Origin of the sequence: Burkholderia sp. BCC1996, assembly GCF_905339955.1 — a bacterium.
In the GTDB taxonomy this organism is placed as follows: Bacteria; Pseudomonadota; Gammaproteobacteria; order Burkholderiales; family Burkholderiaceae; genus Burkholderia.
Genome location: NZ_CAJPHM010000011.1, coordinates 1 through 55,606 on the forward strand (window position 1 = coordinate 1; position 55,606 = coordinate 55,606).

The 55,606-nt window shown below is 67.0% G+C and carries 51 protein-coding genes (1 of these 51 cut by a window edge); 24 read left to right on the forward strand and 27 right to left on the reverse strand.

Going from position 1 to position 55,606, the window contains the following annotated elements; genetic code table 11:
• The first annotated feature begins 123 nt into the window (after positions 1-123).
• Both U4Z64_RS17490 and U4Z64_RS17495 read left to right on the forward strand, forming a co-directional pair.
• Positions 124-1,341: a DUF3734 domain-containing protein gene (locus U4Z64_RS17490; protein WP_044849279.1), complete on the forward strand. Its 1,218-nt coding sequence runs from the start codon at positions 124-126 to the stop codon at positions 1,339-1,341.
• A gap of 60 nt (positions 1,342-1,401) precedes the next feature.
• Positions 1,402-1,866, forward strand: coding sequence for a signal peptide protein (locus U4Z64_RS17495; protein WP_321820578.1), 465 nt, complete (start codon positions 1,402-1,404; stop codon positions 1,864-1,866).
• A gap of 26 nt (positions 1,867-1,892) precedes the next feature.
• Here U4Z64_RS17495 and U4Z64_RS17500 read toward each other — a convergent pair whose 3' ends face one another.
• On the reverse strand, positions 1,893-2,777 hold the full coding sequence (locus U4Z64_RS17500; RefSeq protein WP_044849281.1) for a LysR family transcriptional regulator: 885 nt from the start codon (positions 2,775-2,777) through the stop codon (positions 1,893-1,895).
• 118 nt (positions 2,778-2,895) lie between these two features.
• On the opposite strand from U4Z64_RS17500, the gene argC reads away from it, so the two are divergent.
• Positions 2,896-3,843: an N-acetyl-gamma-glutamyl-phosphate reductase gene (gene argC, locus U4Z64_RS17505; RefSeq protein WP_321820579.1), complete on the forward strand. Its 948-nt coding sequence runs from the start codon at positions 2,896-2,898 to the stop codon at positions 3,841-3,843.
• 312 nt (positions 3,844-4,155) lie between these two features.
• Here argC and U4Z64_RS17510 read toward each other — a convergent pair whose 3' ends face one another.
• Complete coding sequence (locus tag U4Z64_RS17510) at positions 4,156-5,079, reverse strand: LysR substrate-binding domain-containing protein (protein ID WP_124666271.1); 924 nt, start codon at positions 5,077-5,079, stop codon at positions 4,156-4,158.
• Between the two features lie 117 nt (positions 5,080-5,196).
• On the opposite strand from U4Z64_RS17510, the gene U4Z64_RS17515 reads away from it, so the two are divergent.
• Together U4Z64_RS17515 and U4Z64_RS17520 are read left to right on the forward strand one after the other, a co-directional pair.
• Positions 5,197-6,282, forward strand: a complete 1,086-nt coding sequence (locus U4Z64_RS17515) for a tartrate dehydrogenase (RefSeq protein WP_321820580.1) — start codon at positions 5,197-5,199, stop codon at positions 6,280-6,282.
• A 115-nt stretch (positions 6,283-6,397) separates the two neighbouring features.
• Positions 6,398-6,664: a hypothetical protein gene (locus tag U4Z64_RS17520; RefSeq protein WP_321820581.1), complete on the forward strand. Its 267-nt coding sequence runs from the start codon at positions 6,398-6,400 to the stop codon at positions 6,662-6,664.
• 158 nt (positions 6,665-6,822) lie between these two features.
• Here U4Z64_RS17520 and U4Z64_RS17525 read toward each other — a convergent pair whose 3' ends face one another.
• Together U4Z64_RS17525 and U4Z64_RS17530 are read right to left on the reverse strand one after the other, a co-directional pair.
• Positions 6,823-7,302, reverse strand: a complete 480-nt coding sequence (locus U4Z64_RS17525) for a DUF1348 family protein (RefSeq protein WP_012365039.1) — start codon at positions 7,300-7,302, stop codon at positions 6,823-6,825.
• A 54-nt stretch (positions 7,303-7,356) separates the two neighbouring features.
• Positions 7,357-7,971, reverse strand: coding sequence for a TetR/AcrR family transcriptional regulator (locus U4Z64_RS17530; RefSeq protein WP_321820582.1), 615 nt, complete (start codon positions 7,969-7,971; stop codon positions 7,357-7,359).
• 191 nt (positions 7,972-8,162) lie between these two features.
• Between U4Z64_RS17530 and U4Z64_RS17535 the strand changes: the two genes are divergently transcribed.
• On the forward strand, positions 8,163-8,801 hold the full coding sequence (locus tag U4Z64_RS17535) for a GNAT family N-acetyltransferase (protein WP_321820583.1): 639 nt from the start codon (positions 8,163-8,165) through the stop codon (positions 8,799-8,801).
• Positions 8,798-9,199: a hypothetical protein gene (locus tag U4Z64_RS17540; protein ID WP_321820584.1), complete on the forward strand. Its 402-nt coding sequence runs from the start codon at positions 8,798-8,800 to the stop codon at positions 9,197-9,199. Before U4Z64_RS17535 ends, U4Z64_RS17540 begins: the two co-directional genes overlap by 4 nt.
• 525 nt (positions 9,200-9,724) lie before the next feature.
• Here U4Z64_RS17540 and tdh read toward each other — a convergent pair.
• Both tdh and U4Z64_RS17550 read right to left on the reverse strand, forming a co-directional pair.
• Entirely contained in the window at positions 9,725-10,753 is a 1,029-nt protein-coding gene (gene tdh / locus U4Z64_RS17545; RefSeq protein WP_044848754.1) for an L-threonine 3-dehydrogenase, read from the reverse strand.
• A gap of 13 nt (positions 10,754-10,766) precedes the next feature.
• Positions 10,767-11,966 carry a glycine C-acetyltransferase gene (locus tag U4Z64_RS17550; RefSeq protein ID WP_124485968.1) on the reverse strand — a complete coding sequence of 400 codons (1,200 nt, stop codon included), beginning with the start codon at positions 11,964-11,966 and terminating at the stop codon, positions 10,767-10,769.
• 161 nt (positions 11,967-12,127) lie between these two features.
• Between U4Z64_RS17550 and U4Z64_RS17555 the strand changes: the two genes are divergently transcribed.
• From U4Z64_RS17555 to U4Z64_RS17565, 3 genes are all read left to right on the forward strand, one after another.
• Positions 12,128-12,739, forward strand: coding sequence for an XRE family transcriptional regulator (locus U4Z64_RS17555; protein WP_321809965.1), 612 nt, complete (start codon positions 12,128-12,130; stop codon positions 12,737-12,739).
• Between the two features lie 127 nt (positions 12,740-12,866).
• Positions 12,867-13,244 (forward strand): DUF2471 family protein, encoded by a 378-nt coding sequence (locus U4Z64_RS17560; RefSeq protein WP_124485970.1) that lies wholly within the window; start codon positions 12,867-12,869, stop codon positions 13,242-13,244.
• A 101-nt stretch (positions 13,245-13,345) separates the two neighbouring features.
• Complete coding sequence (locus tag U4Z64_RS17565; protein WP_124485971.1) at positions 13,346-14,359, forward strand: tyrosine-type recombinase/integrase; 1,014 nt, start codon at positions 13,346-13,348, stop codon at positions 14,357-14,359.
• 139 nt (positions 14,360-14,498) lie between these two features.
• Here the strand turns inward: U4Z64_RS17565 and U4Z64_RS17570 are convergent, their stop codons facing one another.
• Complete coding sequence (locus U4Z64_RS17570; RefSeq protein ID WP_044848759.1) at positions 14,499-15,680, reverse strand: DNA-binding protein; 1,182 nt, start codon at positions 15,678-15,680, stop codon at positions 14,499-14,501.
• A 1,820-nt stretch (positions 15,681-17,500) separates the two neighbouring features.
• Here U4Z64_RS17570 and U4Z64_RS17575 point away from each other — a divergent pair.
• The gene (locus U4Z64_RS17575; protein WP_057925458.1) at positions 17,501-18,865 is read left to right on the forward strand and encodes a replication initiation protein; all 1,365 of its coding nucleotides are present in this window, start codon (positions 17,501-17,503) and stop codon (positions 18,863-18,865) included.
• 90 nt (positions 18,866-18,955) lie between these two features.
• On the opposite strand, the gene U4Z64_RS17580 is transcribed toward U4Z64_RS17575, so the two are convergent.
• The gene (locus U4Z64_RS17580; RefSeq protein WP_044848761.1) at positions 18,956-20,017 is read right to left on the reverse strand and encodes a ParB/RepB/Spo0J family partition protein; all 1,062 of its coding nucleotides are present in this window, start codon (positions 20,015-20,017) and stop codon (positions 18,956-18,958) included.
• Positions 20,018-20,040: 23 nt separating this feature from the next.
• Positions 20,041-20,703 carry a ParA family partition ATPase gene (parA, locus tag U4Z64_RS17585; RefSeq protein ID WP_006751663.1) on the reverse strand — a complete coding sequence of 221 codons (663 nt, stop codon included), beginning with the start codon at positions 20,701-20,703 and terminating at the stop codon, positions 20,041-20,043.
• A gap of 1,152 nt (positions 20,704-21,855) precedes the next feature.
• On the opposite strand from parA, the gene arsC reads away from it, so the two are divergent.
• Positions 21,856-22,212, forward strand: coding sequence for an arsenate reductase (glutaredoxin) (gene arsC / locus U4Z64_RS17590; protein ID WP_044848770.1), 357 nt, complete (start codon positions 21,856-21,858; stop codon positions 22,210-22,212).
• Between the two features lie 152 nt (positions 22,213-22,364).
• Here arsC and U4Z64_RS17595 read toward each other — a convergent pair whose 3' ends face one another.
• Both U4Z64_RS17595 and U4Z64_RS17600 read right to left on the reverse strand, forming a co-directional pair.
• A complete protein-coding gene (locus U4Z64_RS17595; protein WP_124666278.1) occupies positions 22,365-22,601 on the reverse strand; it encodes a zf-HC2 domain-containing protein in 237 nt (78 codons plus the stop codon).
• On the reverse strand, positions 22,582-23,178 hold the full coding sequence (locus U4Z64_RS17600) for an RNA polymerase factor sigma-70 (RefSeq protein ID WP_257772826.1): 597 nt from the start codon (positions 23,176-23,178) through the stop codon (positions 22,582-22,584). Before U4Z64_RS17600 ends, U4Z64_RS17595 begins: the two co-directional genes overlap by 20 nt.
• Before the next feature lie 375 nt (positions 23,179-23,553).
• On the opposite strand from U4Z64_RS17600, the gene U4Z64_RS17605 reads away from it, so the two are divergent.
• Complete coding sequence (locus U4Z64_RS17605) at positions 23,554-24,108, forward strand: NADPH-dependent FMN reductase (protein ID WP_044848764.1); 555 nt, start codon at positions 23,554-23,556, stop codon at positions 24,106-24,108.
• 45 nt (positions 24,109-24,153) lie between these two features.
• Here U4Z64_RS17605 and U4Z64_RS17610 read toward each other — a convergent pair whose 3' ends face one another.
• Positions 24,154-26,397, reverse strand: coding sequence for a hybrid sensor histidine kinase/response regulator (locus tag U4Z64_RS17610; protein WP_321809964.1), 2,244 nt, complete (start codon positions 26,395-26,397; stop codon positions 24,154-24,156).
• Between the two features lie 467 nt (positions 26,398-26,864).
• Between U4Z64_RS17610 and U4Z64_RS17615 the strand changes: the two genes are divergently transcribed.
• Genes U4Z64_RS17615 through U4Z64_RS17625 form a run of 3 tightly spaced genes read left to right on the forward strand, consistent with a single transcriptional unit; the run spans position 26,865 to position 28,799 of the window.
• Positions 26,865-27,233 carry a response regulator gene (locus tag U4Z64_RS17615; RefSeq protein WP_040138947.1) on the forward strand — a complete coding sequence of 123 codons (369 nt, stop codon included), beginning with the start codon at positions 26,865-26,867 and terminating at the stop codon, positions 27,231-27,233.
• Positions 27,226-27,852: a chemotaxis protein CheC gene (locus tag U4Z64_RS17620; RefSeq protein ID WP_044848767.1), complete on the forward strand. Its 627-nt coding sequence runs from the start codon at positions 27,226-27,228 to the stop codon at positions 27,850-27,852. The genes U4Z64_RS17615 and U4Z64_RS17620 overlap by 8 nt, the downstream gene beginning before the upstream one ends.
• Positions 27,849-28,799: a diguanylate cyclase gene (locus tag U4Z64_RS17625; protein WP_321809963.1), complete on the forward strand. Its 951-nt coding sequence runs from the start codon at positions 27,849-27,851 to the stop codon at positions 28,797-28,799. The genes U4Z64_RS17620 and U4Z64_RS17625 overlap by 4 nt, the downstream gene beginning before the upstream one ends.
• A gap of 77 nt (positions 28,800-28,876) precedes the next feature.
• Here the strand turns inward: U4Z64_RS17625 and U4Z64_RS17630 are convergent, their stop codons facing one another.
• A complete protein-coding gene (locus U4Z64_RS17630) occupies positions 28,877-29,761 on the reverse strand; it encodes an alpha/beta fold hydrolase (protein ID WP_321809962.1) in 885 nt (294 codons plus the stop codon).
• A gap of 219 nt (positions 29,762-29,980) precedes the next feature.
• Between U4Z64_RS17630 and U4Z64_RS17635 the strand changes: the two genes are divergently transcribed.
• The 5 genes from U4Z64_RS17635 (at position 29,981) to U4Z64_RS17655 (ending at position 35,378) form a co-directional block, all read left to right on the forward strand.
• Positions 29,981-30,313 carry a hypothetical protein gene (locus U4Z64_RS17635; protein ID WP_044848863.1) on the forward strand — a complete coding sequence of 111 codons (333 nt, stop codon included), beginning with the start codon at positions 29,981-29,983 and terminating at the stop codon, positions 30,311-30,313.
• A gap of 258 nt (positions 30,314-30,571) precedes the next feature.
• Positions 30,572-31,420, forward strand: a complete 849-nt coding sequence (gene hpnD / locus U4Z64_RS17640) for a presqualene diphosphate synthase HpnD (RefSeq protein ID WP_044848864.1) — start codon at positions 30,572-30,574, stop codon at positions 31,418-31,420.
• 4 nt (positions 31,421-31,424) lie between these two features.
• On the forward strand, positions 31,425-32,678 hold the full coding sequence (gene hpnE, locus U4Z64_RS17645) for a hydroxysqualene dehydroxylase HpnE (protein ID WP_044848865.1): 1,254 nt from the start codon (positions 31,425-31,427) through the stop codon (positions 32,676-32,678).
• Positions 32,679-32,693: 15 nt separating this feature from the next.
• Complete coding sequence (gene shc / locus U4Z64_RS17650) at positions 32,694-34,667, forward strand: squalene--hopene cyclase (protein WP_321809961.1); 1,974 nt, start codon at positions 32,694-32,696, stop codon at positions 34,665-34,667.
• 3 nt (positions 34,668-34,670) lie between these two features.
• Positions 34,671-35,378: a phosphorylase gene (locus U4Z64_RS17655; RefSeq protein WP_082088758.1), complete on the forward strand. Its 708-nt coding sequence runs from the start codon at positions 34,671-34,673 to the stop codon at positions 35,376-35,378.
• 112 nt (positions 35,379-35,490) lie between these two features.
• Here the strand turns inward: U4Z64_RS17655 and U4Z64_RS17660 are convergent, their stop codons facing one another.
• Both U4Z64_RS17660 and U4Z64_RS17665 read right to left on the reverse strand, forming a co-directional pair.
• Positions 35,491-36,495: a VacJ family lipoprotein gene (locus U4Z64_RS17660; protein ID WP_124485982.1), complete on the reverse strand. Its 1,005-nt coding sequence runs from the start codon at positions 36,493-36,495 to the stop codon at positions 35,491-35,493.
• The gene (locus U4Z64_RS17665; RefSeq protein WP_321809960.1) at positions 36,488-39,121 is read right to left on the reverse strand and encodes an MMPL family transporter; all 2,634 of its coding nucleotides are present in this window, start codon (positions 39,119-39,121) and stop codon (positions 36,488-36,490) included. The genes U4Z64_RS17660 and U4Z64_RS17665 overlap by 8 nt, the downstream gene beginning before the upstream one ends.
• A gap of 329 nt (positions 39,122-39,450) precedes the next feature.
• Here U4Z64_RS17665 and U4Z64_RS17670 point away from each other — a divergent pair, with 329 nt between their 5' ends.
• On the forward strand, positions 39,451-40,047 hold the full coding sequence (locus tag U4Z64_RS17670) for a phospholipid-binding protein MlaC (protein ID WP_124485984.1): 597 nt from the start codon (positions 39,451-39,453) through the stop codon (positions 40,045-40,047).
• Positions 40,048-40,253: 206 nt separating this feature from the next.
• Here the strand turns inward: U4Z64_RS17670 and U4Z64_RS17675 are convergent, their stop codons facing one another.
• From U4Z64_RS17675 to U4Z64_RS17685, 3 genes are all read right to left on the reverse strand, one after another.
• Positions 40,254-40,898 carry a response regulator gene (locus U4Z64_RS17675; RefSeq protein ID WP_044848871.1) on the reverse strand — a complete coding sequence of 215 codons (645 nt, stop codon included), beginning with the start codon at positions 40,896-40,898 and terminating at the stop codon, positions 40,254-40,256.
• 31 nt (positions 40,899-40,929) lie between these two features.
• A complete protein-coding gene (locus U4Z64_RS17680) occupies positions 40,930-42,309 on the reverse strand; it encodes a cache domain-containing protein (protein WP_044848872.1) in 1,380 nt (459 codons plus the stop codon).
• Positions 42,310-42,415: 106 nt separating this feature from the next.
• Entirely contained in the window at positions 42,416-43,978 is a 1,563-nt protein-coding gene (locus U4Z64_RS17685; protein ID WP_044848873.1) for a diguanylate cyclase, read from the reverse strand.
• Positions 43,979-43,991: 13 nt separating this feature from the next.
• Between U4Z64_RS17685 and U4Z64_RS17690 the strand changes: the two genes are divergently transcribed.
• Entirely contained in the window at positions 43,992-44,474 is a 483-nt protein-coding gene (locus U4Z64_RS17690; RefSeq protein ID WP_321820585.1) for a hypothetical protein, read from the forward strand.
• A gap of 51 nt (positions 44,475-44,525) precedes the next feature.
• Here the strand turns inward: U4Z64_RS17690 and U4Z64_RS17695 are convergent, their stop codons facing one another.
• From U4Z64_RS17695 to glcD, 5 genes are read right to left on the reverse strand one after another with little or no spacing between them, the layout of a single operon-like run.
• A complete protein-coding gene (locus U4Z64_RS17695; protein ID WP_257772815.1) occupies positions 44,526-46,700 on the reverse strand; it encodes a malate synthase G in 2,175 nt (724 codons plus the stop codon).
• A 44-nt stretch (positions 46,701-46,744) separates the two neighbouring features.
• Positions 46,745-47,149, reverse strand: a complete 405-nt coding sequence (locus U4Z64_RS17700) for a GlcG/HbpS family heme-binding protein (protein ID WP_044848880.1) — start codon at positions 47,147-47,149, stop codon at positions 46,745-46,747.
• A gap of 31 nt (positions 47,150-47,180) precedes the next feature.
• On the reverse strand, positions 47,181-48,401 hold the full coding sequence (gene glcF / locus U4Z64_RS17705; protein WP_321809959.1) for a glycolate oxidase subunit GlcF: 1,221 nt from the start codon (positions 48,399-48,401) through the stop codon (positions 47,181-47,183).
• 26 nt (positions 48,402-48,427) lie between these two features.
• Positions 48,428-49,510 carry a glycolate oxidase subunit GlcE gene (glcE, locus tag U4Z64_RS17710; RefSeq protein WP_321809958.1) on the reverse strand — a complete coding sequence of 361 codons (1,083 nt, stop codon included), beginning with the start codon at positions 49,508-49,510 and terminating at the stop codon, positions 48,428-48,430.
• Positions 49,510-51,009 carry a glycolate oxidase subunit GlcD gene (gene glcD / locus U4Z64_RS17715; protein ID WP_321809957.1) on the reverse strand — a complete coding sequence of 500 codons (1,500 nt, stop codon included), beginning with the start codon at positions 51,007-51,009 and terminating at the stop codon, positions 49,510-49,512. The genes glcE and glcD overlap by 1 nt, the downstream gene beginning before the upstream one ends.
• A 231-nt stretch (positions 51,010-51,240) precedes the next feature.
• On the opposite strand from glcD, the gene glcC reads away from it, so the two are divergent.
• The gene (gene glcC / locus U4Z64_RS17720) at positions 51,241-52,011 is read left to right on the forward strand and encodes a transcriptional regulator GlcC (protein ID WP_044848878.1); all 771 of its coding nucleotides are present in this window, start codon (positions 51,241-51,243) and stop codon (positions 52,009-52,011) included.
• Between the two features lie 249 nt (positions 52,012-52,260).
• Here glcC and U4Z64_RS17725 read toward each other — a convergent pair whose 3' ends face one another.
• The 4 genes from U4Z64_RS17725 to U4Z64_RS17740 form a co-directional block, all read right to left on the reverse strand.
• Positions 52,261-53,112 carry a carbohydrate ABC transporter permease gene (locus U4Z64_RS17725; RefSeq protein WP_039318652.1) on the reverse strand — a complete coding sequence of 284 codons (852 nt, stop codon included), beginning with the start codon at positions 53,110-53,112 and terminating at the stop codon, positions 52,261-52,263.
• Between the two features lie 26 nt (positions 53,113-53,138).
• Complete coding sequence (locus U4Z64_RS17730; protein WP_321809956.1) at positions 53,139-54,107, reverse strand: sugar ABC transporter permease; 969 nt, start codon at positions 54,105-54,107, stop codon at positions 53,139-53,141.
• Between the two features lie 54 nt (positions 54,108-54,161).
• Positions 54,162-55,421 carry an ABC transporter substrate-binding protein gene (locus U4Z64_RS17735; protein WP_044847392.1) on the reverse strand — a complete coding sequence of 420 codons (1,260 nt, stop codon included), beginning with the start codon at positions 55,419-55,421 and terminating at the stop codon, positions 54,162-54,164.
• A 76-nt stretch (positions 55,422-55,497) separates the two neighbouring features.
• On the reverse strand, positions 55,498-55,606 hold the end of the coding sequence (locus tag U4Z64_RS17740) for a beta-galactosidase (RefSeq protein WP_321809955.1). It continues 1,886 nt past the right edge of the window; only the last 109 of its 1,995 coding nucleotides appear in the window; its start codon lies beyond the right edge, outside the window; its stop codon occupies positions 55,498-55,500.

Sequence of the window (55,606 nt, forward strand, 5' to 3'; positions counted from 1 at the left end):
GGTCCTCGCCTCTGTAACGGGAGGCGACTTCCACACCACCATCCATACCAAGGACGGCGTGCCGTCGGTCGACGCCACGCCATCCATCTCCGCCGTCCACGGCGGGATTTCTCGGAGCAACTGATGAAACCGCACGCGCGTACAGAAAAGCAGGCCGTCGATGCGGCGGACCTGCATCACGAAGCCGGCGCGCCGGCCGCTGCGCGGTCGCTGCCGTACGAAACCATCGCGCTCGTCCTGCAGGGCGGCGGCGCGCTCGGCGCGTATCAGGCCGGCGTATTCGAAGGGCTGCACGAAGCGGGCGTTCCGCTCGACTGGATCGCAGGCATCTCGATCGGCGCGCTCAACACCGCGCTGATCGCCGGCAATGCACCCGAACATCGCGTCGAGCGGCTGCGCCAATTCTGGGAAACGATCTGCCAGCCGGCGTTCTTTCCCGCGATTCCGGCCGCGTTCGAATTCGCGCTGTTCAACAGCATCGACCAGGTCCGCACGTTCTTCACCGCATCGCAGGCCGCAAGCGCGATGATGCAGGGCCAGCAGGGCTTCTTCTCGCCGCGCTTCCCGCCGCCGCTGCCGGGCGTGTCCGATCATCCGGAAAAGATCAGCTGGTACGACACGTCGGCACTGCGCGCGACGCTGCTCAAGCTGTGCGATTTCGACCGGATCAACTCGGGCGAGACGCGCGTGTCGGTCGGCGCGGTCAACGTCGGCACCGGCAACTTCGTGTACTTCGACAACTCGCGCATCCGCCTCGAACCCGAGCACTTCATGGCGTCCGGCGCACTGCCGCCCGCGTTTCCGCCGGTCGAAATCGACGGCGAGTATTACTGGGACGGCGGCGTCGTGTCGAACACGCCGCTGATGGAAGTGCTGCGCGCGCGTCCGCGGCGCGACACGCTCGCGTTCCAGGTCGATCTGTGGAGCGCGCGCGGGCCGCTGCCGCGCACGATGGCCGACGTCGCGGAACGCACGAAGGACGTGCAGTATTCGAGCCGCACGCGTTTCGTCACCGATACGCTGCAGCGCGAACAGCGCTACCGCAACGTGCTGCGCCACGTGCTCGAGCAGGTACCGGAAGAGCAGCGCAAGAACGACCCGTGGTGCATCGAGGCTGAAGCGATGTCGAGCGGGAAGAAATACAACATCCAGCACCTGATCTATCAGCAGAAGGCGTACGAGCACCACTACAAGGACTATCAGTTCGGTCTGTCGACGATGCGCGACCACTGGTGCGCGGGTCTCGACGACATCCGCAAGACGCTCGCGGTCAAGGACGGCCTCGCGCTGCCCACCAACGACGCGGGCTTCGTCACGCACGACATTCACCGCCGCCGGTGATGCCGTATGCGACGGACCGGCGCGCAGGCTGCGCCGGTCCGTCCTTTGTTCCGATTCGACATGCCGATCTTCATTGCGCTATTCGCGCTCATCGCCCTGGGATGGGGCGCCGTCCACCTGTTTCACGTCATCGCCGCGCAGTTCGGCCAGCCGGTCGCGATCGCGGCCGCCGTGCTCGCCGCCGCGATCCTGATCGCGCTGATCGCATGGTGGATCAAGCGCCGCCGCGACATCGCACCGAACACGAAGGAACAAGGCTGGACCCACATCGTGCATCGCGCGTGGGGCGAGCTGCGCGTGTCCGCGACGCAGGGGCTGCTGTGGCTGTCGCACGACGGCGCGGACGGCCGCTATACGTTGTCGCAGCTCGACGGCTGCGAGGCGGCGCCGATCGGCGGCCGCTGGCATCTCGTCGTGCGCGTGCGCGACACGGTGCGCGGCGAATGGAAACTGCCGATGATGGACAAGCGCGATGCGCAGCGCTGGGCGCGCGTGCTGATGCTCGCGAAGGACAACCGGCTGTAGGACGGCGGCGCGGTTCCCTGAGCGCCCTAGCGCGCGCCGAGCGCCCACAACGCGTCGAGCACGTGCTGGGTCGACCGCTCGACCGGGCCGGCCCGATGCGCGATGCCCAGTTCGCGCCACAACGCCGGACGCAGCGGCCGCATGACGATGCGTGGGTCGGGCAACGGGGCGCCCGCCTCGTGCGGCAGTAGCGTCGCGCCGTAACCCGCGGCGACCAGGCTCTTGATCGCATCGTTGTAGTTGAGTTCGATGCGCGGCTCGGGCCGGTGGCCGCCGAGCGCGAACCATTCCGTCGTGAGCCGCGACAGGCGGGTGGTCGCATCGTTGAGAATCAGCGGGCGCGCGGCCAGATAGGCCGGCGTCACGCGTGCCGGCAGCCGCCAGTCCGCGGGCAGAAAGGCCAGCACCGGATCGCGCCGCCACGCGCGGATCGACAGCCCCGCGACCGCTGCCTGCGGCAGGGCGACCAGCCCGACGTCGAGCGAACCCTGCGCAAGCCGCGCCAGTGTGTCGTGCGACGTGAGCACCGCGATCTGGACATCGATGTCCGGATGCTGCTCGCGCAGCCGGGCCACCGCCTGCGGCAACAGATGCGCGATCGCCCCGGTCGATGCGCCGAGGCGCACGCGCCCGGTCAGGCCCTGCACCTGCCGTTCCACGTCGTCGAGGGTCGACTCGACCTCGGCCAGCAGACGGCGCGCCCGCTCCACCAGCACCGCACCGATCGTCGACGGCTGCACGTTGCCGCGCGTGCGCGACAGCAATGGCGCACCGATGCGGCTTTCGAGTTCGGCGACATGAAGACTGACCGTCGGCGGCGCAAGATGCAGCAGCTGCGCGGCGGCCACGAAGGATCCCTGGTCGGCGATTGCGACCAGCGTACGCAGCCGGTCCAGACTGATCTCGCGCATGCCCACCTCTCGTTCAGGAAAACTGAATCCGGTCATCAGGAAATTCAACTTTTCCTATTCTAGGCGTTCGATGGACGATACGGCTTTCCCGATGCCCGAAACGAGGAACGCGACCATCATGAGCCTCCCTACTGTCTATATCGACGGCGACCAAGGTACGACCGGACTGCAGATCCACGAGCGCCTGCGGGATCGCACCGACCTGCGGCTCGTCACGCTGCCGGACGCCGAGCGCAAGGACCCCGCGCGGCGCGGCGAAGCGATCAACGCGTGCGATATCGCGATTCTGTGCCTGCCCGACGCCGCCGCGCGCGAAGCGGTCGGCTTCATCCGGAATCCGGCTGTACGCGTGATCGATGCGAGCTCGGCCCATCGCACCGAACCGGAATGGGTCTACGGTTTCCCCGAGATGGCCGACGGGCACGCGCAGACCATCGCACGTGCACGGCGCGTCACCAATCCGGGCTGCTATCCGACAGGCGCGGTCGGGCTGCTGCGGCCGCTGCAACAGGCCGGCCTGCTGCCGCGCGACTACCCGGTGAGCATCCATGCGGTGTCCGGTTACTCGGGCGGCGGCCGCGCCGCCGTCGACGCATTCGAATCGAACGACGCCGCGCGCGCGAAACCGCTGCAGGTCTACGGCCTCGCGCTCGCGCACAAGCATGCGCCCGAGATCCAGCTGCATGCCGGGCTCGCGCACCGTCCGCTGTTCGTGCCGGCTTACGGCGCCTATCGGCAGGGCATCGTGCTGACGGTGCCGATCGAGCTGCGCCTTCTTCCGGCCGGCGTGACCGGTGAGTTGCTGCACACGTGTCTCGCGCACCATTACGCCGGCGCGCGCCATGTCGAGGTCACGCCGCTCGCGGATACGCGCACGATCACGCATCTCGATCCGCAGGCGCTGAACGGTACGAACGACCTGCGGTTGAGCGTGTTCGTCAATGACGATCACGGTCAGGTGCTGCTGTCCGCCGTGTTCGACAATCTCGGCAAAGGGGCATCCGGCGCGGCCGTGCAGAATCTCGACCTGATGCTCGGCGCGGCGAGCGCTGCGCAAGCGGCTTGAACGCCGGAGCCGCGGGTGTGAGCCGCGGTTTGGTTGCGGGTGCGGGTGCGGGTGCGGGTGCGGGTGCGGGTGCGGGTGCGGGTGCGGGTGCGGGTGCGGGTGCGGGTGCGGGTGCGGGTGCGGGTGCGGGTGCGGGTGCGGGTGCGGGTGCGGGTGCGGGTGCGGGCATCATCGTCGGTCGGGCCCGTGCCTCGCGGCCATCGACGTATCGCTGCCTGTTGCATCGTGTCGGCCCATGACACGATGGCAGCCCCAAACGGGCTGTGCCGACGTCGCAGACATGCCCCCGTAAAAGCTCACCTTTCACCGATTTCAGCCCGCATCGTCGCTCGCCGCGGCATTCAACCCGGCGAGCGCCTCCGCCAGAAAATCGACGCACACGCGCACCTTCGCCGAAGCCGCGACGCGTTCCGGATAGACCGCCCAGATGTTCGCCGGCTGAATCACGTCCGGCAGCACGCGCCGCAGCGCGCCGCGTTCGATCAGCGGCCCCGCCTCCCAGATCGAGCGCAGCACGATCCCGCGCCCGGCCAGCGCCCATTGCACGGCCACCTCGCCGTGGTTCGTCGATAGCGCGCCGCCGACCTTCACCGTTGCCGTTTCTCCGCGCAGGTTCAGCCGCCACACGCCGAACGGATGGTCGCGCTCCTTGATCGCGAGGCAGTCGTGCGACGCGAGATCCGCGAGCGTGCGCGGCGTGCCGCGTCGTGCGAGATAGTCGGGCGACGCACACAGCACGCGGTAGTTCGCGGCAAGGCGGCGCGCGATCAGGTGATCGGCGATCTCGTCGCCGATGCGCACGTCGAGGTCGTAGCCTTCGCCCGCGACGTCGACGAGCCGGTCGAACAGATCGAGCCGCACGTTCAGCTGCGGATAGCGCGCGGAGAAGTCGAGCAACGCCGGCGCGACGACATGGCGGCCGAAGCCGAAGCTGCTCGAAATGCGCAGCGTGCCGCGCGGCACCGTGCGTGTGGTCGAGACATCCTCGACGAGATGATCGACGTCGTCGAGAATCTTCTCGGCACGCGCGAACACGCGTTCGCCGGCCTCCGTGACCGTCACGCGGCGCGTCGAGCGATGCAGCAGCCGCGTGCCGAGCTGCGCCTCGAGCAGCGCGATGCGCTTGCTCACGTACGCGGGCGACACCGCGAGCTGCTCGGCGGCCGCGCTGAAGCTCGTCAGGCGGACGACCAGGCTGAAGACGCGCAGGTCGTCGAGATTCGGCGATTTGTTCACGATTCGTGGAAAGTCGATTAACCTTTCGCACGATTTTAATCTGAATGGAAATAAATAAAATGGCGTCACGTTCCGCTGCGCACGCTGCCGGCGGCCCGAACAGCCAAGGAGGCTTGCATGAGCGACAAGACTTACAGGATTGCCGTCATCCCCGGTGACGGCATCGGCCGTGAAGTGATGCCCGAGGGCCTGCGCGCGCTCGACGCCGTGACGGCGCGCTTCGGCATCCGTTTCCAGTTCGAACAGATCGACTGGGCGAGCTGCGACTACTACGTGCAGCACGGCAAGATGATGCCGGACGACTGGAAGGCACAGCTGTCGGACATGGACGCGATCCTGTTCGGTGCGGTCGGCTGGCCCGCGACGGTGCCCGACCACATTTCGCTGTGGGGTTCGCTGCTGAAATTCCGCCGCGAGTTCGACCAGTACATCAACCTGCGGCCCGCGCGCCTGTTCGACGGCGTGCCGTCGCCGCTCGCCGGCCGCAACGCGGGCGATATCGACTTCATGATCGTGCGCGAGAACACCGAAGGCGAATATTCGTCGGTCGGCGGCACGATGTTCGAAGGCACCGAGCGCGAAGTGGTCATGCAGCAGTCAATCTTCACGCGTCACGGCACCGAGCGCGTGCTGAAGTTCGCGTTCGAGCTCGCGCAGCGCCGCGCGAAGCGCCTGACCGTCGCGACGAAGAGCAACGGCATCGCGATCAGCATGCCGTGGTGGGACGCGCGCGCGGCCGAGATGGGCGAGCGCTATCCCGAGATCGCCGTCGACAAGCAGCACATCGACATCCTGTGCGCGCGCTTCGTGCTGCAGCCCGACCGCTTCGACGTCGTGGTCGCGTCGAACCTGTTCGGCGACATCCTGTCCGACCTCGGGCCGGCCTGCACGGGCACGATCGGCATCGCGCCGTCGGCGAACCTGAACCCGGATCGCACGTTTCCGTCGCTGTTCGAACCGGTGCACGGCTCCGCGCCGGACATCGCGGGCCAGTACGTCGCGAACCCGATCGCGATGATCTGGTCGGCGGCGATGATGCTCGACTTCCTCGGCAACGGCGCGGGCCGCGAACGCGAAGCGCACGATGCGATCGTCGCGGCGATCGAGGACGTGCTGCGCACCGGGCCGCGCACGCGCGATCTCGGCGGCCAGGCAAGGACGCAGGAAGTGGGTGAAGCGATCGCGGCGCGGATCGCCGGCTGACGGAACGATGCGCAGGGTGCGCGCAGGTGGTCGATGGATGCGTGTTCAGGGGTGAGCAACTCGACCGGCTGCCGCGCACCCTGGTTGATTCCGATGCGCGGGCCTGGATGCGCGCGTGTCGGTATCGATGTCGATTTCGAACGGTGAGCAACGCGATGCGGTGACACGCACGGTCACGTGTCGATCCATCGCCGTAACCGGCATCACGTCGAAGTCGAGCGGTGAGTTGCATCGCGCATCGCTACACACCGATCGAATCCCGCCAGTGTCGATGTCGCATTCGATTCGCGCGCGGGCAACGCAACGAAAGCGCGAGCACTGCAATGCGCACGGCGCTTCCGTCAGCGCAATCGCGCCGTTTCCTGCGAAGAATGATCGGTGAGACGCGGGACGTGAAGCATCACACCGTCCCGCACGGAATCGCTCCTTCTCCCGAAAACTCTCACCTCAATACACGGCTCCCGAATTTCCTCACCGTTGAGCACAGGCGGCACGCTCGATGCGTGATCGAACGCGTTCACGCGTCGTCATCGTGCTGCATCACAGCCCGAGATCGGACAGGCCGGGATGATCGTCCGGACGGCGGCCGAGCGGCCAGTGGTACAGGCGATCCGCTTCGCGAATCGGCAGATCGTTGATGCTCGCGTGGCGATGCGCCATCAAGCCGTTTTCGTCGAACTCCCAGTTTTCATTTCCGTATGAGCGGAACCAGTTGCCGGCGTCGTCATGCCATTCGTACGCGAATCGCACCGCGATGCGATTGCCGCCGAACGCCCACAGCTCCTTGATCAGCCGGTAGTCGAGCTCGCGCGTCCATTTCCGCTGCAGCAGGCCGACGATCTCGTCGCGGCCCGTCACGAACTCCGCGCGATTGCGCCACCGGCTCTGCGGCGTATAGGCGAGCGACACGCGCTGCGGGTCGCGCGTGTTCCACGCATCCTCCGCGGCGCGCACTTTCTGGCGCGCCGTGTCGAGCGTGAAGGGCGGAACGGGCGGACGAACTTCCGGGGAAGCGGACATGGGATGCTCCTGTTCAAGGTTGGGCTGCGCACGAACGCAGCCGGTTGGGACGCGTTACTGCGACGCTCGAGACACCGTATCGAGCAAGCATTCGGCGGCTGCGCGCGCATCGCGCGCCGCGACGGCATCGCCGCTGACGAGCGCCACGGCGATCGCGCCGTCGATCAGCACCAGCCATTGACGTGCGACGCGGGCCAGCCCGCGGCGCTCGATCCCGGCTGCGTCGGCATACGCGTCGAACCGCTCGCGCACGAACGCGAGCAAGCGCGCCTTGTGCATGCGCGCGACGATGCGCACCGGATCGTCGGCGTCGGCAATTTCACCGGACGCGTTCAGGAATGCGCAGCCGTGAAAATCGGGTTCCACGAACCAGTCGCGCAGCACATCGAACATGCCGAGCAACTGCGCACGCGGCGACTTGCCGCGCGCCAGCGTCGCGTCGACGAACCAGCGCATCCAGCGTTCGTCACGGCGCTCGAGGGCGGCCACGACCAGCGCCTCCTTCGATTCGAAATGCGAATAAAAGCTCTTTCGCGCGGCACCGGATCGCTTCACGATCGCGTCGACACCCGTGGCATGGATGCCGCCCGAGTAGATCAGCGCTTCGGCCGCGTCGAGCAGCCGGTCGCGAACGGCCGGTTCGCCGGAGAGGTCATCATGTGTGTTCATGGGTTTACGGTAGAACGATCGTTCTCCCTCGTCAACAGCCGCGTGAAAAGGCCCTGCCGTCGGAAGGGCCGATCGCCGCATGGTCCCGATGGCGAGCGGCGCATTGCAGCCGGCGTTTACGACATTTTTTCTTGAAGCTGGCGCGGGGTGCTCACTACACTTCGGTCACCCTGTCTGGCCGAAAGGACATCATGCAGCGACCGGAATCCGCACGCTCCGCGCGTGCCTATGCGGCTTATGCGAAGCGGCTCGACGGCCGCGTCGTGGTACGGCGTTTCGATCCGCGCAGCGATTCGTATGAGTCGCTGACCGCGTTGCTGCACCGTGCGTACGCGCCACTCGGCGCCGCGGGCTTCAACTGTCCGGGTGTCGACCAGCCGGCGTCGGCGACGCGCGAACGCATGCTCACCAGCGAGTGTTTCGTCGCGCTCGGCAACGCGCATCTGGTCGCGACGATCACGATGCAAGCGCACGATCCCGATTCGCGTTGCGATCCGTATCGCAGCCGACGCGTCGCGACGCTCGGCCAGCTGGCCGTCGATCCGGTCTGGCAGGACCGCGGCATCGGCCGTGCGCTGCTCGCGTTCGCGCAACGGCGGGCTGCCGCGCGTGGCGCGACGCACATCGCGCTCGATGCGCCGCATGCGGCTGTCCGGCTCGTCGACTTCTATCGTCGCGAAGGGTTTCGGTTGATCGACGTGATGCGGTTTGCAGGACACAGCTACGACAGCGCAATCCTGTGCAAGGCGGTTGGCGTAGCAGGCGAGCCGATGCCTGTATCCGACACGACATCGATCGACGTCGCGCAGCGCGCCGGAGCGGCGTCGTGAGACACGAAAGCGACGTCGATCGCGCGCGGCTCGCACTACGTCGCGCCCGCACGCGGGCAGCACTGCGCATGCGCGGGCTGGTGAAGCTGACGGTCATCACGATCACGGTCACGCAGATACTGACGCTCGCGTTCGACAGCCTGCTCGTGTTGCTGGGCGACACGCCGGAAGCCGCGACATTGCTGCTGTTCCGCTTCGTCACGTGCGCGCTGGTCAGCTTCTGGCTTCAGGCGGACGCATCGCGCGCGTATCGGCATGCAGCGCAAAACGGACTCGTGACGGTGTCCGGCGCGCATGGCGATCCGATCGAAATCGCACCGCAATGCCCGAAACGCTGGCTCGTCGTGTTGAGTCTGCAACTCGAGCCGCGACGGTCGAATGGTGAGCGGATCGAATAGCAGGCAGCGCACCGATCGATGCCGGCTGGCGGGCTGATGGGTGAGTTGCACGTCGGTGATCGGCTCACGCCTCGAGGCCGAGCCGTGACCGGGTTGCGTGGTGACGTGCTGGCGCTGACGCAGGGCAAAACCATGACACGCGATGATGCGGCAAGGGCCCACTATTCAGGCACGACAAGCGAAAACGGAAGGGCAGGAAGAAAAGGCACGCGCCGAGCGACGCGACGGAGTGGGCAGCGGAGCGGCGCTGATGGGTGAGGTGCATGCGCGATTGCATGTCACCGATGAGTGCTGCGGAATCGAAGTGCGATCGCCCTCGTATCGCTGACGAGAAACGACGTGCAGCCCGTTGAATTCCACGCCTGCGCGACACGCGGCAGCATGATCGAGCCGCCGTTCGGTACGCAAACACAGCTCCCGAATATTCTCACCTTACGCGTTTGTCGAAGCGGCCCAGCCCCGACAAACGCTCATGCCCGCACGAGCGGAGAAGCCGGCAAACGTACCGAACCGCCCCGCCGGCACTCAGACCGTCCAGTCGAGAATCACCTTGCCGCTTTCACCGGACAGCATCGCGGCGAAGCCTTTCTCGTAATCGTCCGCCGCAAAGCGATGCGTGATGATCGGCGACAGATCGAGACCGCTTTGCAGCATCGCGACCATCTTGTACCAGGTCTCGAACATCTCGCGACCGTAGATGCCCTTGATCTCGAGCCCCTTGAAGATCACCTGGTTCCAGTCGATCGCCGTCTGCGCGGGCGGAATGCCGAGCAGCGCGACCTTGCCGCCGTGATTCATCGCCTCGAGCAGGCTCGTGAACGCGCTCGGCACGCCCGACATCTCGAGACCGACGTCGAAGCCTTCCGTCATGCGCAGGTCGGCCATCACGTCGCGCAGCGACTCGCGCGCGACGTTGACCGCGCGCGTCGCGCCCATCTTGCGCGCAAGTTCGAGCCGGTAGTCGTTGATATCGGTGATCACGACGTTGCGCGCGCCGACGTGCTTCGCGATCGCGACGGCCATGATCCCGATCGGGCCCGCGCCGGTGATCAGCACGTCCTCGCCGACGAGATTGAACGACAGCGCCGTATGCGTCGCGTTGCCGAACGGATCGAAGATCGACGCGAGATCGTCGGAGATCTCGGGCGGAATCTTGAACGCGTTGAACGCGGGAATCGCCAGGTACTCGGCGAACGCGCCTTCACGGTTCACGCCGACGCCGACGGTGTTGCGGCACAGATGCCGGCGCCCCGCGCGACAGTTGCGACAGAAGCCGCACGTGATGTGGCCTTCTCCGGACACGCGATCGCCGATCGCGAAGCCGCGCACTTCCTGCCCCATCTCGACGATCTCGCCGACGTATTCGTGACCGACGTGCATCGGCACGGGAATCGTCTTCTGCGCCCAGTCGTCCCACTTCCAGATATGGATGTCGGTGCCGCAGATCGCCGTGCGGCGAATCTTGATCAGCACGTCGTTGTGTCCGACTTCGGGGCGCTTCACGCGCGTGAGCGTGAGGCCCGGGCCGCGTTCGAGCTTTGCCAGTGCTTTCATGGTCGCGCCTCCGTCAGACGATGCCGAGCGACTTGCCGACGCGCACGAACGCGGCGACCGTCTGATCGATCTGTTCGGGCGTATGCGCGGCGCTCATCTGCGTACGGATGCGCGCGCGACCGCGCGGCACGACCGGGAACGAGAAGCCGATCACGTAGACGCCTTCGGCCAGCAGCTTGTCGGCCATGTTGGTCGCAAGCTGCGCGTCGCCGAGCATCACCGGGATGATCGGATGCGCGCCCGGCACGAGCGTGAAACCCGCGGCCGTCATCTGCTCGCGGAAACGCGCGCCGTTCTCGCGAACGCGTTCGCGCAGCTTCGCCCCTTCGTCGCTGCCGAGCAGTTCCAGCACCTTCAGCGACGCCGCGGCAATGCTCGGCGTCAGCGTGTTCGAGAACAGGTACGGGCGCGAACGCTGGCGCAGCAATTCGACGATCTCGCGGCGGGCCGCGACGTAGCCGCCCGATGCGCCGCCCAGCGCCTTGCCGAGCGTGCCGGTGATGATGTCGACGCGACCGTCGACGCCGCAGTGCTCGGGCGTACCGCGGCCATGCGCGCCGATGAAGCCGACCGCGTGCGAATCGTCGACCATCACGAGCGCGCCGTAACGATCGGCGAGGTCACAGATGCCTTTCAGGTCGGCGATGATGCCGTCCATCGAGAACACGCCGTCGGTCGCGATCAGCTTGTGGCGCGCGCCCGCGGCGTCGGCTTCCTTCAGCTTCGCCTCGAGGTCGGACAGGTCGTTGTTCTTGTAACGGAAACGCTTCGCCTTGCAGAGGCGGATGCCGTCGATGATGCTTGCGTGGTTCAGCTCGTCGCTGATCACCGCGTCGTTCTCGTCGAGCAGCGTCTCGAACAGGCCGCCGTTCGCATCGAAGCAGCTCGAATAGAGGATGCTGTCCTCGGTGCCGAGAAACGATGCCAGCGCGCTTTCGAGCTGCTTGTGCACGGTTTGCGTGCCGCAGATGAAGCGCACCGACGCCATGCCGAAGCCGTCCTGGTCGAGACCGGCCTGCGCCGCGGCGATCAGGCGCGGATCGTTCGCCAGACCGAGATAGTTGTTCGCGCAGAAATTCAGCACGCCGGCACCGCCGGCGAGCCGCACGGCCGCCGCCTGGGGACTCGCGATCTCGCGCTCGGTCTTGTAAAAACCGTCCGCGCGGATCTGGTCGAGCGTCCCGCGCACCTGGGCGAGAAAGGCATCACGCATCGCAAAGCTCCTGACAGGGATTCGCATCCCGTCGCGCGCCGCTCGTGGCGGCGGCGCAACGGCCTGCTACTGTTATAGTCGGTCGTTCGGTTGACCGCATTTATCCGATATTCCGAACTAGAATTCGAAATACCGAACAACTCTAAGCGAACGGAAACCAAATGGCAAGTTCCTCCGCGTCGCGGCGCACGCCTGCCAGCGCCGCACCGCAAGCGCCGGGCGTGACGCCGCCGCGCGTCGGCGAGCAAATCCAGCGCCTGCGCAACGAGCGCAAGCTGACGCTCGACGACCTGTCGCGCGCGGCTGGCGTATCGAAGTCGATGCTCTCCGAGATCGAGCGCGACAAGGCCAATCCGACGATCGCGGTCGCATGGCGGCTCACGAATGCGCTCGGCATCACGCTCGACGAACTGTTCTCTCAGCCGAAAGCGCCGGAGACGATCCGCGTGGACGGCCCGCACGACATCCCGACGCTCGCCGGCCACGACGGCCGCTATCAATTGCGCGTATGGGGCCCGATCGACCTGGCCGGCAAGTTCGAGTGGTACGAACTGACGCTGCCGGGCGGCGGCGCGCTCGTATCGAACGCGCACGAACCCGGCACGCGCGAGCACCTCACCGTGCTGCAGGGCGCGATGGAAATCGAAGCCGCGGCGGCGAGCCGACGCCTGAAGGCGGGCGACACCGCGCGCTACCCGGCCGACACGCCGCACGCGATCCGCAACCCCGGCAAGACCGAGGCGCGCGCACTGCTGATCGTGATTCATCGCTGACGATGCGGGTAGCTGGCCGAAAGGCCAGTTGCGGAAGACACTGTATATTTGTACAGTATACGGACATTCCGCCATGCATGGCCGGGGCGGCGCACCGAGGCGCCGCGCCGGTCGACAGGAGCCTGCGATGACAGAAGAACAAGATTTGGCCGCGCTCAGCTTCAAGGCTGCCGCGCACGACCTCGAACTGATCGTTCGCCATATAGCCGGGCGCTACATCCGTCAGCGCGTCCCGCTGTCGTGGCGCCTGCTGCACGCGATCGAAGCCGAGGCGCTCGCCGATCTCGGCTTTGCCAGCCGGCACGAGGCCGGCATGCGTCAACTGTTCGAACGGCCGTCGGACATGACCTTTCCCGAAACGGACGATCCGATCGACTTCGGCCGATCGAACGCGCTGCCCGCCGTGTTCTCGTTCGCGGTCCTCGCGTATGAAGCCGCGGCCAAATCGCAGGAAGCGGCGCCCCGCGAGCGCGTTCACCGCCCGTCGAAGGCGTGGGGCGACTGACGTCAGGCCCGAGCGTCCGTCACGGTGGGCGGCTCCCGCATCCTGCTGTCCGCGACGTTGCGGAAAGGGCTACCATATACGCAACTAACGGAATAAATGACATGTCCCTTCCCACGCCCTCCGACACCCCGGCACGCCCGGAAGAAAAGGATCTGTTCGACCGCGGCGCGTCCGACTGGATCATCTCGCCCGAAGCCGCGTTCGACGCGTGGCTTGCCATGCAGGACTACCGCCGTTCGTCGGCCGACGTCTACCGCGCGCAATGGGGCGCCTTTCTTGCGTGGCTGCGTGCAAACCAGAAAAACCTGGCCACCGTCGATACCGCAACGATCGCGAACTTCGTCGGCGAGCTTCCGATCCGGAAAACACAGAGAATGCGTTATTTGCGGCTGATCGAACGCGTGCTCGACCACATCCGGCGCACCGAGTTCGCGTCCACCAACCCGGCCCGCTTCATTGCTCAGGATGGCGAAGCGAACTGGCGTCAGGCACGCGACAACGAGCCAACCGGTTTCCTGACGCCGGCCGAACGCGCAAAGTTGCTGGCCTACCTGTTTTCGCCGATCGGCGTGTCGGGCTCCGCATACTGGAAAGAGCGGCGCGACCGCGCGCTCGTCGCCGCGTTTCTCGGCGCCGGCGTGAAGACCGGCGAAGCACGCGTGCTCACGATTAGTTGCATCAATACGAGCGGAACGTCGCTGCAGATCCCGTCGACGCATCCCGATTTCGCGCGCGAAACCCATCTGGCGTCGTTCGCGATCGCGTTGCTCGAAGCATGGCTCGTGGAGCGCAAGCGCCAGGAGATTCCCGGCGAGCTCGTGTTTCCCGCATCGCATGCCGGGCGGCCGATGCACAAGGCGACGATGCTGCGCGCGATCGACGCGATCGTCGAATCCGCGGGGCTGACGTCGTCGCGCACCGCGCGCGCGAGTCCGCAAACGCTGCGCAATACCTATGCGGCCGAGCTGTTCGAACACGACGTACCGCCCGAGCGGGTCGGTAAATGGCTCGGCTTCGTGCGGCCGATCTCGTCGAACCGGCTGCACCGCGCGTGGAAAAACTGGCGTGACGATCTCGCGAATGGTGACGCTTCCGACCAGGACGAAACTCACTGATGACGAACCGGCTGCTCACGCGACGTGATCCGTGAGCAGCCTTGTGTGGCGTAGCCTCACCGTTTCGCAGCTCCCGAAAAACCTCACCTCACGCGTCCCGAATCACCTCACCTGTGCGATCGCTGTGCCGACCGGCGCGTCAATCGCGTGCAAAGCGTGCGATCGCTTCGAATCGTGAAGGCCAGGGCCCCGACGCATGTTCGCATTCGGGGCACGATACTTCGAACCCGTCGTCGCCGTGCGACAACTCCGGTTCGCCGTCGCAATGCGGGCACTGGGTCGGCACCGGAATTTCATGGTCCAGTGACGTCCCGATCGCGGAAAACGCATCGGCATCCAGCTGACCGGCATCGGCCAGGCGCCGGATCAGCGCGGAAATCTCGGGGTTCATCCCGCGGCTCGCGCGCAGCGTATTCACCTCGCGCGTCGCACGCTCCAACTCGTCGCCCTGGCTGCGAAGCTGTTCCTCGAGCCGGTCCGCGCGGGCCTTGGTCGAACTCAGTTGCTGAAGGAAATCGAATTCCTTGCGTTGCACGTCGCGCAAACCGCTCTGGTAGGTCGACGCCATGCTGCGCAGCGAGTCCAGCTCGACCAGCATCGGTTTGACGCGGCGCTCGGCTTCGGCCACCGCATCCTTGATCTGCTGCGCATAGTGTTCGGTGCGCTGCTGCAATTCGGCTTGCAGCGTGTCGATACGGTCGCGCAGCGCCGCGTTCTGCGTCTGTTCGGCATCGACGCGGCCGGCCATGGCGGCCAGTTCCTTTTCGAGTCGGGCGACTGTGGTGAGCAGCGTCGCCTCGTTTGCCGAACCGTGCGTCGATTGCGAGGCTAGTTGCACCTCGAGCTCGGTCACACGCGCCTGCAGCTGCTCGTTGCGGGCTTCGCTGCGCGTCAGCGCGCCCTCGAGGGTTTCCTGGCGAACCGTGGCGTCGCGCAGCCGCTGTTCCGCATCGGTCACGCCGGCGCGGATTTGCTCGCGGTCGACATCGAGACTTTCCCTGGCCGCTTTCAACGCCTCTTCATATAGCGCGCCGAGCAATGCGCCGGCCTTTTCCTCGACCGCTTTCGGAATCGCCGCACCGTCGAGCCGAACCTTCGACGCGGCACGGATCCGTTCCCAGAAATGATCGATGTCCTTCGGAATGTCGCTGGCACTGCCGGTCTGGGTCAGATCGCGGACATTGGCGGCCGACGGCCGGATGCCGAGATCGAAAAACAGGCGCTTGCAGGCATGCAGCGACAACTCCTGGCGGCGCGCGCCGCTCGCGCGTAGCGATTCGAGTTCTTCCCGGATGGCTTCACGTATTTCATCCAGCGTCATGGCAGGACTCACAGACATTGAAATGTTGTGATCATAACGGAATACGTATTTTTTGATACCTGTTTTTGTCGGCCGCGGTGAATTTGCGTCGCTGTGCACAGAAATCGGCGCTGTGAGCCGATCTGGATGAGCCAGCGTCCCGATTCCGTGAAACAAAGCGAAGAAAGCGAGCCAAGTACTTGTGCTGAAAGCGTTTTTTAGCAAGCCCCGAAAAAGGGCATTTGTTTCACATGATGGGCGTCACGCTCACTGTCGGTGTTCAGGGGTTGGGGTCTCTGTGGAAAACTCGACGACCGATGTCTTGAGAGTATTAGAAGTAAACACCCTTGAACCCTTAGTTAAAAACGTTAACGCCACGGCACAGCCTTATGTAGCAAGGCTTTCCGGCCGACAAGGTGAAGTTTTACGGGAACCAAGGTGATCTTCTGCGGGAGCTGAAGTGATGGGGTTCGGGGATCTGCGTGAGCCGATGCAGGAAAGGTCGTGAGCGGATTCGGGATCACAGTGAAATGCGAGATTTCCCAAAGGTGAGGCTTTTCGGGGCTGCACAGCCATGGAACCCGCGCTGTGCCTGAGCGCACAGTTTTCTGCCTGTGCAGACATAGGTGAGAATTTGCGGGACCTTACTCGCGCCCCTATTCTGCCCATCTTTTGGGCAGTTTTCATGAAAGGTGAGGCTTCACGGGACTCCACAGGGATTTGCTGTGAGGATTTCCGGGAAACGATGGTCATTTTGCACAGCAAAAGTGCCCTGTGGGGCCTGTGAAGCCTGAAAGGTGAGGCTTTTCGGGAGCGAAATCCGGGTTTTCCTGCCCGGATCCCGTTGAGGTGAGCTTTTTCGGGACACCGATCTCAGGCTGCCGTTTGCCTGATAGGTGAGCCTTTTCGGGAGCGCCATTTGCTCGAAAGTAGGGCAAAGGTGAGGCTTTTCGGGACCCATAACGGGGCGAATTCGCTGAAAAGCCCGCCGGGACTGGCAGAAATCTGATTTTTGCTGTGCCACTTTTTGGCACAGGTGAGAGTTTTCAGGAGTCGATACACAGCTGCCGCCGACGTTCGCCTGCCGCAAAGGTGAGGCTTTTCGGGGGCGATCGCCGGACACAGCGGAACGCCTGCTGCACATAAGTATCGGACGGCATTGACATTTTTGATACCGCGGCGGTTACGGTGAGGTTTTTCGGGAGCCGTATCCGCATCCGTTGGAGCGCCGCTTTTTTCAATAAGGTGAGGCTTTTCGGGAGGTCCTGGCTGGCGATCCCGCGTGTGCCGGGGACTCGTCTGGATCCGGCGCACAGAATTCGGAGCCGTTGAGGTGAGAATTTTCGGGACCGAACGGTTTCTGTGCGCTGTACAATGCGCGCCCGGGCCCGTGAATCGGCTTCGATGGCGTCGCCCCGCATCCTTTTTGGCGCGGTTTCCGGGTCCCTGGCGTGGTTGCGGTCGCCCCGGTCAGCCGCGCCTGTACATGCATACAGGCCGGTGCGGGCCTGTCCACTCGATGTCGCGACGTCCAGTGGCGACCCTGTGACGAGGACCCGGAAGCGCAGTCGCAAAATTACGACAAATCGAAAGGTGAGCCGATACGGGAGCAAGTTTCGCACGTGTCGAGCACAGGCAAAAATCTGTGAATCCGCGCATCCCGCGACACGTCTGGACGAGTCCGAAACGCTGTAAATCCGGACCGGTGAGGGTTTTCGGGAGAGGGTTGGGGTGAGTGCCGTTTCACACGCGCACTTCACCCGCTATGGTGAGCATGTCGTTCTGGACGCACATCACCACAGGCGCTATCCTTCCGTGAAACTTCTCCTCCGACCCGACGCATGGCCACGAAGCGCGCCAAGAAAACCGATGTGGATGTGGTGAGTGCCAGTTCAGCCGAATTGCGTAAGGCCGTCGAGGCGATCGCAATTCAGCCGAAGAGCGGCAAGATCACGCTCCTGACCCGCAAGCTGTTCAACGTCCTGCTCGCCGTCGCGCAGCAGGCCGACGACTCGGGCGATACGTATCGCGCGCTGCTGTCGGATATCGTCGCCAACTCCGCCTTCGATTCGAACGACACCGCGCTGGTGAAGGAACACCTGCGCCGCATGGTCTCGGTCCAGGTCGAATGGAGCACGGGGACGTCGAGCCAGAAGCCGGGCCGCAAGTGGGGGATCTCGACGCTGATCGCCGATGCCGAAATTCTCGAGGATCCGGCTACCCGCCGCGTGTGGGTCGAATTCTCGTTCGCACCTAAGATCAAGAAGAAGTTGCTCGACCCGGTCCAGTACGCGCGTCTGAGCCTGCAGTTCCAGAGCCAGCTGCGCAGCAGCGCCGGTCTCGCGCTCTACGAGATCTGCGTGCGCTACCTGACGAACCCGAGCCACCTGACGATGCGCGAGCCGTGGGAATGGTGGCGGCCGATCCTGTCGGGCACGCCCGATACGGAAGCCGGCGACGAGGCGAAGCGCGAGTACAAGTACTTCAAGCGCGACTACCTGCGTCCGGCGATCGCCGAGGTCAATGCGGTCACCAACATCTTCGTCGAACTGATCGAACATCGCGAAGGGCGCCGGGTCGCGGAGATCCAGTTCCGCGTGACCGAGCGCAAGCAGCCGATGCTCGCGCTCGACGAGCATCCGAACGTGTTCGACAGCACGCTGGTCGACCGGATGGTGAAGCTCGGGATTCCGCTCAAGGAAGCGCAGACGCTCTACGCGGACAGCGAGGAAAACCGGATTCGCGCCGCGCTGCAGATGACCGAGCAACGGATGCGCAGCACGACGCTGCCGCCGGTGCGCAGCGCGCCCGCGTTGTTCAAGGATGCGCTGAAGAAGGGTTATGCGCCGCCGGTCGAGTCCGTCGACGCGCTGCCGTCGGGCACGCCTGCCGCGAAGGTCGTCGCGGCGCAGCCGGACGATCTGAAGGCGCGTCTGTTGAGCGAATTCGCGGCGTTCCGCCGCAAGGAAGCGAAGGTGCTGTACGAGGAGCAGGGCGACGCGGAGCGCGAAGTGGCGCGCGAGTCGTTCGAGTCGGAAGTGCTGCCGACGATGGGCTCGCACCTGCGTGACGACTGGCGCAAGCGCGGCCTCGATTCGAAGCTGGCCGAGACGGCGTTTTTCGACTGGCTGGCCCAGAAGACCTGGGGCGAGCCGACCGACGGCGACCTGCTGTCATTCACCCTGAATCAATCGCGGGCCGCCTGAGGCCTGTTCAGGCCCCTCTGACGGGCCGCCGCCGGCCGCCCGCCCAACCGGCGGGCCCGGCGCATCGCCAGGCCCTGCCGGCCGTTTCCATCAGTCCGACAACAGCATCCGCTCGAGCTGCTCGAGGATCGCGTCGCGCTTGTCCTTCGGGAGGCCGCGCAGGCGCAGTTCGATGCGGTCTTCGCCATACGACTTCAGGTCGCCGACCGACTTGCCGCCGAGCTTGATCTCGAGACGCTGCGCATAGCGCTGGCGGCCCGCCGGCTTCGGCGTTTCCTGCGCCGCGACGCGGCCCTTGACGATGTCCGACACCTGACGCGTGCTGAGATCGTCGGACACGATCTTGTTGATCAGCCGCAGCGTCGCCTCGGTGCCGCGCGCGTTGTGATAACGGCCGACCTGATACGCCATGTTCGAACCGAAACGATCGGGACGCGCGACCATCTCCTGCATCACGCTTTCCGGCAGCTTGCCGATCGACAGCGCGACCGCGACCGTCGACTCGTCGAGGCCGAGATGCTCGGACAGTTCCTTCTGACTCAGGAAGTGCTTGTCGTCGAGGAAGCGGCGCCATACGACGGCGTTGTCGAACACCGTCTGCGAATCGCGTTGCACGTTCAGGTCGTAGCCGAGCTTGTAGCTCTGGATCCCGATCGGCACGTCGATCACGATCGCCTTTACCGACTCCTTGTTCGCTTCCTTCAGCGCGCGCACGCGGCGGCCGCCGTCGCTGACGAAATACGAGCCCGGATTGTCGTAGTCCGGAATCACGTGGATCGCCTGCTGCTGCCCCTGCTTCGCGAGGTTGACCGCGAGTTCGGCAATCGACGACTTCAGATAGAAGTGCCGCGGGTTGAACGGGCTATGCTTGATCGCCTTCAACGGCAGTTCGATTACCTGGCCGGGCGCATAGCGGTTCTCGAGGCGCCACGCGCGATATTGCGGCGACTCGTCGATCGACGGATCGAGCAGGACGTCCGGAGACGGTGGCGGCGTGATGTCCTTCTTGGCGGACTTCGTCGGGGCCGGCGTGGCCGTCTCGGATTTGACGATGCCGTCGATGGCATTCAGCCGATCAAGCGCCGTGCGCTTCTCGCTCGTCGTGATATCCGGGCGCGCTTGGAATCCTTTTGCAAATTGGGAGGGTTTCATGTGACTCCTTTATGCGCATAAAGTCAGGGCAGCATGGCGACGATTTCGTCGGCACATGCGCGAATTTCCGCGGCGGCCAGCTTGGCGCCGCGATCGTTCATCTGCAGCACGGTCTGACCGAGCGCCATTGCCTGCTTATACGCTTCCCGGGTCGGGATTTGCGTCTTCAGCAACGGGAAGCCGAGCTCCTCGAGCGCACGCTTGAGCTCGCGGGTCAGCATGCGCTTCTCTTCGGTCTTGTTCAGCAGGAAGACGGCACGGAGGTCTTCGTTCATCACCTGCGCCTGCTGGATCAGCTTCACCAGCCCGACGCTCGACCAGTAATCGGCTGGCGACGACGAAGTCGGGATCACGGCGATCGATGCGGCCAGCAGCACGACGCCGGAGACTTTCTCGGTGATCGACGGCGGGCAATCGACGACGATGATGTCGTAGTCGTTGATGAACTTCTTGATCTCGCGATGGATCTGGCCGCCGGCTTCGGCGAGATTGACGACCGGGAACGGGATGCCGGCGTCGCTGTCACCGGATGCGCTCGACCAGTGAATCAGTGTGTTTTGACCGTCGGCGTCGATGACGAGGACGCGCTTCCCTTTCTCATGGAATGCCGCGCCGAGGTGCATGGCAATCGTGCTTTTGCCGACGCCACCTTTTTGTTGAGTGACTGCAATGATTTCCGCGGCCAATTTTCACTCCTGTTTTTGGTCGTTGGAATTCTACAGGACGATATTTATATTTCAATGAAATTGTCGTTTGCCAACTACGCGTTAGCCATTCGGGCTATCGGTTTATGCGCATAAACGAATGGGGACGCTGGCTGACTGGAGCGGATGGCGGTGAGATTGCTGCGGTGGATGATGAGCCGATGGATCGTCGTGACGACAGGCGTTTCTGCCCGTCGTTCGAGAAGCTGATCGGCGCAATGTGTTGGCGCCTGCCCTGTCGATAGCCGAACGCGCGGGGCCTTGGTGACGGAGGAGTTTGTGCGCATAAACTTCGGCGGTGCAGGAGAGCATCTGCGAGTCGGCGTCCTCGCTTGAGCACGGGCCTGGATGACGAACGCGGCGCGACTCAGGCCGGCACGATACTCGCGCCGTGTGCCGTGTGCCGTGTGCCGTGCGCCGTGCGCCGTGCGCCGTGCGCCGTGCGCCGTGCGCCGTGCGCCGTGCGCCGTGCGCCGTGCGCCGTGCGCCGTGCGCCGTGCGCAGCGTGCAGCGTGCAGCGTGCAGCGTGCAGCGTGCAGTGGTGAAGCGGTGAAGCGGTGAAGCGGTGAAGCGGTGAAGCGGTGAAGCGGTGAAGCGGTGAAGCGGTGAAGCGGTGGCCGCCCCAAGCGTTTATGCGCATAAACCATTGAGAGGCTCGGCAGCGATCGGCGGCCCCACGTCGGCAAGCGCGCATTAATACGTCCCGCGACAATGCCCCGGACGGACGCGATCGCGTATCGCCCCGCTGATCGTTCGAGGCATCGAAGTGTCCGGCCCAGTCGCGATATCAGTGGACCTCCCCACCTCGCGAAGCGACAGCTTTATGCGCATAAACCCGGCGACGGATAAAACCAAAACCGTACGGTGGCCCTCGCGTGAGAACCTGCAACACGCCGTAGCGGTGAGTCGTCGTTCATCGGCGCTCGCCACCGCAGACGTCCTTGGCGATTGCCCATACAACGCACTTTATGCGCATAAAGGCATCACGCGCTCTGCGCGCTCGTCGGCTCGAACGATTCCTCCCCGCACGCCGCACCGTACTCCAACTCCCCTTTCGCCCGCGCGCCGGTCCCCGCCGAAACGCACGCAACCAGACTGGCTACAATACGTGCCTTTCCTATCCAGGTCCGAATGATGATCACGATCTACCACAACCCCCGCTGCTCAAAGTCCCGCGAGACGCTCGCACTGGTCGAGACGTTGAACACCGCCGGCACGCAGGTGAATGTCGTCGAGTATCTGAAGACGCCGCCGACGGTCGAGGAACTGGAAGCGTTGCATCGTCAGCTCGGGCGCCCGGTGCGCGACATGCTTCGCGACGGCGAAGAGCCGTACAAGACGCTGGATCTGGCCCGTGCGAGCCTGACCGACGCGGAGGCCTATGAAGCGATTGCGGCTCATCCGATTCTGCTGCAGCGTCCGATCGTCGTGTATCGAGGCAAGGCGGCCATCGGCCGTCCGCCCGAGTCGGTGCGCGCGCTGTTCGAATAATTGTTGTTCGGCGTATTTTTCTTATCGCATGATCCCGGCGCGAGCGCGCCGGGAATAAGCGGCTGAATTCGCGAGCCGCAATCGACCACCGTGGCTACGCTGCCGATGGTCATCAAATGAACCGCTCGTAGCAGAAATCACAAGGCAGCAACTCAGCCCTGCCCGTCGCCCGACGACTCATCCCGATCGCCACCCGCTTCATCCCCCGTCCCCCGCCCCGCCGCCGCATGCGCTGCCGTCCGCAGCAGCGCGATCTGCCCGCGATACACTCGGCATCCGCTGCAAGTCGGCAGATGCACATGCACCTGCATGCGCTCATGAAGCGTCAAGGACCGGTCGAGCGCATCCGACAGCAGTCGCGTCACGTCCCTACATTTCCCCGGCAGCATCTTCGGTCGTCATTCCTTTTTCGCTGAGGCAGGTGCGCAGGCGCGTGCGCGCCCGATACAGCAACACGCTGCAATGATTCGTCGTCAACGTCAGTTCGCTGCAGATGTCGGCAATCTCGACGTCGAGGAATTCGCGCATCATGAACACGCGTCCGATGTGTTCCGGCAAGTGGTCGAGGCAGACCTGGAACAGCATCCAGAACTGCTGTTGCTGCAATAGCGTTTCGGGCCGCGGCCACGGCCGCGGCTTCGTGTGCGGCGCCCAATGCCCGTTTTCCTTGAAGAGTTCGCGATCGAGCGCGGATTCGCCGTCGAGTTCCGCATCGAGCGCGGACAGGCTCACCGTCCGCTGCCGCGCGCGCAGGATGTCGATCAGCTTGTTGCGCAGGATGCCGAAGACCCAGGTCTTGTGGGCGGACCGTCCCGCGAACTCGCCCGCGTGCGACCACGCGGCGGTCAGCGCTTCCTGCACGGCATCCTCGGCCGCATCGGCATCGCGGAGCTGGAGTCGCGCGAAGCGCAGCAGGTCGCGCCGCAGTTGCGCGAGATAGGCAGGGTCGTCGTACGCGGACAGCATGGCAGGTCGGGAGCCTTACGAAGCGAAAGCGCTCGCGTGCGCGCCACCGGGCGGGCGCATCGCGGTGTGCGAGCAGCTTACTGGGCGAGACGCTGCGCTGCAACGCATGTTCCGTCGCGAATTCACGAAGCCGGCCGGCGCGCTGCGCTATGCTTGCCGAAGCCTGGCGTCGCGCGTCGCGAAATCGCGACGCGGGCGGTCTGTAACATCAGACCATAACGGTCAAGTTATCCACAATTTCTGTGGAAAACCTTGTGGAAAGTCAGCCGGTCGGCCCCGTGGGACGGCTCGCGGGCTGGCTTGCCTATAAACAGACCTTTGTCGCCTGCCCAGAATCAATCGACCCGATTCCTTACTCACCGGAAGGAGAAAGCCATGTCCTATCGTGTTGCAGTCGTCGTCGGCAGCCTGCGTCGCGGTTCCTGGAACCGCGCGCTCGCGCAAGCCGTGATCTCGCTCGCCCCCGCCGATTTCTCGTTCGAATTCGTCGAGATCGGCGAACTGCCGCTCTACAGCCAGGACTACGACGCGGACTTTCCGGAAGTCGCGAAGCGCTTCAAGCAGTCGATCGAGGCGGCCGACGCGCTGCTGTTCGTGACGCCCGAGTACAACCGCTCGATCCCGGGCGTGCTGAAGAACGCGCTCGACTGGGGCTCGCGCCCGTGGGGGCACAACTCGTGGTCCGGCAAGCCGGGTGCGGTGCTCGGCACGTCGCCGGGTGCGACCGGCACCGCGCTCGCGCAGCAGCACCTGCGCAACGTGCTTGCGTATCTCGACGTGAAGACGCTCGGCCAGCCGGAAATGTTCATCAAGCACGACCCGGCGCGTATCGACGACGAGGGCCAGATCGTCAGCGAAGACACCCGCAAGTTCCTGCAGGGTTTCGTCGACCGCTACGTCGACTGGGTGCGCGTGCTGAAGGCGGCCTGATCGCCGTCTCCTTGCCGCCGCCGGCACCGGCCCGCATGCCGCGGGTCAGGCGCCGGCGTGCCGTGCGTCGCGCGCTTCCCGGATGCCGAGCAGGATCTCGTCGAGCAGCGCGATGTCGAACGGCTTCGACAGCACGCGCACGTCGACGGTACGCGTGCGGTCGAGTTCCTCCGCGTAACCCGTGACGAGGATCACGGGCAGCTTCCCCGGCCGCTTGTCGATCGCTTCGGCGAGATCGATGCCGTTCAGGCGACCCGGCATGTGGATATCCGAGATCACCAGGTCGAATGCGTCGTTCGCGGCCGCGCCTTCGATCAGGCGCAGTGCGTCGTCGGCGGTGGGCGCATAGGTGACGCGGTGCCCGAGCAGCGTGAGCAGCGCCTCGGTGCCGGCCGCGACTTCGCTGTTGTCCTCGACCAGCAGCACGTGCAGGCCGGCAAGCCCGCCCGCGTCGTGCACGGTGGCCTGCGGTCGCGCGACGATGTCCTCGACGCGTGCGCGCGGCAGGTACAGGCGCACCGACGTCCCGGCGCCGACCGCGCTGTCGATCGTCGCGAGTCCGCCCGAGCGCTCGCAGAACGCGAACACCTGCGGCAGCCCGAGCCCCGTTCCCATCCCCTGCGCCTTCGTCGTGAAGAGCGGCTCGAACGCGCGCGCGAGCACGTCGGGCGGCATGCCCGAGCCCGTATCGTCGAGCGAGATCTGCACGAAGTCGCCGGTCAGCGGAAAGCCGTCCTCGCGGCGCAGCGTCACGTTGCGCGCGCCGACCGTGAAGCGGCCGCCGACCGTCATCGCATCGCGCGCGTTGACGGCGAGATTGATCACCGCGAGCTCGAGCTCCGCGACATCGACCCGGATCGGCCATACGCCGGGCTCGATCGCGATGACCAGCAGCGATTTCGAACCGAGCGACGTCTTCAGCAGTTCGCGGCACGTGCCGAGCCATTGACCGACGTCGATCGTCTCGCTGTGCAGCGGCTGCTTGCGCGCGACGCCGAGCAGCTGGCGCGTGAGCGACTGGCCGTTCTTCAGCGCGCGTTCGATCGCGCCGAGTTCCTTGTCGAGATGCTGGACGCCGCGTCGCCGCGCGATCTGCACGTTGCTGGAGATGATCATCAGCAGGTTGTTGAAGTCGTGCGCGACGCTGCCGACCAGGTTGCCGAGCGCCTGCATCTTGCGCGACTGCCGGTACGCGGATTCGATCGAGCGTCGCATCGACGCTTCGGCCTGCCAGCGGTCCCAGGCCTCCTCTTCCGCCTTCAGCCGCTTCAGCGACAGCCAGATCACCGACCACAGCGCGATCGACGGCGCGAACATCGAGATGAACAGCACGCTCAGGTGTTCGTACCATTCACGCCAGATCGCCGACGTGCGGTACGCGCAGGTCACGTACACGGGGTAGCTGCCGACCTGGCGGTACGCGACGATCTCGCTGCTGGCGCCGTCGTGGCGCACCCGCACGACGCCCGCGCGCGGATCGCTTTGCGCGTTGCCGAAGGTGGCCGTGAGATCGGTGTGCGCGAGCGACGGCGGCGGCGGATACGACGCGATCACCGCGCCGTCGGAACGCGCGAGCGCCATCGTCATCGGGGTGGCCGCGCCGCCGAGCAGGTCGCGGTAGAACGCGTTGAAATACGACGACTTCAGCGCGATCGACACCATGCCGGCGAACGAACCGTCGCTATGGCGTCGCGCGACGCCCGTGTTGAACACGGGGATGTTCTCGAGCTTGAGCGGCCCCATCATCAGCTTCGAGATGTGTTCGATCACCCGGCCGTCGCGGATGCCGGCGAAGTCGTCGCGGTTCGCGATCGACGCATAGGGCGCCGGATAGTAGAGGCTGTTGGCGAGCAGCATCCCGCTCGCACCGAAGATCGACACCGCGGCCACCTGCGGATAGCCGCCGCCGATCGTATTCAGCGCTTCGTGGATGTCGGATTCGTGGCGGCGCACGGTGGCGTCGTCCATGTCCTGCACGAGGTCGACGATGCGCGCATCGAGCGTCTCGCTCAGGTCGAACACCTTGAGCGCATGTTCCTCGGCGACGCGCACGGTGCGCATCGTCACGTCGCTCGCCGCGGCTTCGCGGGCCTTCAGGTCGTTGTACGCCATGACCGACACGTAGATGCACGGCAGCACGATCGCCGCGACCAGCAGCACGATCAGCGTCACGCGCCGGACCGCGAAATCGTGCTCGGGCGCGCCGGACGCATAGTTGCCGTCGTCCTGCCAGTCGTCGGCGGGCGGTGCGGTGTGCGTGCGGGAGTCGGCGGGACGTTCGGACGTCATCGAAGAAAGCGGGTGAAGCGGAGGTGTTCCATCATAAACGAGTTGCGCACGTGCGCCGTACCGCCGCACCGATGTGCAACCTGGTGATTCCGACAGGGGCACGGTGAAAGTTTGAAAACGCTATGAATCCGGCAGCGCAAACGTACACAAAGAAAAATTTTGCGTGCTTATCTCGAAAATGGTCGCGGCTGTTTTCAGAATGCAGGGCGAATGAAGCGATTTTGTTCGAAATGGTGAAAATGGCGAGTTGCACCGCCTTCGGTTTACTCAGAGAATCGCGCCTTGCTTTCCCCATGACAGATATATGCGCCCGCCGGCGTTTGCGGCGCGGTGTGTCGCGTGCCTGGCGCCGCGGCGCCCGCGCGCGGCCGCACGGCGGTGGCCGCGCTTGATCGCATGGCGCCTAAAGAAGCGCGCCGCGCGGTCGTTAACGCGAGAGAGACCATTCCGTATACCGCTTCGCCGCCATGCCTTTGCCGATCGTGATCGCCGACGACTCCTTGCTCGCTCGCAAACTTCTGACAAAGGCACTCCCGGGGGACTGGGACGTCGACGTCGCGTATGCGGCGAATGGTCGTGAGGCCCTGGCGCTCTATCGTGACGGCAAGGCTTCCGTGATGTTTCTGGACCTGACGATGCCCGACATGAACGGCTATCAGGTGCTCGAGACACTGCGCCACGAAGATCTGAACACGTTCGTGATCGTGGTATCCGCCGATATCCAGCCGCAGGCGCAAGCACGCGTGCGCGAGTTGGGCGCGATCGCATTCGTTGCCAAGCCCGTGACGTCGGAGGCGTTGCTGCCCATTCTCAAGGAGTATGGGTTGTATGCCTGAATCGGTGTTCACGGCGGAGCAACGCGACGCGTTGCAGGAAATCGCCAACCTCGCGATGGGCCGTGCCGCCGCACGGCTCGCGCTGCTGCTCGGGCACTTCATCGAGCTGTCGGTACCGCGCGTGCGCGTCGTGAAGGCCGCCGATGCGGGCGACGCGCTGCGCGAGATGACGGGCATCCACGAGAACGTGACGGCCGTGCGCCAGGGATTCCGTTCCGACATCAAGGGCGAGGCGATCGTGCTGTGCCGCAGCGCGGGCGTCGCGCGGCTCATGTCGCTGATGGAGCGCACGTTCGGCGACGGCGTGTATGCGGGCATGGCCACGCAGGACGAACTCGTGTTCGATGTCTCGAACGTGCTGATGAGCGCATGCGTCGCGTCGATCCTCGACGAGCTCGGCCGCAAGCCCGTGTTTTTCCCGCCGGGGCTGCTCGGCGCGAACGTGTCGTTCGACGACGTGTTCCAGCCGACCGCGCTCGCCTGGAGCGTCGCGCTGCTGCTCGAAGTGAACTTCGGTCTCGAGGATCACGCGTTCCGCGCACATTTCGTGATGCTGATGGCCGAGGACTCGATCCGGCTGATGGGCGACGCGCTCGACGCGTTGCTGTCCGCGCTATGAACGCGACCCCCGCCGCCACTGCCGCGTCGCTGAGCGACCTCGTGATCGAACGGGTGGGCTTCGGCCTGTTCGTGCTCGACCGCGCGATGACCGTGCTGATGTGGAATCGCTTCATGCAGGACCACAGCGGCATCCCGGCCGCCCACGTGATCGGTCGCAACCTGTTCGACTGCTTTCCGGCGCTGCCGCGCGCGTGGCTCGAGCGCAAGCTCGAGAGCGTGTTCCAGCTCGGCAGCTTCGCGTTCAGCTCCTGGGAGCAGCGGCCCTACCTGTTTCGCTTCGAGCACGACCGGCCGATCACGGGCGGCGTCGACTACATGCAGCAGGATTGCACATTCATGCCGCTCACGCGCGGCCGGGAAGTCGAGGCCGTGTGCGTGACGATCTCGGACGTCACGCACGTGAGCGTGATGCAGCGCGAGCGCGAGGAGGCGGTCGCGAAACTGCGCGAGCATGCGAATCTCGACGGCCTCACCGGCATCGCGAACCGGCGCTTCTTCGAGGCGCGGCTCAGTGACGAGTTCGCGCGCTGGCAACGCTACGGCGGCGACCTGTCGGTGCTGCTGTTCGACCTCGACCACTTCAAGACGATCAACGACCGGTTCGGGCATGCGGCCGGCGATGCGGTATTGCGCGAGACGGCGCGCCGCGTCGCGTCGATCGTGCGCGCGCAGGATACGTTCGGCCGCTTCGGCGGCGAGGAATTCGCGCTGCTGCTGCCGTGCACGAATCTCGACGAAGCGATGCGGGTAGCGGACAAGGTGCGCCACGCGATCGGCAGCACGCCGGTCGACGCGGAAGGCGTCAGCGTGCCGGTGACGGCGAGCGTCGGCGGCGCGTGCGCGACGGCCGGCGCGCTGGCGTGCGACGTGCTCGTGAACGAGGCCGACACCGCGCTCTATCGCGCGAAGCGGCTCGGGCGCGACCGGTCGATCGCGTACGCGTAAGCGCGGCGCGGCCGCAGCGCGGTTACGTGCGGCGTACCGCACACCGCACACCGCACACCGCGCGTGCCGCGCCCCCGTCAGCTTTTCGCGATATCCGCCAGCACGCCGGCCAGCACGGCCGGCTGCGACACGAACGGCGAATGGCTGCTGTCGAGCTGGTGCACGTGCGTCGGATTGCCGGGCACGAACGCGTCGGCTTCGTCGATGAAGCGCTGCTGCAGCGCGGGCAGGATCACGCGATCGGCCAGGCACTTGATGTAATGACGATCGATCGCGCCCCAGCGCGCGGCGGTCGTCGGGATCGCGGTCGCGAACGGCGCGGCCGGCACGTCGCAGGTCATCAGGTTCACCACCGCCTCGAAGTCGGCCTGCGGCACGTCGTCATACAGTGCGCGCTTCACGAGCGCGCGATACGCGGCATCGCCGCTGTGCGCATCGATCCGCAGCGCGCCCGCGACGCGCGGGCTCGCGAGCATCAGCGGGCCCAGCATTTCGCCCTTGTTCTCGGGCGCGCGCACGTAGTCGAGGCCCGGCACGCCCGACGCGGGCATGAACGCCGCGAGATAGACGATCTTCGCGATCTTCTCCGGCGCACGCTCCGCCGCGGCGGTGATCGCGAGGCCGCCCATGCTGTGCCCGACGAGCACGACCTTGCCGCGGCCGAGCGCGTACGCGTCGTCGACGGCCTGCATCACCTGCGTCGCGTAATCGTCGAGCGTGGTGTTCGCGACCGGCGACGGCTCGGCGCCGAAGGCGTCCTTGTCGAGCGGCCGTTCGAGATAGGATGCGGGAAAGCGGGCGTTGATGCCGTGCGCAGGCAGGTCGCGCGCGATCGACAGGTAGCCGCGCGCGGCCAGCGCGGCCGCGACGTGCGCGTAGCACCACGCACCGTGCCACGCGCCGTGCACCAGCACGAAAACGGGATGGTCGGATGGCGCGGTGGCGGTTACGTTCGTCTCCATGGTGTCCGTGTGTTTTTTCGAGAAAGATGTTCATCTTAGACGAAGCCGCGTGGACGAAGCTGCGCGCCCCGGCATGAACGCACGGCCCGAGCGTGCACGGGCTCGCACCGGCTGTCGGGATGCGGCGCTTTTGTCTCGTACAGGCCACATTTCGTCTCGATCTGATTTGAATTTGCGCCGAAGCGCGCTAATTTGACGCTTTGCTCCCGATTGCGCCCCATGAACGTCGATTACCTCTTCTACCGGCGGCCGGACAAACCCGGCCCCTATTCCCTCGACGACCTGGGCGAGACCGCGCCGCCGATCGGCCCGAGCGACATGGTGCGCGCGGGGATCGCGCGTGTGTTCGAGCAGATCGACTGGCAGGAATCGCCCGACGTGCCGGGCGCGTGGTTCGGCACCGGCGGCCCGTCGTTCCAGTTCACGGCGGAGCCCGACGGGCGCGTGACGAGCTTCATGGGCTCGCGGCTCGAACGCCGCTCGATGCTGCAGCTGACCCGCGAAATGGGGCTCATCGCGCTCGACCTGCAGCGCGACATCGTCTACGGCTGACGAGCGGCGCGGTGCCGCTCCCCGCCGCGGCCGGCCATGCCGGCCCGCCAGGCCCCGCGCGGCCCGCCGGGCGCGGCGCGTGTCCGCCATCGAACGTCAAAGATTGCTATACTTTCGCCCAATTCCGGCTTCCGGCCGGTAATTTGTGCCTGTCTGCGTCGATCGTTCGCATATCTCGCACGCATTTGACGCCCTGACCAACCCAGCCGGGCATGGCTTCTTCAATCGCCCCGCGTGGGTGTCTCCGTGGAGCTCGTCTTGGCCGTTTCCAATCTCGTCGTGGACGAACAAGAAACCGACGCCGCTGCCGTCACATCGGGCAGTTCTTTCTATCTGGCGATGCGCATCCTGCCGGCGGTGCAGCGCGATGCGATGTTCCAGGTCTACGCATTCTGCCGTGCGGTCGACGACATCGCCGACAGCGACCTGCCGCGCGCCGAGCGCAACGCGGGCCTCGATCGCTGGCGCGCGGACATCGACGCGTGCTTCGCCGGCCAGCCGCCGCGCCATCTGGTCGCGCTCGAGCGCGAGATCCGCGCGTTCGACCTGAAGCGCGAGGACTTCCACGCGATGATCGACGGGATGGCGATGGACGCTGCCGAGGACATCTGCGCGCCGGACGAACCGACGCTCGACCTGTTCTGCGATCGCGTGGCGAGCGCGGCCGGCCGGCTGTCGGTGAGGATTTTCGGGATCCCGGAGGCGGCAGGCATCAAGCTGTCGCACCACCTCGGCCGCGCGCTGCAGCTGACGAACATCCTGCGCGACATCGACGACGACGCGGCGATCAACCGCTGCTACCTGCCGCGCGAGCTGCTCGCACGCGAAGGCATCGCGATCACCGATCCGGCGACGATCGTGCGCGACCCGGCGCTGCCGCGCGTGTGCGCGACGCTCGTCGAGCGCGCGCTCGAGCACTTCCGCGAAGCGGACGCCGTGATGGATACGTGCACGCGTGCGCAGGTGAAGGCGCCGCGCATCATGTCGGGCGCGTATCGCTGCATCCTGGAAGCCGCGATCGCGCGCGGCTTCGCCGCCCCGCGCGCGCCGCTGCGCAAGCCGAAGGCGCGCATGCTGATGATCGCCGCGCGCTACGCGCTGTTCTGAGCCGATGCCCAGAACCGTCCACGTGATCGGTGCAGGACTCGCGGGCCTGTCGGCCGCCGTCGAGCTGCAACGCCGCGGGCGGCGCATCGTGCTGCACGACGCGCATGCGCACGCGGGCGGCCGCTGCCGCTCGTGGTTCGACGGCGTGCTGAACACGACGCTGGACAGCGGGCTGCATCAGGTTTTCGCGGGGCAATCCGCGACCCAGCGCTACCTGCGCGCGATCGGCGCGGCCGATCGGCTCACGGGGCCCGCGCTGCCTGAATGTCCGGTGGTCGACGTCGCGTCGCAGCAGCGCTGGACGCTGCGTTTCGGCAACGGGCGCTGGCCGTCGTGGCTGTTCGACGCCGCATCGCGCGCGCCGGGCACCACGCCGCTCGATTATCTTGCGCTGGCCTCGCTCGCGTTCGCGCGCACCGGCCGCTCACTCGCACAGACGATGCGCTGCGACGGCGTGCTGTGGGACCGTTGGCTGCGGCCGTATTTCCTCGGGGTTCTGAACGTCGAGCCGCGCCACGCGAGCGCCGAACTCGCGCGCGCGGCGCTGTGCGGCACGTTTGCCGCGGGCGGCCCCGGATGGCGCCCGCTCGTCGCGCGCCACGGGCTCGGCAGCGCATTCGTCGAACCGGCGCTGCGGATGCTGCAGCACGGCGGCGCGCAGATCCGGCTGAATTCGCGGCTCGATGCGTTCGAATTCGGCGCGCACGGCAACGCGGTCGATGCGGTCGCGATCGGCGGCGAGCGCGTCGATCTCGCACCGGGCGACGCGGTCGTGCTGGCCGTGCCGCCCGAGGTCGCGCAGCCGCTCGTCCCGGATCTCACCGCGCCCGACACGTTCAGTGCGGTCGTGACCGCGTATTTCGCGGTCGATACACCGGCCGACGGCCCGCTGCAGACGACCGTCGTCAACGGCGTCGTCGACGCGGTGCGCACCGGCGGCGGTCCGCTCGCGGCGACCATCCGCGACGCGGGCCGCTGGCTCGACATGCCGCGCGATGCGCTCGCGCGGCGCATCTGGGAAGACGTCGCGCGCGTGACCGGCGCGAACCCGGAAACCATGCCCGCGTGGCAGCTCGTGGTCGAGCCGCGCGCGGGGTTTGCGGCGGTGCCGTCGCAGGAAATGAAACGTCCGGCCGTGCGTACGCGCTGGACCAATCTCGTGCTGGCGGGCGACTGGATTGCCACCGGCTTGCCCGCCACGATCGAGGGCGCGATCCGTTCCGGCCAGCTGGCCGCGGACGTGCTCCAGACACAGTAAGCAACAGAGGGACCGATGAACGATCTCACCGAAATGGCCACCCTGTCCGCCGGCACCGTGCCGGCCGGGCTCGACGCGGCCGTCGCCGGCGCGACCGACGCGCTGCTGGCCGCGCAGCAAGCAGACGGACACTGGGTCTACGAACTCGAGGCCGATTCGACGATTCCCGCCGAATACGTGCTGCTCGTCCACTATCTCGGCGAGACGCCGAACCTCGAACTCGAACGGAAGATCGGCCGCTATCTACGCCGTATCCAGCAGGCCGACGGCGGCTGGCCGCTGTTCACCGACGGCGCGCCGAACATCAGCGCGAGCGTGAAGGCGTATTTCGCGCTGAAGGTGATCGGCGACGACGAGAACGCCGAGCACATGCAGCGTGCGCGCCGTGCGATCCACGCGATGGGCGGCGCCGAGATGTCGAACGTGTTCACGCGCATCCAGCTCGCGCTGTACGGTGCGATTCCGTGGCGCGCGGTGCCGATGATGCCGGTCGAGATCATGCTGCTGCCGCAGTGGTTCCCGTTCCACCTGTCGAAGGTGTCGTACTGGGCGCGGACCGTGATCGTGCCGCTGCTGGTGCTGAACGCGAAGCGTCCGCTCGCGAAGAATCCGCGCGGCGTGCGCATCGACGAGCTGTTCATCGACCCGCCCGTCAACGCCGGCCTGCTGCCGCGCCAGGGCCACCAGAGCCCCGGCTGGTTCGCGTTCTTCCGCGTGGTCGATCATGCGCTGCGCGCCGTCGACGGCCTGTTCCCGAACTACACGCGCGAACGCGCGATCCGCCAGGCCGTGTCGTTCGTCGACGAGCGCCTGAACGGCGAGGACGGCCTCGGCGCGATCTATCCGGCGATGGCCAACGCGGTGATGATGTACGACGTGCTCGGCTATGCGGAAGATCATCCGAACCGCGCGATCGCGCGCAAGGCGCTCGAGAAGCTGCTCGTCGTGCACGAGGACGAAGCGTATTGCCAGCCGTGCCTGTCGCCGGTGTGGGACACGTCGCTCGCCGCGCATGCGCTGCTCGAGACCGGTGACGCGCGTGCCGAGGAAGCCGTGCTGCGCGGCCTCGACTGGCTGCGCCCGCTGCAGATCCTCGACGTGCGCGGCGACTGGATCTCGCGCCGCCCGCACGTGCGTCCCGGCGGCTGGGCGTTCCAGTACGCGAACGCGCACTACCCTGACGTCGACGACACGGCCGTGGTCGTGATGGCGATGGACCGCGCGCAGAAGCTCAGGCAGACGGACACGTATCGCGACTCGATGGCGCGCGCGCGCGAATGGGTCGTCGGCATGCAGAGCAGCGATGGCGGCTGGGGCGCGTTCGAACCGGAAAACACGCAGTACTACCTGAACAACATTCCGTTCTCCGATCACGGCGCGCTGCTCGATCCGCCGACCGCCGACGTGTCGGGCCGCTGCCTGTCGATGCTGTCGCAGCTCGGCGAGACGCCGCTGAACAGCGAGCCGGCCCGTCGCGCGCTCGACTACATGCTGAAGGAGCAGGAGCCGGACGGCAGCTGGTACGGCCGCTGGGGGATGAACTACGTGTACGGCACGTGGACGGCCCTGTGCTCGCTGAACGCGGCCGGCCTGACGCCGGACGATCCGCGCATGAAGCGCGGCGCGCAGTGGCTGCTGTCGATCCAGAACAAGGACGGCGGCTGGGGCGAGGACGGCGACAGCTACAAGCTGAATTACCGCGGTTTCGAGCAGGCGCCGAGCACCGCGTCGCAGACGGCCTGGGCGCTGCTCGGCCTGATGGCGGCCGGCGAGGTGAACAACCCGGCCGTTGCACGCGGCGTCGACTACCTGATCGCTCAGCAGAACGAAGAAGGCCTGTGGGACGAAACGCGCTTCACGGCAACCGGCTTCCCGCGCGTGTTCTATCTGCGCTATCACGGCTATCGCAAGTTCTTCCCGCTGTGGGCGCTCGCGCGCTATCGCAACCTGAAGCGCGCCAACGCGACGCGCGTGACGGTCGGGATGTAACGCGTGGCGCCGACGCAGCACAACGGCACGTTGCCCGTCATCGCCGTCACGGGGATGGCGTTCGAGGCGCGCATCGCGCGCGGTCAGGGCGTCGAGGCCGTGTTCGCCGCGCGGGCCGACCGCCTCGAGCGCGCGCTGGCCGAGGCGACCGCGCGCGGTTGCGCGGGCATCGTGAGCTTCGGCACGGCAGGCGGGCTCGCGCCCGATCTCGCACCCGGCGCGCTCGTGATCGCGGACGCGATCGACGGGCCGTTCGGCCGCGTGCAGACCGATCCGGGCTGGAGCGCGCGGCTCGTCGCCGCGCTGCACGACACGCCGGTATGGGCGCGCGTCACGCGCGGCACGATGGCGGCGGTCGGCGCGCCGGTGGTCAGCGAACAGGAAAAGACGTCGCTGCATCGCGCGAAGGGCGCGCTCGCCGTCGACATGGAATCGCATATCGCCGCGGCCTTCGCGGCGTCGCGCGGCGTACCGTTCGCGGTGTGCCGCGCGATCGTCGACCCGGCGTGGCGCACGCTGCCGCGCGCGGCGACGGCCGGCCTGCGCGACGACGGCAGCACGGCCATCCTGCCGATCCTGCGCGAACTGCTGAAGCAGCCGTCGCAGCTCGGCCCGCTGCTGCAGGTCGCGGGCGACGCGCGCGCGGCACGCACGACGCTGATCCAGGCGCGGCACGCATTCGAGCGTGCGGGCGCGATGCGGATCGTCTGAGCGGCGTTCGCCGCTTCTCCTCTCCCCCTTCCGTTCCCGTTTTCCGGACGCACAAAAAAAGCGCGCTGCGTGATGCAGCGCGCTTCGGCTTGTCAGCGGGTTCCGTGCCGCGTTACTGCGCGGCCGGTGCGCTCGCGGGCAGGGTCGGCATCGCTGGCGCGATCGGCGCGCCGTTGGAGGCCGGCGCCGTCGTCGCCCCGCTCGGCGCCGCCACGGGCGCAGCGGCCGAGGCCGCGGCAGGCGCGCTCGCGGGCATCGCGCCGTCCGCACCCGGATCGTCGTACTGCGGCAAGCCCGGCGCCGCCGGCGCGTTGTTCGGCGCGCCGCCCGACTCGCCCGGATCCTCGTAGTTCGGCAAGCCCGGCACGGCCGGCGTGGCCGCCGGCACCGCCCCCGCTTCACCCGGCTCCGTGTAGTTCGGCGGCGCGGCCGACGCCGACTGGCCGTGATACGTCAGCGACTTGCGCTGCTGCAGATACGCATCGCGGACGAACGAGTACGGATCGAGTGCCGCCTGCTTCAGCAGATCGGTCGCACCGAGCAGATCCGAGCGCGCGCTGATGAATTGCGCGATGTACATCGGATTGCGCACGGCCGGCTCGATGTAGTTGAGCAGGTTGAAGCGGACGTCCACCGCGCGGCCGACGCCGTCGCGGATCGTGCTCGGCCCGAACACGGGCAGCACGAGGTACGGGCCGGACGGCATGCCCCAGCGCGCCATCGTCAGCCCGAAATCCTGGTGGTGCTTCGGCAGCCCGGCCGGCGTCGCGATGTCGATCAGGCCGGCGACGCCGAACACCGAGTTCATCGCCACGCGCATCAGGTCCTGCGTCGCATCGGTGATGCGCAGCTGCAACAGGTTGTTCGCCATGTTGCCGAGATCGCCGAGGTTCGAGAAGAAGTTGCTGATCGCGGTACGCACGGGCGTCGGCGTGATCTTCTGGTAACCCTTCGCGATCGGCACGGCGATGTTCGTGTCGACCGTGTCGTTGAACTTGTACATCGCCCGGTTCATCGGCTCGAGCGGGTCGTTGGGGTTGCGGTTCGGGCCCGTCGCACAGCCGCTCAGCACTGCGCTGGCAGCGACGGTCGCCGCAATGATTCGCACCTTATTCATTGTTTCCTTGCAATTGGTTCTTGGCGCGTTTGACGCGCGGTTTGCCCATCAGGACGGGCTGAAACACCACGGCGCCGATCAGGGTGCAGGTCAACGCCAGCGCGAGCAGCTTGCCCATGCTCGACGTGCCCGGATGATGCGACAGCCACAGGCTGCCGAAGGCGGTTGCGGTCGTCGCGGCGCTGAACAGCACCGCGTGCGTGAGGCTCGAATGCAGCAGGCCCGTCTGGCCCGCGCGCCACGCCATCACGAAGTACACCTTGAACGCGACGCCGACGCCGAGCATCAGCGGCAGCGCGATGATGTTCGCGAAGTTCAGCGACATGCCGAGCACGACGCACATCTCGAGCGTGACGAGCCCCGACACGAGCAGCGGCACCAGCGTGCGCAGCACGTCGCCGAAGCGGCGCAGCGTGATCCACAGCAGGATCGTGATCGACAGGATCGACCACAGCGCCGCGTGCAGGAACGCGTTGATGATCGTGTCGGCCGAATGCAGGATCGAGATCGGCCCGCCGGTCGCGCCGGGTTCCGCCGCCTTCACCGTCTTCGCGAAGCGGCGCAGCATCGTGTCGTCGTTCGGGTCGACGCCCTTCGGCACCTTCGGCGAAATCTGCACGAGCGCGTGGCCGTCCGGCGCGACCCAGTCGCGCACGATCTGCGGCGGCAGCGATTCGCGCGTGATGTCCTGCGGCTGCAGCAGCGTCGCGAGCTGGTTGAGCGCGATGCGCAGCGTGTCGGAGAACGCGCGTTCGGCTCGATCGCGCGCCGCGCTGTCGGCGGCGGCCAGCTTCGCGAGCGACGCCGACAGATGCTGCGCGGCGGCGGCACCCGGGCCCGGGTGATCTTCCGCCGCGTAGCTCAGCAAATCGGACACGCGCTTGAGCGCGGCGACGCGCTGCGCATCGGTCGCGGCCGGCGCGGCCGGCTGCGTCAGCGCGGGCAGCAGCTCGCTCGCGGCCGCGGCGATCGCCGCGCGCTTGGCCGGCTGGTCGGCCGGCACGAAGGTCGTGAGCGTCGTCGTGCGGCCGACTTCCGGCAGCGCGTCGAGGCGCTTCGCGGCCGCGTCGGCCTCGGCGAGCGACGGCGCGAGCAGCGTGACGTCGTTGACGGCCGCTTCGGGCGAATCCTTCAGCGCGAGCAGCGTCGCCATCGATTCGCTGTTCGGATCCTTCAGGTGCAGCGGGTTGAAATCGAAGTGCAGGAACGCGAGCAGCGGCAGCGCGCCGATCACGACCGCGAGCGTGCCGATCAGGATCGGCTTGCGATGGCGATCGAGGAAGTCGTCGACGGGGGCGAGCCACGGAAAGCCCGGCGTCTTCGATTCGCCCGGCGGCGCGAACAGGCGCAGCAGCGCGGGCAGCAGCGTGAGCGTGGTCAGCAGCGCGACGAACATCCCGACGCCCGCGATCAGGCCGAGCTCGGACACGCCGCGATAGGCCGTGGGAATGAACGAGAAGAAGCTCGCCGCAACCGCCGCGGTGGCGAGCGCGAGCGGCATGCCCATCGAGTGCGCGGCGCCGATCAGCGCGTGATCGATGCGCGGATCGCGGAAGCGTTCCTCGCGGTACTTCACGCCGTACTGGATCGAGAAGTCGACGCCGAGGCCGACGAACAGCACCATGAACGCGACCGAGATCATGTTCAGCGAACCGACCATCGCGAGGCCGAGCGCGGCCGTCACGACGAGCCCGACGAACAGCGTGACGAGCACCGAGCCGATCATCCGCTTCGAGCGCAGCGCGAGCCACAGGATCACGAGCACCGCGAGCAGCGTGAGCACGCCGTTGAGCGCGGCGCCGTCTTGCACCGACGCGAATTCGTCGTCGGCGAGCGGCTGTTCGCCGGTCAGGCGCACGACCGCGCCGTAGCGTTGCTCGAGGCCGAGCGCTTTCGCCGTGTCGCGGATCACCCGGGTCGTTTCGGCACCGGCCTTCAGCGCGCCATAGTCGACGACCGGCTGCACCGTGACGAACGCGCGTGCCGGCTGGCGTGCGGCATCGCTGTCGACCAGCCCGCGCCACGAGAACGCGGCGGGCCTGCCGGCCAGCACGTCGTCGACCGTCGCGGCGCTGCGCGCGAGCAGCTTCGCCATCGCGGGCAGCTTCACCTGGCCGGTCAGGAGCGGCTGGCCGAGCGTGGTGGACAGCGTGGTCGCGAGCCCGGTCAGGCTCGGGTTCTTCGCGAGTTCGTTGACGAGCGGCCGCGCGCTCGCGAGCTGCGACGTCGTATCCGACACTTCCTGCGGCGACAGGAACAGCAGCCCGTTGTGCTCGAAGAACGGGCCGCCGCCGGGTTCGGCGACCTGGCCGATGCGGCCGGCGTCGGCCTGCTTGCGCAGGGCTTCGGTGAGCGTGTGCGCGGCGGCCGTCGCGAATTCGGGGGCCGGTGCCTCGACCACCGCGAGGATCGTGCCGTTGCGTTGCGGGAAGGCCTTGTCGACGGCCTGGCCGAGCGCGGCCCACTGCGGTTCCGCGTCGACGAGCTTGCTGATGTCCGTGTTGATCTTGAAGTGCTGCGCGACGTAGACGCCGCTGAAGACGGCGATGACGAGCGACAGCACGACGACCCAGACGGGGCGGCGTACCGACAATGCGACGAGTCGGACGATGAGAGAAGTCACCATGTGGCGGTGGGGAGGGGCTGGCAAGGACAAGGCAAAGAGTATACCGGCGCCACGTGACGTCGGTCGCCACGTTGGAGCGTAAAGGGGCGGGAAGGATATTTGCTGCGCCGGGAGGGAATCGCCGCGAATCGTCGGACGAATGGGCGGCAGAAATTGACATAATCGGCGCCGATCGCGCAGCGGCCGGCACCCTGTGACAAAAGGGGCTGAAAGGTAACAGTCGGTCACCGCGCGGCAGGCGGGCCGCCGGGCCGCTATACTTCGACCCACCGGCCGATGCGATCGATGCAATCCGCCGTCCGTTTTTTTCACCGAGTGCGAATATCCGTATGAAACGTCATCTGTTTGCTTTCGTCGCGGCGGCCGCCGTGTCGGTTTCCGCTTTCGCGCAGAGCGCGCCGGTCGACATCGTCCGTAATGCGGTCGAAGGCACCGTCAACGCGATGAAGGCCGATCCGGGTGCGCGCGGCGGCGACATGGCAAAAGTCACGCAAGTCGTCGAGCAGCGCTTCCTGCCCGCGACGAACTTCGAGCGCACGACCCGCATCGCGGTCGGCGATGCCTGGAAGCAGGCGACGCCGCAACAGCAGCAGGAGCTGTACAAGCAGTTCAAGCTGCTGATGACGCGTACCTATGCCGCGTCGCTCGCGCAGCTCGGCAGCCAGGACGCGAAGTTCTCGTTCAAGGCCGGCGGCGCGTCGGGTGCCGATGCGCTGGTGCAGTCGACGGTCACGACGCCGGGCGACAGCCAGTCGGTCGGCTACCGGCTCGGCAAGGTCGGCAGCGACTGGAAGATCTACGACATCGACATGTCGGGTGCGTGGCTGATCCAGGTCTACCAGGGGCAGTTCAAGAGCCAGCTCGCGTCGGGCGGGATCGACGGCCTGATCGCGTATCTGCAGAAGCACAATTCGCGGACGAATTGAGCGTCGCTGCGCGCAGTCAGGATTTTGGATGAGTGAAAGGCGCCTCCGGGCGCCTTTTTCGTTCGTGGTCAGTCGAGCGGTCGAGCGGTGATTCCACTGCGCGATGCCGACTCGGCGAATCACATGCGAAGCGAGAAAAAACAGCATCGTAGGGCTAATCAATGTGACCGAGGCGAGTGCCTTTTGCGGCGCCGCACGTCGCCGCCCTACCGCCGCCGATGCTCGACCGCGAACTTGATCAGCTCCGCCTGCCCTTCGATCTCGAGCTTGCGCTTCAGATTGAGCCGGTGCGTTTCCACCGTGCGGACCGACAGCCCCGTCTGCTGCGCGATCTGCTTGCTCGACAGCCCCTCGGCCAGCGCATCGAGGATGTCGCGCTCGCGCGGCGTCAACCGGTCGAGCGGCGACGCGGTCGCGCTTGCCTGGATCATCCGCGCGGCGAGCCCTTCGCTGAAGAACGTCTGCCCGGCCAGCACCGAGCCGATCGCGCGCACGATCTCGCTCGCGGGCGAATCCTTCAGCAGGTAGCCGCTCGCGCCGGCGCGCACGGCCTGCGTCACGTATTCGATGTTGTCGTGCATCGACAGCATGAGCACGCGAATCCCCGGAAAGCGCTCGTGGAACACGCCGGCGAGCGTGATGCCGTTCATCCCGTTCATGCCGACGTCCATCAGCGCGAGGTCGGGCTCGAGCGACGCGGCGAGCGCAAGCGCCTCGTCCGCGTTGCCGGCTTCGCCGACCACCGACAGGTCGGCCGCCTCGAGCCGCATCCGCAGGCCGTCGCGCACCAGCGGATGATCGTCGACCAGCAGAAGGCGGGCAGCGGGCCGGGCGGTGTCGGGGGCGCTCATGGGCAAGGGTCTCCGGTTATGGGGCGCGTGTTCAGGCGGCGCGCAGCGGCACGCGCGCGGCCACGACGGTGTGGCCGACCTGCGACGTGATCGTCAGCATGCCGCCCAGCGCGTCGAGCCGCTCGCGCATGTTGCGCAGCCCGATGCCGCGGCGCGCGTCGGTCTGCGTACGCTCGGCGTCGAAGCCGCAGCCGTTGTCGGCGATGGTCAGCGTGACGGCATGCGCGCCGACGTCGAGCGTGACGGCCGCGCGCGACGCCTGCGCATGATGCACGATGTTGCTGAGCGCTTCCTGCGCGATCCGGAACAGCGCCGTGTTGACCGGCGCGGGCAGCGGCCGCGCGCCGCTGTGCGCGACCTGCGTATAGCCGATGTCGATGCCGCTTTCCGCACCGAGCTCGCGCACGAGCTGCTCGAGCGCGGCGGCGAGGCCGAGATCGTCGAGCATCGCCGGGCGCAGCGCGTGCGAGATGCGCCGCACTTCGCGCAGCGTGTCGCCGAGCCGCCCGACGCCCGATGCGAGCGCCTGCTCGGCCTCGGGCATGCGCGCGGTGCCGCGCTCGAAGCGCGCGAGTGCGGATTCGAGCATCAGCTTCGCGGACACCATCATCTGGCTGATCCCGTCATGCAGCTCGCGCGACAGCCGCTCGCGCTCCTGCTCCTGCGATTCGACGACGCGCTGCGCGAGCTGCTTGAGCTTCGCGTCGGCGCTGCGCGACTCGCTGACGTTCAGCACCAGCGCACAGACGGCGATCGCCGCCGCGCCGGTCAGCGCGATCGCGGTGAGCCAGCTCATCGTGCGCTCGATGTTCGCGGACGCGCGCGCGTCGATGCGCTGCAGCGCGGTGTCGACGTCGTCGAGATAGATGCCGGTGCCGACCATCCAGCCCCAGCGTTCGAGCGCGACGACGTAGCCGAGCTTCGGCGCGGGCTTGCCCGTCGACGGCCGCTGCCACGTGTAGCGCACGTAGCCGCCGCCGTGCGACGCGGCGCCGATCAGCTGCTGGATCGTCAGCGCGCCCTGCGGGTCGCGCATCGACCAGTAGTTGTGGCCGACGCGCTCGGGCTCGCGCGGATGCATCAGCGCATTGCCGTGCAGGTCGTATACGAAGAAATAGCCGTCGGGGCCGAAATCCATCTTCTGCAGCATCGCGAGCGCCTGCGTGCGCAGCAGTCCGTCGTCGCGCGCATTGCGGCCGCTCGCGTCGTACAGCGGCATGATCGCGCTCGTCGCGAGTTCGACGTAATGCTTCAGCTCGACTTCCTTGCTCGACAGGTAGGCGGCCTGGATCGTCGCGTGCTGCGTGCGCGCGAGCGACGTCGCCTGCTGGCGTACGCCGAAGCCGATGCCGGCGATCGCGAGCAGGAACGGCACGATGGCCAGAAGGAAAATCTTTGCCTTGAGTCTCATGGTGGTGTGAAGCGGGCGCGCGTGTCGCGCGGCGGCCGGGCGAGCCGACATTGTCGGCGATTTCGCCCGCGGCCGGCGCTGTGGCGGCCGGGCGGCCAGCCGTGGCTCAGGCGCGCCGCAGCGTGCGCTCGGCGGACGGGGCCGTTTGCACGACGACCTGGTTGCGCCCGCCTTCCTTCGCGCGATACAGCGCGTCGTCGGCGAGCTTCAGTGCGGCCTGGATGCTGTCGTCGAGTTCCGGATAGCAGGTCGTCACGCCGATGCTCGCGGTCAGGCGGTCCGACGCATCCGTGTCGTGCAGGATGCCGAGATCGAGGATGGCGGTGCGGATCGATTCGGCGATCGTCACGGCGCCGGGCGTGTCGACGTCCGGCAGCACCACGACGAACTCCTCGCCGCCGTAGCGCGCTGCATAGTCGGCCGGGCGGCGCAGGCATCCGGCGATGCAGCGGCCGACCGCGGCGAGCGCATCGTCGCCGGCCTGGTGGCCTTGCGTGTCGTTGTAGCGCTTGAAGTGATCGACATCGACGAACAGCAGCGACAGCGCGTGCTGCGAGCGCGCCGCGCGGCGCCATTCGCGCGCGAGCGTGACGTCGAGCATCCGGCGGTTGTCGAGGCCCGTGAGGCCGTCGGTGCGCGCGAGCGCTTCCAGCTCGGTTTCCGCGCGGTGACGCTTGCGCAGCTGGATGTCGAGCAGCATCGACAGGCCGACGAAGCCGAGCGCGAGCAAGGCCATCGCCGAGCCGATCGGGATCGCGCGGTCGTACCACGCGGCGTAGGTGTCCGCCTCCGAGCGCGCGACCATGATGATCAGCGGCAGGTGGTCGAGGTGCCGGAACACGTACAGGCGCCGCACGCCGTCGATTGACGCGGTATCGGCGAAGCTCCCTTCGTTGGCGGTCATGAACCGGCGGAACGTGCTGGCCTTGCTGATGTTGCGGCCGACGATCGCCGGATCGTAAGGCTGGCGCGCGAGCATCAGGCCCTTCGTATTGATCAGCGCCATCGACCCGCGATCGCCGAGCGAGAGGCGCGAGAACAGGTCCTGGAAATATTCGAGCCGGATCGACATCACGGCGACGCCGCCGAACGACCCGTCGGGCCGCGTGATCCGCCGGCTGAGCGCGATGCTCGGCGAGCCGCCGCGCAAGCGCGAGCGGTACGGGTCGCTGACGTACAGGCCGACGTCCGGGTTGTCGCGGTGCACCGTGAAGAACGATTCGTTGCCGAAGTTGGCCTTGCGCGGCACGTCGCTCTTGCCGTCGACCGCGATGTCGCCGTTCGAGTCGAGCACGTAGATGCCGCCGAGATACTTGGCCGTCGTCGCGCGATCGAACAGCACCTGGCGGCGCAGCGGCATCGGCAGCGCGAGGACGGCGGGATCGTTCTCGCCTTCGACGACCGCCTGCAGCGACAGCGCATAGAACTCGATGTTGCGCTCGATGTCCCACGACGCCATCAGCGCGATGTTCTGCTGGGTGGTGCGCGCGCGATCGCGTGCGTCAATCCGGCCTTCGTACAGCAGGATGCCGCACAGCAACAACAGGATCAGTGCGATCAGCAGCCCTGAATAGAAGATCAGGTGCGGCAGCAGGAACCGGCGCAATTGGGCGGCGACGCGGCTTGTCAGGCCGGATTCGCTGGGCATTGCGTAGTCGGTTTCTGCCATGGTCCGTGGATCGATGGGCATCGTCGCCGGGGCGGCAGGCCGATGCGATTGTTCGTATGATTTGCCGGCGATGATCCGGAATGCACCCCCCGGTGCGCATTCCGCCCGACCGACCTGGAACACGGTGCCGATGATCGGCGATGGCGGCCTGATAAACCGCTGCATCACCTGCCGACCGGCAAGAATTGCCGCGATTCGACGATCCGACGAATCGGGCGGCGCGGATTGGTCCGAGTATAACGCGCGCATTCGTGCACGCGGAAAATGTTGCGGGCCGTTGATCCGGATCAAATTGTCGTCCTGGCAGAGACTTGCCAGTCGCGTGCGGAACGTTGCAGCGCAAGGCTTTGCGCCAGGAGGGGGCAGCGCGCATACCGCCGTCGCCGATTTACATGCTTTAACGGCAGGCGGACGCGGAACCTTAAATCGTGCGATTCGGATCGATTATCCGTTTCAGCGGTTGCATGAATTCGAATGTAAAAACGGGCAGCCGTAATGGCTGCCCGCTTCGTGAAAACCGCATGCGGGAAAGCCCGCATGCGAAGGCTTACGCGCCGTGCTGTTGCGCCTTGTACGCGAGCCGGAACCGATGCAGCAGCGGCTCGGTATAACCGCTCGGCTGCGACGTGCCCTGCAGCGCCAGTGCGCATGCGGCCTTGAACGCGGTCGACTGGTCGTAGCCGGGCGCCATCGGGCGATAGTTCGGGTCGCCGGCGTTCTGCTGGTCGACGACGCGCGCCATCCGCTTGAACACGTCGAGCACGAAGGCCTCGGTGATCACGCCGTGGCGCAGCCAGTTCGCGATGTGCTGGCTCGAGATGCGCAGCGTCGCGCGGTCTTCCATCAGGCCGACGTCGTGGATGTCCGGCACCTTCGAGCAGCCGACACCCTGTTCGACCCAGCGCACGACGTAGCCGAGAATGCCCTGCGCGTTGTTCTCGACCTCGCTCAGGATTTCGCTCTCGCTCCACGCGGCGCGCTCGACGACCGGCACGGTCAGCAGCCCTTCGAGCAGCGTGTCGCGCTCGCTTGCGTACGGCGTCTTCTCGAGTTCCTGCTGGATGGCCTGCACGTCGACGAGGTGGTAGTGCAGCGCGTGCAGCGTCGCGGCGGTCGGCGACGGCACCCACGCGGTGTTCGCGCCGGCGCGCGGATGCGCGATCTTCTGCTCGAGCATCGCGTGCATCAGGTCCGGCATCGCCCACATGCCCTTGCCGATCTGCGCGCGGCCGCGCAGGCCGGCCGACAGGCCCGCGAGCACGTTGTTGCGCTCGTACGCCTGGATCCACGCCGACGACTTCATGTCGCCCTTGCGGATCATCGGGCCCGCTTCCATCGCGGTGTGCATCTCGTCGCCGGTGCGGTCGAGGAAGCCGGTGTTGATGAACGCGACGCGCGCGGCCGCCGCCGCGATACAGGCGGCGAGGTTCACGCTGGTGCGGCGCTCCTCGTCCATGATGCCCATCTTCAGCGTGTTGCGCGGCAGGCCGTACAGATCCTCGATGCGCGCGAACAGCGTGTCGGCGAACGCGACTTCGACCGGGCCGTGCATCTTCGGCTTCACGATGTAGATCGAGCCGGTGCGCGAGTTGCGCTTGGCCTTCAGGTCGTGCAGCGCGCACAGCGTCGTGACGACACCGTCGAGGATGCCTTCCGGAATCTCGTTGCCGTCGCGGTCCAGCACCGCGCCGTTGGTCATCAGGTGGCCGACGTTGCGCACGAACAGCAGCGAGCGGCCGTGGAGCACCAGCGTGCCGCCGGCCGGCGTGGTGTACTCGCGATCGGCGTTCAGGCGGCGCGTGAAGGTCTTGCCGCCCTTCGCGACCTCCTCGACCAGCGTGCCCTGCATCAGGCCGAGCCAGTTGCGGTAGAGCTGGACCTTGTCGTCGGCGTCGACCGCCGCGACCGAATCCTCGCAGTCGATGATCGTGCTGACCGCGGCTTCGAGCACGACGTCCTTCACGTTCGCGAGATCGGCGCGGCCGATGGGGGTCGACGCGTCGATCTGGATCTCGAGGTGCAGGCCGTTGTGCTTCAGCAGGATCGCGGACGGCGCGCCGGCCGCGCCCTGGTAGCCGACGAACTGCGCCGGCTGCGCGAGGTGCACGACGCCCTTGCCGGTTTCGACGGCGAGCTGGCCGTCTTCCACGCGATAGCGCAGCGCGTCGCGGTGCGAGCCGCTCGCGAGCGGCGCCGCGTTGTCGAGCACGCCGCGCGCGTAGTCGATCACGCGCTGGCCGCGCGTCGGGTTGTATGCCGTGGTGCGCTCGGCGCCGCCGTCTTCCGGCAGCGCATCGGTGCCGTACAGCGCGTCGTACAGGCTGCCCCAGCGTGCGTTCGCGGCGTTCAGCGCATAGCGCGCGTTCGACAGCGGCACGACGAGCTGCGGGCCGGCCTGCGTCGCGATCTCGCTGTCGACGTTCGCGGTGGCTGCCGCGACATTCGACGGGACCGGCACGAGGTAGCCGATCTGTTCGAGAAATGCGCGAAACGCGGCATGGTCACGCACCGGGCCAGGGTGCGCGCGATGCCACGTGTCGAGTTCCTGCTGCAGGCGGTCGCGTTCCGCGAGCAGCTCGCGGTTGCGCGGCGCGAGGTCGTGTACCAGGGCCGAGAAACCGCTCCAGAACGCGGCCTTGTCGATACCGGTGCCCGGCAGTGCTTCGTTTTCAATGAACTGGCTCAGCGCTGGCGCGACTTGCAGTCCTGCTTGGTCGATCATCGTGATTCCTCCCGGGGAAAAAATTCGCGCGCGGCTTGGCTGACTCATGTCGCGACGCTTTGTACGCCGGCGCGGGCGATCAGCGCGTCCTGCTCGGACTTTACGCCAGACACGCCGATCGCGCCCGCAATCCGGCCGTCGAACGCTACCGGCACGCCGCCTTCGAGCAAGCCCGTCAGCGGCACGCTGAGAAACGCGGTGCGGCCACCGTTGATCATATCCTCATACGCTTTCGTCTCGCGCCGGCCGAGCGCCGCCGCACGCGCCTTGTCCTGCGCGATGACGGCGCTGGCCGGCGATGCGCCGTCCAGGCGCGCGAACGCGAGCAGGTGGCCGCCGTCGTCGACGATGGCGATCGATACGGCCCAGCCGTGCCGTGCGGCTTCCACGCGGGCGGCCGCGAGCATGCGTTCGGCGTCGGCGAGCTGGAGTTCGGGTTTGGTTTGCATCATGTTCCTCCGGAATCAGCGGTCGGTGGAATCAGTCGACCCGTCGGTCGTCGACGAGCTCGATCCAGTGGCGCACGCGCGTGCGGCCCGCGCCGTTCAGGTGAGTCTGGCAGCCGACGTTGGCCGTGACAATCAGGTCCGGCCGCGCGGCTTCGAGCGCGTCGAGCTTGTTGTCGCGCAGCCTGGCCGCGAGTTCGGGCTGCGTCAGCGCATAGGTGCCGGCCGAGCCGCAGCAGAGATGGCCGTCGGCGACATTCGTCAGATCGAAGCCGAGCCGCGTCAGGATGCTTTCGACCGCGCCGCCGAGCCGCTGCGCGTGCTGCAGCGTGCACGGGCAGTGGACCGCGACGCGGCGTCGCGTCGACTCGGCCAGCGCGTCGAGCGGCTCGGCCGCGATCACTTCCGCGAGGTCGCGCGCGAGCGCGCTGACGCGCCGCGCCTTGTCCGCATAGACGGGGTCGGAGCGCAGCAGGTCGCCGTATTCCTTCACGAACGCGCCGCAGCCGCTCGCCGTCAGCACGATCGCCTCCGCGCCGGCTTCGATCGCAGGCCACCACGCGTCGATGTTGCGGCGCGCGCGCGCGAGCCCGGCATCCTGCGCGTTCAGGTGATATTCGGTCGCGCCGCAGCAGCCGGCTTCGCGCGCGGGCGTCACGCTGATGCCGAGGCGGTCGAGCACGCGCGCGGCGGCCGCGTTCGTGTTCGGCGACAGCGAAGGCTGCACGCAGCCTTCCAGCATCAGCACGCGCCGCGCATGGCGTACCGGCGGGCGCGGCGTGGCGGCGGGCACGGCGGCCGGAATGTTGTCCTGCAGCGTGCCGGGCAGCAGCGGGCGCAGCGCGCGGCCGGCCCTCAGCAGCGCGGCGAAGGTTGCCGGCCGCGGCACCACGTGACGCAGGCCCGCGCGCAGCAGGCGCTCGCGCGCAGGCCGCCGCGCGCGCTTCTCGGCTTCCGCGCGGCCGATGTCGAGCAGCGTGTGATAGCGCACGCCGGACGGGCAGGTCGTCTCGCAGTTGCGGCAGGTCAGGCAGCGGTCGAGATGCTGCTGCGTGCGCTCGCCGCACGGCTCGCCTTCGAGCATTTGCTTGATCAGGTAGATGCGTCCGCGCGGCCCGTCGAGCTCGTTGCCGAGCACTTGATAGGTCGGGCAGGTCGCATTGCAGAAGCCGCAGTGCACGCACGCGCGCAGGATCGCTTCCGCTTCGTCGGCCCGGTCGAGGGCCTTGCTGGCTTCGCTGAGATTGGTTTGCATATCGGCGGTTCGAAGTCGGGTTGGCGTCAGACGTTCGCGTACTGGCGGCCGGGATTGAAGATCGCATGCGGATCGAGCTGCGCCTTCAGCTGTCGATGCACGCGCAGCAGCGCGGGCGGCAGCGGCTGGAACGGTTCGGGCGTCGTGCCGGGCGTGAAGCAGGTCGCGTGGCCGCCCCACTGCGCGGCGAAGTGCTGCACGTCGGCCGGCGCGGCGTCGCTTTTCAGCCAGCGCTGCGCGCCGCCCCAGTCGACGAGCAGCGCGCCGGGCAGCGCATCGAGCGGCGCGGCCGCCGGCACCGATACGCGCCACAGCGCGCGCGGACTGTCGAAGAACGGCAGCGACAGGTCGCGCAGCCGCGCCCAGAACCCGTCGTCGCGATCGTCCATCCGCTCGCCGCCGATCGTGTCGCGCGCGGCCTTCACCGAGCCCTCGCCGCCTTCGAGCCGCACGCGCAGCACGCCGTCCGCGTGGCAGGCACCCGCGAGCGGCAGCCCCGCGCGACGCCATGCCGCGACGCGCTGCACGGCTTCGCCGGCAGCGAGCGTCAGCGCGAGATCGCCGGTCGCACGCGGCTTCGGCAGCACCTTCAGCGATACCTCCGTCACGACGCCGAGACAGCCGAAACTGCCCGCGAGCAGCCGCGACACGTCGTAGCCCGCGACGTTCTTCATCACCTCGCCGCCGAAGCGCAGGTGCTTCGCGTGGCCGGTGATCACGCGACAGCCGAGCACGAAGTCGCGCACCGCGCCGGCCCACGGGCGGCGCGGCCCCGACAGCGCCGCCGCGAACATGCCGCCGACCGTCGCCGTGCCGCCGAACGTGGGCGGCTCGCACGGCAGCATCTGGCCGGCCGCGTCGAGCATCGCTTCCAGTTCGGCGAGCGGCGTGCCCGCGCGTGCGGTGATGACGAGTTCGGTCGGGTCGTACGCGACGATGCCGCGGTGCGTGCGCACGTCGAGCGTGCGGCCTTCGACCGCGCGGCCGACGAACGCCTTCGTGCCCGCGCCGCGGATGTGCAGCGGCTGGCGCGCGTGGATCGCGGCGTCGACCTGCGCGACGAGCGCCGCGCTGTCGTCGATCGATTCGGGTTCGCGTTCGCGTCGCATCAGAAGCGCTCCAGTTCGGGAAACGGCAGCTTGCCGTGATGGACGTGCATCGCGCCGAACTCGGCGCAGCGGTGCAGCGTCGGGATGTTCTTGCCGGGGTTGAGCAGGCGCTGCGGATCGAACGCGGCCTTCACCGCGTGGAAGAACGTGATTTCGTCGGCGTTGAACTGCACGCACATCTGGTTGATCTTCTCGCGCCCGACACCGTGTTCGCCGGTGATGCTGCCGCCTGCCGCGACGCACAGTTCGAGGATCTTGCCGCCGAGCGCTTCCGCGCGGTCGAGCTCGCCGGAACGGTTCGCGTCGAACAGGATCAGCGGATGCATGTTGCCGTCGCCCGCATGGAACACGTTCGCGACCGGCAGCGCGTATTGCGCGGACAGCGCGGCGATCCCTTCGAGCACGCGCGGCAGCTCGCGGCGCGGGATCGTGCCGTCCATGCAGTAGTAGTCGGGCGACATGCGGCCGACCGCCGGGAACGCGTTCTTGCGGCCGGCCCAGAAGCGTTGCCGCTCCGCTTCGTCGCGCGCGACGCGGATCTCCGACGCGCCCGCGTCGCGCAGCAGCGCGGCCACGCGTTCGGCGTCTTCGTCGACATCGGTCGCGGCGCCGTCGAGTTCGCACAGCAGGATCGCCTGCGCGTCGACCGGGTAGCCGGCGTGGATGAAGTCCTCGGCCGCGCGGATCGCGAGGTTGTCCATCATCTCGAGCCCGCCGGGGATCACGCCCGCGCCGATGATCCGCGCGACCGCCGCGCCGGCTTCGGCCACGTCGTCGAAGCTCGCCATCAGCACCTTCACGCTCGACGGTTTCGGCAGCAGCTTCACCGTCACCTCGGTGACGATGCCGAGCATCCCCTCGGAGCCGGTGAACAGCGCGAGCAGGTCGAAGCCGGGCGCGTCGAGCGCGTCGGCGCCGAGCGTCAGCGTGTCGCCGTCGATCGTCAGGATCTCGACCTTCAGGATGTTGTGCACCGTCAGCCCGTATTTCAGGCAGTGCACGCCGCCCGCGTTTTCGGCGACGTTGCCGCCGATCGAGCAGGCGATCTGCGACGACGGATCGGGCGCGTAGTAGAGGCCGTAGGGTGCCGCGGCCTGCGAGATCGCGAGGTTGCGCACGCCCGGCTGCACGCGCGCGATGCCGGCGTCGGCGTCGATTTCCAGGATCCGGTTGAACTTCGACATCACGAGCAGGATGCCTTTTTCGAGCGGCATCGCGCCGCCCGACAGCCCGGTGCCCGCGCCGCGCGCGACGACCGGCACGCCGTGCGCGGCCGCGACGCGGAGCACCGCGCGCACCTGCTCGACCGTGTCGGGCAGCACGACCGCAAGCGGCACCGTGCGGTACGCGGCGAGGCCGTCGCATTCGAACGGCTTCAGCGCCTCGCGCTCGTGCAGCACGTCGAGGCCGGGCGCCGCCGCGCCGAGCGCGGCGACGAGCGTGTCGCGGTCGACGGTCGCCAGCGGGCCGTCGATCCGTTCGTCGTAGGTGAAACTCATCGTGTGTCTCCGTCTCCACCATCTTCATCGTGCAGGCGTCCGCGGGACGCGCGGCACGCCGATGGACGGCATTCTTGGCGGGCCGCGGGGGCGTGTCCAGATGCCGCCGCCGTGGTCATACCAGTTTTTGTTCGAGTGCCTTTGAGGGGCGGCTGGATGTGACGTAAAACGCAATCAGCACAAGGGTTTGTGCGAAAATCGGCGACATCCTTCCGAAGTGGTCATACCAGTATGGAAATGCAGAATCGACAAGCGCCGGCGCGCAATGTCGCCGATGTCGTCGCCGAGCGGATCGAGCAGCTGATCGTCGACGGCGTGTTGAAGGCCGGGCAGGCGCTGCCGTCCGAACGTCGGCTGACCGAGAAGCTCGGCGTGTCGCGCACGGCCGTGCGCGAAGGGATGAAGCTGCTGCGCGCGCGCGGGATCATCGACACGACGCACGGCAAGGGCTCGTTCGTCGCGAGCCTGACCCCGCAGCGCGAAGTCTCGCCGATGATGCATCTGCTCGGCTCGCAGCCGCGCACGCTGTACGACCTGTTCGAGGTGCGCGGCATGCTCGAGACCGAAGCCGCGCGGCTCGCCGCGCTGCGCGGCACGCCCGCCGACTTCATCCTGATCAAGCGCCGCTATGAGGAGATGACGGCGGCCGATGCGCAGGATCTCGATCCGGCCGCGCGCGCGAAGCTCGACCATGCGTTCCATCTCGCGATCTGCGAGGCGTCGCACAATCCGGTGCTGGTCAACACGCTGCAGTCGCTGACCGACCTGCTGCTCAGCTCCGTGTTCGCGTCGGTGAACAACCTCTATCATCGCGAGCCGCTGAAGAAGCAGATCGACCGCCAGCACGCGCGGCTCTACAACGCGGTGACGGGACGGTTGCCCGACCAGGCCCGCAAGGCGGCGAGCGAGCATATCCGGCAGTGCGTCGAGTATCTGCGCGAGATCGAAGAGGAGGAGCAGCGGCTCGTGCGCTCGACGTTGCGGCTCGAAGGGTGGACTTGAGTCACTTGAACCAGCGTGGCCGATGACGTCAGGACGTGTGTCAAGCATGTTGAGTTGACGATGCGGCCTATTCGATGCGTGGCCCGACACGGCCTGTTTAGCCGCTGCGCGACATGCGCTCAGGCGGTTGAATCGGGCGAAATTGGGGTGTAGTTCGTACCCGAAACGCGCAAAAAAGCCCGCCGAAGCGGGCAATCCTCTCGATGAAGAGGGGGAGATGCGAATCCGCAATCGGCGGTCAGGGCGAGTTCAACCTTTCGTCGCCCCAAACGTGAGCCCCGCGACGAAATGCTTCTGCATCGCGAAGAACATCGCGACCGACGGCAACGCTGCGAGAATCGACCCGGCCGAAACAAGGTTCCAGGAAGTCGTCCATTGCCCCTTCAGCGCCGCCACACCCGCGGTAATCGGCGCGGCCTCGTCACCTTGCGTGAGACACAGCGCCCAGAAGTAATCGTTCCACACGAACGTAAACACGAGAATCGCGAGCGCGGCCAGCGCCGGCCGGATCAACGGCAACACGATCCGCCAGAACACCGTCCACTCTCCCGCGCCTTCGATCCGCGCCGCCTCGATCAGCTCGAACGGCAGCTGCTTGATGAAGTTCCGCAGAAACAGCGTACAGAACCCCGTCTGAAACGCGACGTGAAACAGAATCAGCGCCTCGACCGTATTGAACACCCCGAGCCTGAGCGACAGGTCGCGAACCGGAATCATCAGTACCTGCACCGGCACGAAATTCCCCGCGACGAACGTCCCGAACAGCGCGGCATTCCCGCGAAACCGGTAAGTCGCCAGCGCGAACCCAGCCATCGCCGCGAGCGCGATCGACCCGAGCACCGACGGCACCGTGATCTGCACGCTGTTCCAGAAGTAATGCAGCATTGGCGACGTGGTCAGCGCGTCGCGATAGTTCTCGATCATCGAGAAGTGCCGCGGCCAGCCCCAGTAGTGACCTTCGACCAGCTCCTCGGTCGAGCGCACCGACGTGACGAACACCGCGATCATCGGCAGCAGCCAGATCACGAGCGCGACGGGCAGCGACAGCTTGTACAGCCGGCGCGATACCGGCTTCCAGTGGGCAACGGGTGTCGGAAACATGATGGATGGTTCCCCGGAAGGTCAGGTCACTGCTCGTTGCGCAGCATGCGGCGCAACTGGAACATGATGTAGACGAGCATGATCGCGAACAGCACGACCGCGATCGACGCGGAATAGCCGAGCCGGTAATACTTGATCGCCTGGTCGTACATGTAATACGCGAGCACGGTCGAGCTCTCGAACGGGCCGCCGCCCGTCATCACCGAAATCAGGTCGAAGCTGCGCAGCGCGCCGATCACCGTGACGACGATCGCCATGAACGTGGTCGGCCGCAATTGCGGCAGCACGACGTGCCACAGCAGCGCGAAGCCGCGCGCGCCTTCCATCCGTGCCGCTTCGATCTGCTCCGGGTTCACCGACGTGAGGCCGGTCAGGTACAGGATCATGCAGTACGCGGTCTGCGGCCACAGCGCGGCGAACACGATGCCGAACGTCGCATAGCGCGCATCGCCGAGCACCGGGATGCCGTGCCCGGCGATCAGCGCGAGCAGCCCGAAGGTCGGATCGTAGAACCACGAGAAGATCAGGCCGACGACCACGCCGGACAGCACGAACGGCGCGAAGAACAGCGACTTCACGAGCCGGATGCCGGCGACCGCCTGGTTCAGGTACAGCGCGAGCGCGAGGCCGAGCGGCGGCGCGAGCATGAACAGCGCGAGCCAGATCACGTTGTTGCGCAGCGCGGTGTAGAACGTCGGCGCTTGCAACAGCTCGGCGTAGTTCGCGAGACCGACGAACGTGCGCTCGGTCATCCCGTCCCAGTTGCAGAGGCTCAGCCACAGCGTCGACAGGATCGGCCAGATCACATAGACGGCAACCATTGCGCACGCGGGCGCGAGAAAGAGCCACGCGGCGCGCCGTTGTCGCCGCACGGCCGGCGACGGGCGGCGCGCGCGCAGCGCGGCAGGCGAGCTGCGGGCCGGCGGCGCGGCGGCGGGCGGTGCGGCCGGGGCAGCCGCCGTTGCGACGGGTCTGGACGTGATCGGACTGGACACGGCAAGCCTCCTGGGCGGATGCGGCGGCACTCGGCCGCCGCAGGGGTCACGCGGTTACTTCTTGTAGATCCGCTTGCGGGTCTGTTCGAGTTGCGCGAGCACGGTGTCGAGCTGCGCGGGATTCGCGACGAACTGCTGCATCCCCTTCATCCCTTCGTCGGCCATTTCCTTCGTCATGTCGCGGTCGTAGAACTGCGCGACGCCGCCCCGGGTGTCGGCGAGGATCCGGAAGCCGATGCGCGAGATCGGATCGGCCGGCTCCGGCGACTTGCCGTTGGCCGACAGCGAACCGAGCCCTTCGGCGAGCTTCGCGCCCATCTCGGGCGTTTCGACGAACGCGAGGAACGTATGCGCGTCGGCCTTGTTCTTCGCCTTGGTCGGGATGTGCAGCGATTCGACCGGGCCGTCCTCGGCGGTCGGCACCTTCGGGTCGATGACGGGGAAACGGTAATAGCCCATCTCCTGCTTCACGTTCGGCGGAAAGCCCGCGGCGATGAAGGTGCCCATCAGCATCATCGCGGCCTTGCCCTGGAACAGGAACGGCTGCGCGCCGTCGAGATCGTAGGACAGCGCGTTGTCGATGAAGTAGCCCGAGTCGATCAGCGATTTCCACGTCGTGTAGACCTTCTTCACGCGTGGATCGGTATACGGCACGTCGCCGGCCATCAGCTGCTGGTGGAATGCGTTGCCGTTCAGGCGCAGGTCGAGATAGTCGAACCAGCCGGCGAGCGTCCACGCGTCGCGGCCGCCGATCGCGATCGGCGTGATGCCGGCCGCCTTCAGCTTCTTGCATGCATCGAGAAACTGGTCCCAGGTCTTCGGCTCGTCGGCGATGCCGACCTTGCCGAACAGGTCCTTGCGGTAGAACAGCCCCCACGAGTAATAGACGGTCGGCGCCGCATACTGCTTGCCGTTATAGGACGATGCGCTGCGCGTCGACGCGTACATCGCGTCCCAGCCGTTCTTCTTCCAGTCGCCGCTCAGGTCCTCGAACAGCCCGCGCTTCGCGTAGTACGCCATGCGCTCGCCCGCGTGCCAGTTCACGACGTCGGGCGCGACGGTCGTGAGCCATGCGGGGAGCTGCACCTTGTACGCTTCCTCGTCGACGAAGGTGGGCTTCACGTCGATGTCGGGATGGGCCTTGTGGAATGCTTCGATCGTCGACTGCCAGACCGCGCGCTGGCTGGCGCCCTTGAACGCGATGTTGATCGTCAGCGTGCCCGCGTCGGCCGGCGCCGCGGCGCCGAACGAAGCGAACGCGATGGCGGCGGCGGTCGCAAGCCGGGCGGCGACGCGAAGGGGGCGATGTGTCATGGGTGTCTCCATTCCTGTCTGTCGTTGTGCGTGACCGGCGCATCGCGGCGCCGGGGGCGGTTGCTACGAACGGCTGCTACGAACGGCTTCGATACACGGCGACGCCTTGCGGCTCGACCTGCGCGGCGCCGACCACGAAAGCGGACGGCGGCACCGCATCGATCGTGTGCGGCGTGCTGCCGTAG

What these genes read in the sequence shown, in the direction of transcription:
- U4Z64_RS17660 (WP_124485982.1), bottom strand. Translation starts at nt 36,495, where the DNA reads ATGAATAAGGTGCGAATCATTGCGGCGACCGTCGCTGCCAGCGCAGTG.
- U4Z64_RS17670 (WP_124485984.1), top strand. Translation starts at nt 39,451, where the DNA reads ATGAAACGTCATCTGTTTGCTTTCGTCGCGGCGGCCGCCGTGTCGGTT.
- U4Z64_RS17525 (WP_012365039.1), bottom strand. Translation starts at nt 7,302, where the DNA reads ATGTCCGCTTCCCCGGAAGTTCGTCCGCCCGTTCCGCCCTTCACGCTC.
- U4Z64_RS17685 (WP_044848873.1), bottom strand. Translation starts at nt 43,978, where the DNA reads ATGGCAGAAACCGACTACGCAATGCCCAGCGAATCCGGCCTGACAAGC.
- U4Z64_RS17735 (WP_044847392.1), bottom strand. Translation starts at nt 55,421, where the DNA reads ATGACACATCGCCCCCTTCGCGTCGCCGCCCGGCTTGCGACCGCCGCC.
- shc (WP_321809961.1), top strand. Translation starts at nt 32,694, where the DNA reads ATGAACGATCTCACCGAAATGGCCACCCTGTCCGCCGGCACCGTGCCG.
- U4Z64_RS17675 (WP_044848871.1), bottom strand. Translation starts at nt 40,898, where the DNA reads ATGAGCGCCCCCGACACCGCCCGGCCCGCTGCCCGCCTTCTGCTGGTC.
- U4Z64_RS17560 (WP_124485970.1), top strand. Translation starts at nt 12,867, where the DNA reads ATGACAGAAGAACAAGATTTGGCCGCGCTCAGCTTCAAGGCTGCCGCG.
- U4Z64_RS17605 (WP_044848764.1), top strand. Translation starts at nt 23,554, where the DNA reads ATGTCCTATCGTGTTGCAGTCGTCGTCGGCAGCCTGCGTCGCGGTTCC.
- U4Z64_RS17630 (WP_321809962.1), bottom strand. Translation starts at nt 29,761, where the DNA reads ATGGAGACGAACGTAACCGCCACCGCGCCATCCGACCATCCCGTTTTC.
- U4Z64_RS17565 (WP_124485971.1), top strand. Translation starts at nt 13,346, where the DNA reads ATGTCCCTTCCCACGCCCTCCGACACCCCGGCACGCCCGGAAGAAAAG.
- U4Z64_RS17700 (WP_044848880.1), bottom strand. Translation starts at nt 47,149, where the DNA reads ATGCAAACCAAACCCGAACTCCAGCTCGCCGACGCCGAACGCATGCTC.
- U4Z64_RS17550 (WP_124485968.1), bottom strand. Translation starts at nt 11,966, where the DNA reads ATGCGTGATGCCTTTCTCGCCCAGGTGCGCGGGACGCTCGACCAGATC.
- U4Z64_RS17495 (WP_321820578.1), top strand. Translation starts at nt 1,402, where the DNA reads ATGCCGATCTTCATTGCGCTATTCGCGCTCATCGCCCTGGGATGGGGC.
- U4Z64_RS17725 (WP_039318652.1), bottom strand. Translation starts at nt 53,112, where the DNA reads ATGTTTCCGACACCCGTTGCCCACTGGAAGCCGGTATCGCGCCGGCTG.
- tdh (WP_044848754.1), bottom strand. Translation starts at nt 10,753, where the DNA reads ATGAAAGCACTGGCAAAGCTCGAACGCGGCCCGGGCCTCACGCTCACG.
- U4Z64_RS17570 (WP_044848759.1), bottom strand. Translation starts at nt 15,680, where the DNA reads ATGACGCTGGATGAAATACGTGAAGCCATCCGGGAAGAACTCGAATCG.
- glcC (WP_044848878.1), top strand. Translation starts at nt 51,241, where the DNA reads ATGGAAATGCAGAATCGACAAGCGCCGGCGCGCAATGTCGCCGATGTC.
- glcD (WP_321809957.1), bottom strand. Translation starts at nt 51,009, where the DNA reads ATGAGTTTCACCTACGACGAACGGATCGACGGCCCGCTGGCGACCGTC.
- arsC (WP_044848770.1), top strand. Translation starts at nt 21,856, where the DNA reads ATGATCACGATCTACCACAACCCCCGCTGCTCAAAGTCCCGCGAGACG.
- U4Z64_RS17690 (WP_321820585.1), top strand. Translation starts at nt 43,992, where the DNA reads ATGGGCATCGTCGCCGGGGCGGCAGGCCGATGCGATTGTTCGTATGAT.
- U4Z64_RS17500 (WP_044849281.1), bottom strand. Translation starts at nt 2,777, where the DNA reads ATGCGCGAGATCAGTCTGGACCGGCTGCGTACGCTGGTCGCAATCGCC.
- U4Z64_RS17490 (WP_044849279.1), top strand. Translation starts at nt 124, where the DNA reads ATGAAACCGCACGCGCGTACAGAAAAGCAGGCCGTCGATGCGGCGGAC.
- U4Z64_RS17530 (WP_321820582.1), bottom strand. Translation starts at nt 7,971, where the DNA reads ATGAACACACATGATGACCTCTCCGGCGAACCGGCCGTTCGCGACCGG.
- U4Z64_RS17620 (WP_044848767.1), top strand. Translation starts at nt 27,226, where the DNA reads ATGCCTGAATCGGTGTTCACGGCGGAGCAACGCGACGCGTTGCAGGAA.
- U4Z64_RS17595 (WP_124666278.1), bottom strand. Translation starts at nt 22,601, where the DNA reads ATGCTGCCGGGGAAATGTAGGGACGTGACGCGACTGCTGTCGGATGCG.
- U4Z64_RS17635 (WP_044848863.1), top strand. Translation starts at nt 29,981, where the DNA reads ATGAACGTCGATTACCTCTTCTACCGGCGGCCGGACAAACCCGGCCCC.
- U4Z64_RS17610 (WP_321809964.1), bottom strand. Translation starts at nt 26,397, where the DNA reads ATGACGTCCGAACGTCCCGCCGACTCCCGCACGCACACCGCACCGCCC.
- U4Z64_RS17600 (WP_257772826.1), bottom strand. Translation starts at nt 23,178, where the DNA reads ATGCTGTCCGCGTACGACGACCCTGCCTATCTCGCGCAACTGCGGCGC.
- U4Z64_RS17515 (WP_321820580.1), top strand. Translation starts at nt 5,197, where the DNA reads ATGAGCGACAAGACTTACAGGATTGCCGTCATCCCCGGTGACGGCATC.
- U4Z64_RS17665 (WP_321809960.1), bottom strand. Translation starts at nt 39,121, where the DNA reads ATGGTGACTTCTCTCATCGTCCGACTCGTCGCATTGTCGGTACGCCGC.
- U4Z64_RS17555 (WP_321809965.1), top strand. Translation starts at nt 12,128, where the DNA reads ATGGCAAGTTCCTCCGCGTCGCGGCGCACGCCTGCCAGCGCCGCACCG.
- U4Z64_RS17580 (WP_044848761.1), bottom strand. Translation starts at nt 20,017, where the DNA reads ATGAAACCCTCCCAATTTGCAAAAGGATTCCAAGCGCGCCCGGATATC.
- U4Z64_RS17575 (WP_057925458.1), top strand. Translation starts at nt 17,501, where the DNA reads ATGGCCACGAAGCGCGCCAAGAAAACCGATGTGGATGTGGTGAGTGCC.
- hpnE (WP_044848865.1), top strand. Translation starts at nt 31,425, where the DNA reads ATGCCCAGAACCGTCCACGTGATCGGTGCAGGACTCGCGGGCCTGTCG.
- glcF (WP_321809959.1), bottom strand. Translation starts at nt 48,401, where the DNA reads ATGCAAACCAATCTCAGCGAAGCCAGCAAGGCCCTCGACCGGGCCGAC.
- glcE (WP_321809958.1), bottom strand. Translation starts at nt 49,510, where the DNA reads ATGCGACGCGAACGCGAACCCGAATCGATCGACGACAGCGCGGCGCTC.
- U4Z64_RS17695 (WP_257772815.1), bottom strand. Translation starts at nt 46,700, where the DNA reads ATGATCGACCAAGCAGGACTGCAAGTCGCGCCAGCGCTGAGCCAGTTC.
- U4Z64_RS17680 (WP_044848872.1), bottom strand. Translation starts at nt 42,309, where the DNA reads ATGAGACTCAAGGCAAAGATTTTCCTTCTGGCCATCGTGCCGTTCCTG.
- U4Z64_RS17615 (WP_040138947.1), top strand. Translation starts at nt 26,865, where the DNA reads ATGCCTTTGCCGATCGTGATCGCCGACGACTCCTTGCTCGCTCGCAAA.
- U4Z64_RS17625 (WP_321809963.1), top strand. Translation starts at nt 27,849, where the DNA reads ATGAACGCGACCCCCGCCGCCACTGCCGCGTCGCTGAGCGACCTCGTG.
- argC (WP_321820579.1), top strand. Translation starts at nt 2,896, where the DNA reads ATGAGCCTCCCTACTGTCTATATCGACGGCGACCAAGGTACGACCGGA.
- U4Z64_RS17535 (WP_321820583.1), top strand. Translation starts at nt 8,163, where the DNA reads ATGCAGCGACCGGAATCCGCACGCTCCGCGCGTGCCTATGCGGCTTAT.